The following is a 57671-nucleotide window of genomic DNA, read 5'->3' as shown; positions in this document are numbered from 1 at the left end:
AGTTCTTGCTGGTGAATTCGATAAACATCTCTAATATTTCTTAGCCAGGGATTTAAAATTCCTAAATCAGATTGTTGCATTGCAGCCAGTACACCACCACAACCATAGTGACCACAAACTACAATATGATTTACTTTTAAATGGCTTACAGCGTAATTAATAACCGACATCGAATTTAAATCAGTGTTAGGAACCATATTAGCAATGTTTCTGTGAACAAAAACTTCACCCGGTTGTAAACCCATCACTTCTTCGGCAGTTACACGGCTATCAGAACAACCAATATAGAGTATTTCAGGAGCTTGTCCGGCACCTAATTTGTCAAAATAAGTTTCATCGGTTTGTAGTTGTTTAGCAATCCACTTTTTGTTGTTTTCAAAAATTTGTTTGATATCCATATTTTGTTTTTTTGTTCCAAATATAAGGTGTTATTCTAATGAAAAAAAGAGTGTTTTTATAATCTAACAAAAAAGTGCTGGCATTTTAAAGTTTGTAAAAGTTTTGAGAATTTTATAAGGGACTAAAATATATTCAGTATAAATTAGATTTTTATATGCTAAAAAGAGCAAGTATTATTTGAGCTTTCGGGATATATTTTGCAATCTTTGACTCAAAAAAATAAGCGACTATGAGTAAGACAAAATTAATAATCAATAATAATGGTTCGATAAAAATTGAAGGTGACTTTGAAATTATGGACTGTGACGGAAATGTATACGGATTAGAAGGAAGAACAGCTTTAGGGCTTTGCCGTTGCGGATTATCTTCTAATAAACCTTTTTGTGATGGTTCGCACCGCAATAATTTTGCACATGAACCTAAGGCATTTGATTTGCCGCCAATGAAAACCAAATAAAATTTCAGAGTATACAAAAAAGCTGCATTTTTCGTGAATGCAGCTTTTTTGTATTATTTATATTAGCAGAAATTAACCTTCAATTTTTGCCGAAAGTTCAAACCAGCGTTCTTCTTTGGTTTCAATTTTGGTAATAATACTTTCAAGCTCTTTTGCTTTTTTCTCAATGTCAGCATCGGCAACTTTTCCATCCGAAAAAAGCTGTTCTATTTTGGCTTTGTCTATTTCTAAATCTTTGATTTCACGTTCAATTTTTTGAAATTCTTTTTGCTCGTTGAATGTCAGATTTCCGGTTGGATTTTTTTGTTTCCAATCTTTCTTTTCGGCTTTGTTTTCTTCTTTTTGAGCAACATCAGCACTGTCTTCATACGCTCTGAAGTCGGAATAATTTCCTGGAAAATTTTCAACAACACCCTGACCTCTGAAGATGAATAAGTGATCTACAATTTTATCCATAAAATAACGGTCGTGAGAAACCACCAGTAAACAGCCCGGATAATCTAAAAGGAAACTTTCCAGTACATTTAAAGTCACAATATCCAAATCGTTTGTAGGCTCATCCAGAATTAAAAAGTTTGGATTCTGAATTAAAACCGTACATAAATACAAACGTTTCAACTCGCCACCACTTAATTTATCTACAAAATCATATTGTTTTTTAGCATCAAAAAGGAAACGCTCTAACAATTGCGAAGCCGAAATGATTTTTCCTTTTGTCAACGGAATAAATTCGCCGTATTCTTTAATAATATCAATTACACGTTGTCCTGCTTTTGGGTTAATTCCGCTTTGCGTGTAATATCCTATTTTGATAGTATCGCCTTTAACCACTCTTCCTGAATCCAGCGGCAAAGTTCCCGTTAGTAAATTCAGGAAAGTTGATTTTCCGGTTCCGTTTTTACCAATGATTCCAATGCGTTCACCACGCTGAAAATCAAAATTAAAATCCTCCAGAATAATACGGTCTTTAAATTTCTTCGAAATCTTATGAAGCTCGATAATCTTACTTCCCATACGCTCCATGTTGATTTCCAGTTCTACCTTATTTTCTTTACGGCGACTTTGGGCTTTTTCTTTAATCAGGTAAAAATCATCCTGACGCGATTTAGATTTGGTTGTTCTCGCTTTTGGCTGACGACGCATCCATTCTAATTCTTTTACAAATAAGTTTTGGGCTTTATCAACACTGGCGTTTTCTGAGGCAATTCGCTCTTCTTTTTTCTCTAAATAATAAGAGTAATTTCCTTTGTACTGGTATAATTTTCCGTTGTCTAATTCTAAAATTTCATTACACACACGTTCTAAGAAAAAACGGTCGTGTGTCACCATAAACAAAGTAATGTTTTCTTTTGCAAAATAACTTTCCAGCCATTCAATCATCTCTAAATCCAGGTGATTGGTAGGTTCATCCAGAATCAGTAAATCAGGGCGATTAATCAAAATGATAGCCAGAGAAAGACGCTTTTTTTGCCCTCCGGAAAGATTTTTTACTTTCAGTTTAAAATCTTCCAGTTTAAGTTTGAACAAAATTTGTTTGTATTGGGTTTCAAAATCCCAGGCATTGTGCTGATCCATGGCATCAAAAGCTTTTTGATAGGCTTCTTCGTCTTCAGGATTTTCTAATGCTTTTTCGTATTGTTCAATTACTTTCAGAGTTTCATTGTCCGAAGCAAAAATGCTTTCTTCAATAGTCAATTCATCTTGTAAATTATTATCCTGTGAAAGAAATGCCATTCTGATTCCTTTTCTTAAAACCACTTGTCCCGTATCTGGTTCATCTAAACCATTGATAATACTCATGATAGTAGTTTTTCCAGAGCCGTTTTTGGCTATAAAGGCAATTTTTTGGTCTTTGTTGATTCCAAAAGAAATGTTTTCAAAAAGGGTTCTTTCTCCAAAAGATTTGGATATATTTTCGACAGATAAATAATTCACAGTTGTAATTTTTTTGGCAAAAGTAAGCTATTAAATGACTAATTGCGAATTGTTTGTTTTAATCCGTTTTGAATTGATCAAGATATTGGGATAAATAGCTGCTTAAATCGAAATGATGAATTTGCTGCGGATTATTGACAATGGGCTTTTTAATGAAAGATTCATTTGTTAAATAAAATAATTTTCCATCTTGGGTTGCAATTCCTTCAATTTGATGAAATCTGAGACGAAGTTTAATTTTTCTCTTATTTCCTGATAAAAAATCGTGGTTTTTAAAATCGTATAAAAGATAAATAAAAGTTTTTCCGGTTTTAGAATAACCACAAAGTGCCACTAGTTTTTTATCTTCCAGATAGCTTGCATCTGTAACGAGTCCTTTTACATCAAGAGTTTGTTTGTATTGAGCAATATGTTTTCCGGGTTGTTTAGGGAGTACATAAATGGCAGTCTTTTTATCGCTCCATTGTTTACTGAATAAATAAATGCTGTCTTTAGAAACTATAAAAGCTTCACAATCAAAGTTGGTTGTGTTAGGTTTTGCTTGAGAAAAATCTGTTTGATCAGCATAAGAAAAGGAGATGGTGTCGATCACTGGAGCATTCAGCAGAAAAGATTTTTTTTCGATTCTTAAGATGTGTAAATCGGTACGATTGCCGCTGTAATTATTACCAAAATCGCCCACATACAGGTAGCTGCTGTCTTGCGAAATAGCTTCCCAATCGGTATTAATGACATTTTCGAGTTTGGTTTTCTTCTTAATTTCGCCTAAAGTATCTATGCCGTAAATGTTGGTATCGGTATCATCGTTATGAGTCCATAATAAAGTATCCAATACTATTAAACCTGACGTTTCTATTATGTCAGTACTTAGTTTTTTTGAAAAAAGAGGCTTAATTTTTTTATTCTTATATTGACAACTTCCATCATTAATAGTTGCCTGTGGATTGTAATTTTTGGACAAAGGATCTGTACAACCTAAAATTTGAGATTGGATTTGGTCAATAAAGAACAGAAAGAGTAATAAGAATACTTTTTTCAACGGATACGATAATTTAAAAATGGATACTTTATTACTTCAAAAGTAAGTGATTTTTATGAATTGATTATTTAATGATTGTAACAGGAGGTCGCTTAAAAAAAAATGGACACGAATTCACTAATTCTAATCAAAATAAAAAAGGATGACACTAATTTTTATCTGCCATTTGACTGATTCGTGTAATTAAAAAAACGATGTAATTGGTGTTTAGTAGGTGTGTATTTGTGGTGAAATTTTTGAATTCGTAAGCCCGTTGATTGCAATGCAAGCTTTCCTGTTTTTAAAAAAATGATTACTTTTAGAAGTGAAAAAATAATAAAACAAGCCTTTTTCCATTACCAATCGGGCGTTTCAGGTTAATTTATTGTAAAAAACAGCTGTGTACTTTGCTATGATTTTTATCGAATTGGTAAAAAACAATGTGTTTAGGATTTGATTTTTATTAATAAGTGGATTATTGTTTTGAAAATGAGTTGCTTGTTATAATTAATACAGGAAAGCTACATTTAATATAATTTATGTTTTAAGAATTTAGTAATTTCGCAAACAGAAATTAAAAAACTACCTTTTAGGTTAACAATATGGCAAGATTCGAATTAAAGCTTCCAAGAATGGGAGAAAGTGTCGCAGAAGCAACCATCACAAACTGGTTAAAGCAAGTAGGCGATAAAATTGAAGCCGATGAAGCAGTGCTAGAAGTTGCTACCGACAAAGTGGATAGTGAAGTACCTAGTGAAGTTTCAGGTGTTTTAATAGAACAACTGTTTTCAAAAGATGATTTGGTTGAGGTAGGGCAAACTATTGCAATCATTGAAACAGAAGGAGAGGATGAAAAAGAGGAAGAGAAGGAGACTGAGGCAACAATTGCTCCTGAAATCATTGAAGAAGTTACAAAAACAATTGAAATAGCAAAAGAAACGGTTGCGGCTCCGGTAGCAATACATTCAGGTTCCGAAAAATTCTTTTCCCCATTAGTGAAAAATATTGCAGCTGCCGAAGGAATTGGTACAGAAGAATTAGAACAAATTCCCGGAACAGGGAGTGAAGGCAGAGTAACTAAAAACGATATTTTAGAATATTTAAAAAACAGAACACCTAAACCTCAGGTTGAAGCTGTGAAAGAAATTGTAGAGGCTGCTCCTTTAAAAACAGCTGCACCGGTTTCAGTTAATGGAGGAGACGAAATTATTGAAATGGACAGAATGCGCAAACTGATTGCGGGTTATATGGTGTCTTCTCAGCAAACATCAGCTCATGTGTATTCTTTTATAGAAGTGGATGTTACCAATATTGTAAAATGGCGTGAGAAACATAAAAATGAATTTGAGAAAAGAGAAGGTGAAAAGCTGACTTTTACTCCTATTTTTATGGAAGCTGTTGCTAAGGCTTTGAAGGATTTCCCCGGAATGAATATCTCCGTTGATGGTGATTATATCATTAAAAAGAAAAATATAAATTTAGGTATGGCTGCGGCTTTGCCTAATGGAAATTTGATTGTTCCTGTAATTAAAAATGCAGATCAGTTAAATTTAGTGGGAATGGCCAAAGCGGTGAATGATTTAGGAAATCGTGCTAAATTAGGGAAGCTAAAACCGGATGAAACTAAAGGAGGTACTTATACAGTAACTAATGTAGGCTCTTTTGGGAGTGTATTTGGAACTCCTATTTTGAATCAGCCGGAAGTAGGTAGTCTTGCATTAGGAACGATCAGAAAAGTTCCTGCTGTGATTGAAACCCCTGAAGGCGATTTTATAGGGATTCGTCAAAAAATGTTTTTAAGTCATGGTTATGATCATCGTGTTGTTGACGGTGCTTTAGGAGGCATGTTTGTAAAAAGAGTTGCCGAATATCTGGAAGCTTTTGATATCGCAAGAACAATTTAGTATCAAATAAAAGAAACGGAATTACCCGAAAGTTTTTAAGAACTCTCGGGTTTTCTTTTTTAAACTCTTGTTTAAATTAATTTCAAACCTTTATATTTGTCATCATATATTATTAAAATGGAATTAAAACTCAATAGACCGATTTGCTTTTTTGATCTTGAAACGACAGGGATTGATATAGGAAAGGATCGGATTGTAGAAATCTCAATTTTTAAAGTTTTCCCAAACGGAAACAAAGAAAGCAAAACCTGGCTGGTGAATCCTACGATTCCAATTCCACCGCAAACTACCGCTGTTCACGGAATTACAGATGAAAAAGTAGCTAATGAACCTACTTTTAAGGATCTGGCGACTCAGGTTTATAATATGATAAAAGACAGCGATTTAGCCGGATTTAATTCAGACCGATTTGATATTCCGCTTCTGGCAGAAGAATTGCTTCGTGCAGGAGTTGATTTTGATATGAAAAACAGGGTTTCGGTTGATGTTCAGACTATTTTTCATAAAAAAGAAGAACGTACTTTGAGTGCTGCTTTAAAATTTTATTGCGGGCAAAGTTTAGAAAACGCCCATTCGGCAGAAGCGGATACGATGGCCACTTATGAGATTTTGAAAGCACAATTAGAGCGTTATCCTGATTTAGAAAATGATATGAAATCGTTGTCTGAATTTACAACCAGAAAAAAAATAGCTGATTTTGCCGGAATGATTTCTTTTGATAAAGACGGCGATGAAATTTTTACTTTTGGAAAACACAAAGGTGTAAAAGTAGATGTCATTTTAGAAAAAGAGCCGGGTTATTTTAGTTGGGTTCAAAATGCTGATTTTCCTTTATACACTAAAAAAGTATTGACAGCAATAAAATTAAGAAAGTTAAATACGAAATAAAGTTTCTAAGTAACTAAGTTTCTAAGTTGCTGAGTTTTTTTACTCATTTCTTAGAAGCTCAGTAACTTAGTGACTCAGTAACTTTAAAAAATAATGAAAATAATTTGTATTGGTCGCAATTATGCGAATCATATTGAAGAATTGCAAAACGAGCGTCCAACGGAACCTGTGATTTTTATCAAACCTGATTCGGCGATATTATTGAAACAACATCCTTTTGTGCTTCCTGAATTTTCTGAAGATGTACAGCACGAAATAGAGGTTATTGTTAAAATTAACAAGGTTGGGAAATATATCGATGCTAAATTTGCTCATAAATACTATGATGAAATGAGTGTTGGGATTGATTTTACGGCGCGTGATTTGCAAAACACCCTCAAAGCTAAGGGTTTGCCTTGGGAAAAAGCAAAAGCATTTGATGGTTCGGCTGTAATTGGAGATTTTTTACCTAAATCACAATTTAGTTCATTAGAAAATCTTACTTTTGAATTAAGAAATAATAATGAAATCGTTCAGGAAGGGAATGTAAATATGATGTTGTGGAAAATAGATGAGTTAATAGCTTATGTTTCGCAATATTTTACCCTAAAAATTGGCGATATTATTTTTACAGGAACTCCAAAAGGAGTGGCGGCTGTACAACCAAACGATGTTTTGGAAGGATTTTTAGAAGGACAAAAACTATTTAGAATACAAGTAAAATAATGGCTTTAAATTATAATTTATCAAAAGTATACGCGATTTCAGATAATGATTCTGAATTTGTAAACGAAATTCTGACTTTATTTGTGAATGATGTTCCCGAAGATTTGGCACAAATCAAAGAAGGTATTAAAAAGAAAGATCACAAGCATGCTTATGCTTACGCACATAAAATCAAACCTACCTTAGATTTACTGGGAATGACTGTAGCTTTTGAGGAGATTCTGGAAGTAGAAGCCTGGACTAAAGCGGAAGGAAAACGAAAAGACATCGAACATACTTTTGACAGTATCAAAACACAGGTAAAAGAAGCGATTAAAGAAATCAAAAAAGACTTTGATTTGTAAGGTTCACTTTTTTATACATAAACAACAATAAGAATCAACATTCAATATTTTTTTGAATGTTGATTTTATTTTATAAAGGATTTTAATTTATCAGATTACTAAATGAAAGCAACCATTGTTACTATAGGAGATGAAATTTTAATTGGACAAATTATTGATACCAATTCCGGTTTTATTGCAAAAGCACTCGATAAAATAGGAGTAGAGATCAATGAGATGATTTCGATAACGGATGATAAACAGCATATTCTGGATACTTTTGCAAAATTACAGAATAAGGTAGATTTGGTTATCATTACCGGCGGACTTGGGCCAACAAAAGATGATGTCACTAAAAAAACATTCTGCGATTATTTTAATGATGAATTGGTTGTTGATCAGGCTGTTTTAAAACATGTTACCCAATTAATTGAAGGTTTTTATAAACGTACCATTACCCAGATTAATAAAGATCAGGCTTTGGTTCCATCGCGCTGTACAGTTTTACACAATCAGGTGGGAACCGCTCCGGGAATGTGGATGAAAAAAGAAAATACGGTGTTTGTTTCGCTGCCTGGTGTCCCGTTTGAAATGAAATATTTGGTAGAAAACGAAATTATTCCAAAAGTAGTTCAGGAATACAACCGCCCGTATATTATGCATAAAACCATTTTAACCTATGGACAAGGGGAAAGTATGGTTGCCGAAAGAATTGAAGAGTGGGAAAATAGTTTGCCTGAATTTATAAAAATGGCTTATTTACCTGCTCCGGGAAGAGTGCGTTTGCGACTTACGGCAAGAGGAAAAGATAAGGAATTGTTAGAACAAGCTATTGAATCTTATGTGGCGTCATTAGATGCGATAATCCATGATATTATTGTAGGATTTGATGAAGATGAAACAATTGAGGTTGTGGTGGGTCGACTTTTAACAAAAGAGGAAAAAACAATTGCAACAGCCGAAAGTTGCACAGGTGGTCAGATAGCGGCAAGTCTAGCATCAGTTGCAGGAGCTTCAAAATATTTTAAAGGAAGTGTGGTTTCTTATGCAACTGAGACAAAGGTAAATGTACTTGGGGTTTCAGAAAAAACAATAGAAAAACACACTGTTGTAAGTGCTGAGGTAGCTTCGGAAATGGCGTTGAATGTAAAAAAAATAATGAATACTGATTATGCTATTGCTACAACCGGAAATGCAGGTCCTTCAAAAGGAGTTGAAAAAGCCGAATTAGGAAGTGTTTTTATAGCATTAGCTACGCCAAATGAGGTGATTGTAGAGGAGTTTAATTTTGGTCAACCCCGTGAAAAAGTGATAGATAGAGCGTTGATTAAAAGCTTAGAAATGTTAAAGAAAGAAATTTTTAAAAATGTATTGTAATTTTTTTGTTTGAACCGTTTATTTTTCTTTTCTTTGCACCCTGATTTTGAATAACGAATATAAAATATAAGTATAATGTCAAGAGTTTGTGACCTTACAGGTAAAAGAGCGATGGTAGGAAATAACGTTTCTCACGCTATGAACAAAACTAAGAGAAAGTTTTCTGTAAACTTAGTTAAAAAGCGTTTTTATCTTCCAGAAGAAGATAGATGGATTACTCTTAGAGTAGCAGCATCTACGATAAAAACAATTAATAAAAATGGAATCGACGCTGTTTTGAAAAAAGCACAGTCTCAAGGATTTATTAAATAATCTTTATTTCCTAAATAAATATATAGCAAGATGGCAAAGAAAGGTAATAGAATCCAGGTAATTTTAGAATGTACTGAACACAAAACTTCAGGTGTTGCAGGTACTTCAAGATACATAACAACAAAGAACAAAAAAAATACTCCGGACAGATTGGAAATTAAAAAATTCAACCCTGTATTGAAGAGAGTAACTGTTCACAAAGAAATTAAATAATTAGAGATTTTATAAAATCTCAAATGGTTACATTTGAAGATTATGTAAAATTTAAATAAACAAATAATTAGTCATGGCAAAGAAAACCGTAGCATCGTTACAAACATCTTCTAAGAGATTATCAAAAGCCATCAAAATGGTGAAATCTCCAAAAACTGGCGCTTATACTTTCGTAGAAACGATATTAGCACCTGAACTAGTTGATGAATTCTTGAAAAAGAAATAATTCATATAAGCATATATAGAAAAGCTACTTTCTTCAGGAAGTAGCTTTTTTATTTTCTATATTTACCTTTAAATAAAGCAGGAACGTTTATTTACTAATCTTCTTGTTATTAATACTGTATATACGATGAGTTTTTTTAAAAGAATATTTTCTTCAGAAAAAAAAGAAACCTTAGATAAAGGTTTAGAGAAAACAAAAACCACTTTCTTTTCAAAGTTAAGCAAGGCTATTGTTGGAAAGTCTAAAGTTGATGATGATGTTTTAGATAACTTAGAAGAAATACTTGTTTCTTCGGATGTAGGGGTTGATACTACCTTAAAAATAATAACCCGTATAGAGAATCGTGTTGCTGAAGATAAATACTTAGGTACAGCCGAATTAAATCAGATTCTTCAGGAGGAAATTGCTGCTTTATTATCTGAAACCAATACCGGCGAAGCAACTGAATTTGTGGTTCCGGTAAATGTAAAACCTTATGTTTTAATGGTTGTAGGAGTTAACGGCGTTGGGAAAACCACTACTATTGGAAAACTGGCTTATCAGTTTAAAAAACAAGGTTACAAAGTAGTTTTGGGTGCAGCCGATACTTTTAGAGCTGCTGCAATTGACCAATTACAAATTTGGGCAGATAGAGTTGATGTGCCAATTGTAAGACAAAATATGGGTTCTGATCCTGCTTCGGTAGCATTTGACACTTTACAATCGGCGGTAGCTCAGCAAGCTGATATTGTAATTATTGATACGGCAGGACGTTTACACAATAAAGTGAATTTAATGAATGAATTATCTAAAGTAAAAAGGGTAATGCAAAAAGTGGTTGCTGATGCTCCACATGATGTATTATTAGTTTTAGATGGTTCTACCGGTCAAAATGCTTTCGAACAAGCCAAGCAATTTACTGCTGCAACTGAAGTGACTTCTCTGGCAGTTACTAAGCTGGACGGAACGGCTAAAGGAGGAGTGGTTATTGGAATTTCAGACCAATTTCAAATTCCTGTAAAGTACATTGGAGTAGGTGAAGGGATTGAGGATTTGCAAGTCTTTAATAAATTTGAATTTATTGATAGTTTCTTTAAATAAAATAATATGTTTAAAAATATAGCTCCCATTTATCTGTATATGATAAGTGTAGTTTGTTTTGTGATTGCTAATCTGGTTAGGGAACAATTTTTGATTTTGTACTATATTTTATTGATTACAGGTGTTTTACTATTTGTTTTAGGTTTTAAAAAAAGGATTAATAACAAATAAGAATACCAGAAAAGTCTTTGTTTATAAATGATGGTCTATGAAAAAGACTGCTTTTAAATATGTTTTGAATATGAAAACTCCAAAGATAATATTGTGGTGTTATCTTATTTGGTATTTTTCAATGATGTTCATTTACTTCGAACCGTCATTAAAACTTTGGGCAAGTGCAGTGGGAATTTCTTTTATAATAGGTTTTGCTCTTATTTTATCCACTTCTCAACAAGGAATTAAGCAAGATATATGGATTAAAATTAGACTTTTTTTATTTCCATTTTGTGTCTCCAGTTATTCTGCTACCATCAAAGGACATGATTTTATTCTCCTTTTCCCTAATAACAGCACCCATCTTTTTATAGGTATATTCAATTGTAGCTTGTTTGTATTTTTAATATGGATGAGCAAACGATGGTATAAAGTCTATGCTAAGAAAGAAGTTGTAAATCAATTGGCGAATTAATACCATTTGATTATTGGTACAAAGCATTTATTTTTTGCCAAAGTGTATTATCAAAGTCTGATAAGGCAGGATTAACACTGTCAGCTGCATCTCCCATTCTGATGACTACCATTTTTTTACTTGGAATAATATAGATTTTTTGGTCATTTTTTCCAAGAGCCATAAACATATCATTAGGTCCGTCAGGGATAATACTTCCTGAAAATTGCAGTTGGCTTTGTGGTAAACGGTAGCTGCTTTTTCCGTTTAGCCACCATAAATAACCATAGGAAAGATTAAGATTTTGCGAAGTTGTGGTAGCTGCGTTAAAAAAAGATTCATTGAGAATCACGTTATTTTCCCATTTTCCTTTGTTTAGCATTAATAAGCCAAAACGTGCCATACTTCTCGTAGTACTGAAATACACACTATTATTATCTAATGGCAGCCAAACACCATTCATCCCGATTTTATCCCTCAGTTTTGAATTGAAATAAGTGTTCCAGCTTTGTCCTGTAGCCTGAGCAATTACATCTTGTAGTTTTACATAGACATTATGGTATGCCCAGCGCGTTCCTGCATCCGCTTTGTAGGTAAGACTTGCGGGAGCTACAGCATCGCCATTAGCGATATCTTCAATTCCGGAAGTCATAGTTAGCAGGTGTTTGCAAGTAATTAAATTTTCTTTCTCAAGAGGTTCTGCTGTCCATGCTGTTCCAAGGTAATCAGAAACTTTATTGTTGGTATTGATGTAGCCTTCCTGCTCAGCAATTCCTGTAAGAGCTGTGGTGAGTGTTTTTCCGGCACTTGCCCAATACCAATTAGTCGTTGCCGAATGACCATTGAAATAGTTTTCCATTACAATGTGTCCGTTGACTAAAATCAGAAAAGATTTTGAATGTTTCAATTCCAAATAATCTAATAAGGGCTGAACTGCTTCCTGATTCCAGCCTAAGTCACTAATAGATTTTGTTTCCCAATTATTTCCTGTAAGTGGTGGAAAATAACTGTTTTCTGTAGTGGTTGTGTCGGGTTTTGAATCAGGACTACAATTGACAAACAGAAAAAAACTCAGCAGATAAAAAAGTGTTTTGTACATGATTTGACAATTTTAAATGTAACTCCTTTAAGACCAAAAATATATAAAATAGTTTAAGTTGGTTTTTATTTTTTAGCTAAGTTAACTTTAATACGCTTAACTTTGTTTGAGAAACAAAACGTATTTTTGTCCCGGTTTTTAGCCCTGATGATCCCGAAGTCTCGGGAGTCATCCTTTTATGCCTCCCGAAGCCTCGGGACTGGCATGAAAGATACAGCGTACAGCAGGAAATGGCTTTTAAAATAAATTTATAATGAAAAATAGTTTAAAGATTCTTTTTTTATGTTTGTTTTTGGTGTCTTGCCAGCAAAAAATAACTCCTGAAGATATAAAAAAAATAAATGGTTACTGGGAAATTGAGAAGGTGACTTTTAAAGAAGGGGCGGATAAGGAATACAAAATGAATGAGAATTTTGATTATTTTCAAATTGCCAATAATAAGGGTATTCGTCGAAAGGTCAGACCTCAATTTAATGGAACTTTTTTGTTTAATGATGATTTTGAAAATGTAAAAGTACGTTTTAAAGGCGAACAGGTTTTTTTAGATTATACTACCGCTTACGCAAAATGGACTGAGGAGTTAATACGTTTATCGGATGATGAAATGGTACTAAAAAATGATCAGAATAATGAGTACGAGTATAAAAAAGCAGGACCAATTAATTTATTAGAAGATGGCAAAAAGACTAAATAATCAAAGTACGATAGGTGATGTGCTGAAGCAAATTATTCAGGTTAATAAATTGCAGTCAGGAATGGATGGGATTAATGTGAAAGAAGCCTGGCATAATTTAATGGGTAATGGTGTGAATAGTTATACCCGAAATGTAGTTTTGAAAGGCAGTACTTTGTATGTGGAATTGACATCATCAGTATTGCGGGAAGAATTAAGCCACGGAAAATCAAAGATTGTAGCTATGATTAATGAAGAATTGCGTAGAGATGTGGTGAAAGATGTGGTGTTGAGATAATTTTCAGAACGCATAATTTAGATAAAAAAGAAAATCCAGTCTCGTTTTTTGGAACGAGACTGGATTTTTTTATAGATTTTCATTTGCTTTCTGCAAACTGTGTTCTGAATACTAAAATTGCTCTCTTCCTGAAAAATGGAAATTACCTTCAATTGCTGCATTTTCATCACTGTCAGAGCCATGAACGGCATTTTCTCCCATCGAAGTGGCGTATAATTTACGGATAGTTCCTTCGGCAGCTTCAGCCGGGTTTGTAGCACCAATTAGTGTTCTGAAATCAGCTACAGCATTTTCTTTTTCCAGTATAGCTGCAACAATAGGACCGCTGGACATAAAATCGACCAGTTCTCCATAAAAAGGTCTTTGTGCATGAACTGCATAAAAAGCCTGAGCATCGGCTACAGTAAGCTGGGTTAATTTTAAAGATACAATTCTAAATCCTGCATTCGTTATCATTGCAAGTATGTTTCCAATGTGTCCATTAGCGACAGCATCGGGTTTAATCATTGTGAAAGTTCTGTTGGTTGTCATTTTTATAATTTCTTTTTTATAAATGTAGCTTTTTTTAAATAGAAAGTCTGTAGAATTTAAGATTAAATAATCCTAAAACAGCACTTTTTGTTAAATTTTATAATGTAATTATATCAAAACTTTGTTCAAGCGGTTTTAATTTTTCGATAAGTTTGTTAATCAGCAGCTCTCCGCTTTCTATGTAGAATTCTGAAAAATTGGCTTGACGCTCCTGTAAACTTTGGTTCGGGAATAACTCGTTTTGCAAATCGGTTATTCTTGACAAAGTGTCTTTTAATTTTATTTTTTGTGCTTTTAATAAGCGTTTTTCCAGATTTTCAAGTCCTTTTAATTGTTTTGTTTCTTGTGCTTTTACCGCTCCTGCAAATGAAGGATCTGTTTTTGCTGTAATTTCGTGTAAGATGCTAAACTGCGATTCCAGTTGGTTTTTTAACGCAGATAAATCAATATCTATTTCCGAAAGTACTTTTGCTTTAGCATTAACCAAATCAATTTGTTTCGAAAATAAATCACTCCAGCTTAAATCTAATTTACTGGCTTTCTTAGCTTGTTTTTCAGTAACTAAAAGAACCGAATTACGTACTAAAAGTATTGGGAAACTCACTTTTACGGCATCAAAAAATGATTTCAGTTCGAGCCAGTAAGCGATTTCTCCGCCTCCGCCGATGTAGCAAAGATTAGGTAAAATAACTTCCTGATAAAGCGGACGCATAATTACATTAGGACTGAATTTTTCAGGATTACTGTCAGCTAAAGCTAAAATTTCACTTTCTGAAAATTCGAGTTTAGTATTGTTTACAATGTATTTGCCATTTTCATAAACAATACGCTCACGTAAATTGTCTTCGATATAAAACAAATTGATTTCGCGTGGGTTTACCTGAATATTGTATGCGCTAAGTTTTTCGGTAGTTTCTGTTACTTTTTTATGGGCTGTTTGCTGTAGTAATTCCTCCTTGATATAGGGTGCAAAATGCTGTTTTAAATCGGCTTCATCGGCATCAATAATAATCAAACCATGAGCGCCAAATAAAGTATTGGCTAAATAACGCGTAGCATCAGCCAGTTTGTTATGTTTTAAATAAGCATCCTCAAATAATTTTTTTAAAGTTTCTGCATTGGTACTGTGACCTAACTCTTGTTCGAATATTTCAAAAAAATCGGCTAAACCTTCGGTAGAAAGTCTTCCTACAGGTCCGGTACTTGCTGTGTTCCAGCGGAATTTTCGTCCTCTGAAATTAAAATAATTGATTTCTTCAAAGTCATGGTCTTCGGTCGCCATCCAATATACAGGCACAAAATTATAAGCCGGATATTTTACTTTTAATTCAGTAGTTAAATTAATAGTAGAGATGATTTTATACAGAAAATATAAGGGTCCCGAAAACAGATTTAATTGATGTCCCGTAGTTACTGTAAAGGTGTTTTCTACTTTTAAAGACTCAATATTTTGCTGGGTCAGCTGTGAAATTTCGATTTCAGCATATTGCTTTTGCAAAACAGAAACTAAACTATTTCTATGGCTACTGTTAAAAGTAGTTTGTTTCTCGGCAATTTGAGCTTCGAAGTTTTCAATACTTGGAAAGCGATGATATAAGGATTGTAATTTTGGATTTTGATCTAAATAATCATTCATCAAAGGAGAAAAATATCCTGATTTTTGATAGCTGATACAGTCGTTGGGCATGTTAGAATTTGTTTTGAGTAAAATTACCAAAAAATATTGGAACTAAATATTTGTAGCTTTCAAAAATAAGGAAGACTTTTGCACGATTTTAAACCTAATTTCTTGATGATGAAAGAACAGCCTGCAAAAATAAATTCTTTAAAACACGTTCTTTTTGGGAGTTTAATAGGAACAACCATAGAGTTTTTTGATTTCTATATTTATGCTAATGCTGCGGTTTTAGTATTTCCTCAATTGTTTTTTCCGGGTGCCAGTAGCACTAATTCTACTTTAGAATCTCTGGCTACTTTTTCTATTGCCTTTTTGGCAAGGCCATTAGGATCGGCAGTTTTTGGTCATTATGGTGATAAGATAGGACGTAAAGTAACTTTAGTTGTGGCCTTGCTGACTATGGGAATTTCTACGGTGAGTATTGGTTTTTTACCCAGTTATGCCAGTATTGGAATTTTAGCTCCTATATTATTGATGCTATGTCGTTTTGGTCAGGGTGTAGGTTTAGGTGGCGAATGGGGTGGAGCCGTTTTGTTAGCTATTGAAAATGCACCGCCACACAAACGTGCCTGGTACGGAATGTTTCCGCAATTAGGTGCACCAATAGGTTTAATACTTTCAGGAGGGACATTTTTACTGCTAACAGACAGTATGAGTGCCGAGGATTTTATGGATTATGGATGGAGAATTCCGTTTATTGCAAGTTCTTTACTGGTAATTGTAGGTTTTTATATTCGATTAAAAATTACCGAAACACCTGCTTTTGAAAACTCAAAGGAAGAACAAAAAGAAGTAAAAGTACCTTTTGTAACTGTTTTTAAATTGTATAAAAATCAATTGATTTTTGGAACTTTAGCAGCAGTTACCACATTCTTAGTGTTTTATTTGATGACGGTTTTTATTTTAAACTGGAATACAAAGAGTTTAGGTTTTACCAATAAAGAAGCGCTATTAATTCAGTTGTTTTCCGTATTGTTCTTTGCTGTTTTTATTCCTATTTCTGCCTTGGCAGCCGATAAAATTGGTCGTCGTAAAATGTTAATTTACACAACTATTGCTATAGCTGTTTTTGGTTTCTTCTTTTCATTCTTTTTAACCACACACAATATAGTTTTAGTCACCTTTTTTGTTTGTTTGGGAATGTCACTAATGGGATTTATCTATGGTCCGTTAGGGACTTTTTTATCTGAATTGTTCCCAACAACTGTTCGCTACACCGGTGCTTCATTGACGTTTAACTTGGCAGGGATTTTAGGTGCTGCATTTGCACCAATGGCAGCCATTAAATTATCTGATAGTTTTGGTATTGCTTCAGTAGGAATCTATCTTACTATTGCTGCTTGCATATCATTGATTTCTTTATTGGTAATAAGTAAGCAGGAGCATAAGTTTTAAATTTTTTAAACACCAAGTTCACGAAAATTACAACAAAGGGCTCAAAGTTAATAAAACGTTGAGCCCTTTGTTTTTTAAGATTATCTTTTTAAACTAAAATGACTTTTGTATTCTTGCCCGTTTGCTCTGGTTACAACGAACCAATAATCGGTTGCGGGAAGTTCTTGACTGTTGAATTGTCCGTTCCAAGCTGAATTGGGTAATAAAACTTTTAATAGTTTTCCATAACGATCATAGATTTGAATTCCAGTATTCGGTTTTAAGTAGGCAAAATCAATGGTCCAGGTGTCGTTGTATCCGTCATTATTGGGTGTGAAGAATTTTGGATAGGGTAGTTCGTCTACAAAATTAATACAGTCTCCGGTAGTGGCTTCCAGAATATTTATGGCAACCGGAATTCGCTCACTTTCACAATTATTTATAGTTTCTGAAGCATAATAGGTAATTCCGTTTTCAAGTAATGTGGATTCGGATATATTTATTGAAGACGACGCACTTTCGAACCAATTTACATTTTGACCTGTAATGACAATATCACTAATTTTTGCATTTTCCTGAATACAGAATATCTGAGGTGAATTGGCAATTGGAATTTGAGTATCCTGAATTTTTACAGTAATGGCAAGTCTTTCACTTTCGCAATTGTTAGCTGTTTGTGTAGCAAAATAGGTTTTGTTATTTTCTAACCAAGTCGTTTCTGCTAAAACAGTTCCATTGGCAGCATCCTGGTACCATTTAATATTAGAACCTGTAATAGAAAGATGGGCAATAGTCGCATTTTCAGCTATACAAAATTGCTGATTTTTATTTGCTGTAGGTAATGGAGTATTATAGACTCGAATTAAAATTGGGATTCTGTCACTTTCGCACCCAATAGTTTGTGAAGCATAATAGGTCTTATTATCTTCTAATAAAGTGGTGTTAGGTAAAACAGCTGCGGCAAAATTAGCATCGTACCATTTTATATTTTGTCCGGTAATTTGGATATCAGCTAATGTTGCATTTTCGTTTTTACAAAAAAATTGATTTCCATTTGCTGTTGGAGCCGAAGGTGTATTTACAATTGAAACGCTAACGCCTAATCTTTCGCTTTCACAGTTATTTGCGGTTTGCGAAACATAATAAGTTACTCCATCGACAAGAGAAGTTGTTTCACTTAACAAAGAACCATTGTTTAAAGCATCATACCATTTAATTTGATTTCCGGTTATTTGAATGTTTGCAATTGTCGGATTTGAATCACTGCAAAACGACTGATTTGCAGTGGCAGTTGGCATTGAAGTGTTTTGAATAGTAATTAAAACAGCGACTCTCTCGCTTTCGCAACCATTTAGGGTTTGCGAAGCATAATAAGTAGTATTATTTTGTAACAAAGTTGTAGTAGAAAGTAGATTTCCATTAGTCAACGCATCGTACCATTTTATGTTTTGTCCTGCAATTGTGATATCAGTAATTGTTGCGTTTTGTTTAAAACAGAAAGTTTGGGGAGAAGTTACAGTAGGAAGCGCTTGGCTGGTAATAGTTATAGTTTGGTTTTGAGTAGCATTATTTCCGTTTCCATCATTATAATTCCAAACTATCGTATAGGTACCAGGTAAATTATAGCTTAATGGATTAGTTGTTGTTCCATTAATAACTCCTGCACAAGCATCCGTTGCGGTTGGGCCATTAGCTACAGTTGTATTACAATCTCCTGTTATTGTTGGCAAAGTGGTAAGATCAGGAACTGGAGCTTCGACGTCTCCAACGATTACATCTACAGTTTTAGTATCATCACAGCCTCCCGTTCCAGTTATTAAACAACTATATTGTCCACTATTTTGAGCAGTTGCATTTATTATTATTGGGTTTTGTTCGGTAGATGTAAAGCTGTTTGGACCTGTCCATAAATAATTTGTTCCGCCGGAGGCTTTAAGTTCTAAATTGTTTCCAATACAGATTGGGGAGTTGCTTGATGTGATTGGATTTGAAAGACAATCTTGAAATTTGGCTAAATATACATCTTGTAATCCACCAGATGGACTTAAAGAGTAATTTTCCTGATGTACATTTGGAGTTGAAATGCCAGATGTACTTTGTGTATTACCAACTAAATAAATATTATCTAAGTTATCTATAGATATTTTATTGTTAACATCTGAAGCTCCATTTAGTCCTTCGCTACCGTTACCTCCATAGTAGGTTCCCCATTCTCTTTTTCCATCTTCATCAAGTTTTATCATATATGCATCACCATATTGTGGCGATGTAGAATAAGCATTTGCTGTTGCAATTCCATTAGTCATACTTGTAACTCCTTCAAAAATCAATTTGTTTTTTGAGTTAATTGCTATATCTTGGATTATTTCTCCAAAATAAGTTCCCCAAACTTGGTTTTGCAGATTAATATCAAATTTAACTATATAACTACTGAACCCAAAATTCATTGGGAGATCCATAAAATTCTCATTAAATGTATTGGTGCTATTCAAATTATTATGACTATTTGTTATTCCTGAGATATATAAATAATTACCTTTTAATGTAGATTTGTTTATCGTGCAACTTGTTGTACCATTAAAATACGATCCCCAAATTCTTTGACCGTCTAAGTTAAATTTTGCAATCATTCCTGCATTGTAGCCTGTTTTAGTATTATTTGTAGATATTGCCTCATCACTACTTGTGGTTCCTGTAATATATAAATAGTCATCATCAGATATGTTTGAAGATAAAATTTGTTCATCTCTTTTTCCTCCAAAATAAGTTCCCCAAATTCTTTGTCCCTGAGGAGTAAATTTTGCAATAAAACCATCATCACCATAGTAATCATCAGCATGAATAGGTTGATGTGAACCAGCTGTTGCAATGTTGTTTGAACTCATAGCAAAACCAACTAGATAAATGTTATTTTGCTTATCAAAGCATATATCATAGCCAATATCCATAAGGTCTCCACCATAAAAAGTTCCCCATTCTCTAGTTCCAAGTGGATTTAATTTAACTAAATATGCGTTTTTATAATTTCCAGCAGATAGTGGTTGATGTGAGTTATTAGTAGCAACTAGTGAGTTATTAATATTTGGACCTACATCTACTCCTCCAGTGAAATATAAATTTCCGTTTGTATCTACTTTTATAGTTTCAGGTATGGCAGCATAGTAAATCCCCCAAAGTCTGATTCCGTCAGTATTAAATTTTGTAATGAAACCATCACCATAAAATGGAGCATAATAATAATCGATAAAGTTACCAGTTGTCGCAATATTTGATGTACTCCAAGTATATCCAGAAATATATACATTATTATAACTATCATTGCATATATCAGTTGAATAATCACCTTTTTCTCCACCATAATATGTCCCCCAAAGCCTCACAGGAACAGGATCAATAATTAAAGTTTTTCCATTTACAGAATTTGAGGTATTAAATCCATAAACATTTTTTTTGATTTTTTTATAACCTACATGAATTGATTTCTTTGTCATTCCATCTTCTGTCCAGCTGGCAGGTAGAATTTCTTCCATTTCACCAAAACGAACTTGCATTTTGATTTTATTATCAACTAATTCTGTTTTGGCGCCATTAAATTTCAATTGAATATCTGAAATTTTTCCATTTGGATGTACTACAAAGTTGTATTCAACCGCTTTTGAACTGTCCTTTGGAATGGAGAAAACGACATCAATATTTGGATAAATATTTTTGTAGGTAATTTGCTGGTATTGATGTACATTGACAATGCCTTCGGGCTTATCAGGGACATTATAGTAATTATCATAGTCTTTAGATTCCTCATTGGAAATTAATTCTACATGCGGATTTGAATTTACAAAATCAATATCAATCCGATGAAAAGTATATTCCAAATTATAATCAGGTACTTTTTTATCATTTTTTGCTATTGATGAAATTGAGTTATTTTCTTCGATACGATGTTTTACAGGGATTTTTTTAGTTTCATAGATGTCATACGAAAAACCATTTTGCTTCAATTGTACATTTAATCCATTCGTATTCAAAAGAAATTTTACGGCATTATTGGGTTTTCCATTTTGATCTGTAATTTGACCTTTGTTTTCTTTAAACCCAATGGAATTGTTCTTGTTTTGAGCAATTGAACTTATTCCAATAAGTATTAAAAGTATAAAGTAGTTGAGCCTCATTTTCATCCTTTGTTTCAGTTTTCAAATGTAATTAAATACGCTCAAACTTTCTTATTCTTTTAATCGAAAGTCAAGCTTTATTAACTTTCAATCCCTACTAGAACAGAAACTAAAATTATCCCTTATTTTTGTACCAAAATAGTATCATTTTGAAGCAAAAACTTTTCCTTATCACACCGCCTTTTACACAACTGAATACACCGTATCCGGCAACCGCCTATATCAAAGGCTTTCTAAATACAAAAGAAATCGAATCGGTTCAGGCTGATTTAGGGATAGAGGTGATTTTGAAATTGTTTTCGAAAGAAGGACTTCAAAATTTGTTTCAAGTGGCAAGTTTAAAGTTTCAGGTTGAAGAGATTTCAGATAATTCAAAACGTATTTATGCGTTGCAGGATGAATATATTAAAACTATAGATTCGGTAATTGCTTTTCTACAAGGAAAGAATCCCACTTTGGCTTTGCAGATTTGTCAGGAAGATTATTTGCCGGAAGCTTCCCGTTTTGCACAATTAGAGGAACTGGATTGGGCTTTTGGTACGATGGGAACACAGGATAAGGCAAAACATTTGGCGACTTTGTACCTGGAAGATATCTCTGATTTTATTGTCGAATGTGTGGATGCTAATTTTGGTTTTAGTCGTTATGCGGAGCGTTTAGGACGTAGTGCCAATTCTTTTGATGAATTATATGAAGCTTTACAACAAGAACCTACTTATATAGATAATCTACTTCTTTCGATTCTGAAAGAAAGAATTGAAACAATCAATCCAACATTATTTCTGGTTTCTGTTCCCTTTCCGGGGAATTTGTATGCAGCTTTTAGAAGTGCACAATGGGTGAAATTGCATTATCCGGAAATTAAAATTTCTATGGGTGGCGGTTTCCCTAATACCGAATTGCGTTCGCTTTCGGATGCACGGGTTTTTGAGTTTTTTGATTATATTACATTAGATGATGGCGAAGTTCCAATTGAATTAATAGTTCAATCCATCAGTCAGACTGAGCCTGTCGAAGTCAGTTTTAAACGAACTTTTTTATTAGAAGACGGAAAAGTAGTTTATAAAAACAATTCTACGAAACCGGATTATAAGCAATCTCAAGTAGGAACCCCTGATTATTCGGATTTGTTGTTGGATAAATACATTTCGGTTATCGAAATTGTGAATCCGATGCATCGTATGTGGAGTGACGGAAGATGGAATAAATTGACGATGGCACACGGATGTTACTGGGGAAAATGTACGTTTTGCGATATATCATTAGACTATATTAAGGTATATGAACCTGTTGCTGCCAGTTTATTGTGTGATCGAATGGAGGAAATGATCCTGCAAACGGGAGAGAACGGATTTCATTTTGTAGATGAAGCAGCTCCTCCGGCATTAATGCGGGCATTGGCACTGGAAATTCTTAGGAGAAAACTTTCGGTGACCTGGTGGACCAACATTCGATTCGAAAAAAGTTTTACACAGGATTTAGCTTTGTTATTAAAAGCTTCCGGGTGTATCGCTGTTTCAGGAGGGCTTGAAGTAGCTTCTGACCGATTGTTGAAATTGATTGACAAAGGGGTAACGGTAGAACAAGTGGCACGTGTAACCCGCAATTTTACTGAAGCAGGTATTATGGTACATGCTTATTTAATGTATGGTTATCCAACACAAACGGTTCAGGAAACAGTAGATAGTCTCGAAATGGTGCGTCAGTTATTTGAAGCCGGAATTTTGCAATCGGGATTTTGGCATCAGTTTGCCATGACGGCACATAGTCCTGTAGGCTTGTATCCGGAGAAATTTGGCGTGGTTAAAGAAACCGAAGCTATTGGTACTTTTGCTAATAATGATATTAATTATACAGATGCAACAGGTATTGATCATGATAAGTTTAGTTTTGGACTTAAAAAATCCCTCTTTAATTATATGCATGGTATCTGTTTTGATTTTGAATTACAAGAATGGTTTGATTTTAAAATTCCTAAAACAACAATTTCAGCCGACTTTATATATGATGCCATACAGGATGAACCGAATTTTAATATTAAACCAACGGCAAAAGTAGTTTGGCTGGGTGGAAAACCCTTTACTGAATATTTTACAAAATCTAAAAAAGGAAACAGTTGGGAAATGCTCGCACTAACTTTTCATGATAAGAAAGAAAGTTTCACTATTCAAACCAATAAAGCTGAGGGGGAGTGGTTGAGGGCTATATTAGAAAAGATTACTGTTTCGAATACTAAAATTTATACTTTTCAGGAAGTGAAAGCTGATTTTGAATTACGTTTAGAGGATTTTGAGTTATTCTGGTATTCAAAAGCTATTAATACACTCCGAGAGTCGGGACTTTTAATCTTATAGTAGAAAAAGCATTTTTAGAATTCTACTTTTTTGCTTCACTTAAGGTCTAATCGTTATCCTTATTTGTGTTTTTTATATAAAACCTCCTTTTTGGGAGGTTTTGTTGTTTATGAATGATTTTATTTTAAGGTTTTTTGTTTTTATTTTGGATGTACCCCTATTTTCTAAGGGGGTTGTTTTGTTTTTGAATGGTGTTATTTTGAATTTTATAAGTTTTTTTGGGTGTATTTATGATTTTAGGCGTGTTTTTTATAGGGTATGTGTTTTTTAAACATGAGAATAATCATTTTTTTGATATTGAAAAATAAGGAAAATGTATTTTTTTTTATTTGAATTGCAATTTTTAATAATTCGACGACAAAATCGACAAAAAGTTCTATTATTTCATTTCTGTAAAAATAAAAGTTGATAAATTTGCTTCAACAAAAAGGATAAAAACATGTTAAATGTTGAGAATAATATGTTAATATTCCTTTTTAAGTAAAAATAATTTAAATAACCAAAACAAAATTCAACATGAAAAAAGTAATTTTTATTTTAGCTTTAGCGCTGACAGGAAGCATGACATTTGCACAAGACACACCTTTGGAAATTTCAGGTTCTGCTGATCTTTATTACAAATATGATTTTTCAAAAACAGCAAATATTCCGACAAGTTTTGCAACAGATCAAAATTCAGTGTCTTTGGGGATGATTGATATTGCTTTGAAAAAAACAACTGGTAAAACTTCTTTCGTGGGTGAGGTTTCTTTTGGACCAAGAGGACAATACCAATCAATTCCAAATGGAGATGATACTGATGGAAACTCTTTCCATATCCAAAATTTGTATGCTACTTATGCAGCAACAGATAAATTAAGCTTTACAGCAGGTTATATGGGAACTTTTATTGGATATGAAGTAATTTCACCAGTAGGAAATTTTCACTATTCAACTTCTTACTTGTTTACTAATGGACCATTTCAAAATGCAGGAGTTAAAGCAAACTATGCATTCTCTGATAAAGTAGGTTTGATGATAGGTGGTTTTAATAGCTCTTGGAATTTCTACTCTGCTGATCCATTTAAAGGATTAAACGCAATTGGAGCTCAATTGTCTTTAGCTCCGGCTGAAGGTGTAAGTGCTTACCTTAACTTTATGGATGGTTCTGAAAGCGGTACTATCGTTGACTTGACTGCTGCTTTTCAATTATCAGACAAATTCAAATTAGGTTTAAATGCTGCTGACTTCTCAAATGATGGTGATACTGGTTACTCAGGTGTTGCATTGTATCCATCGGTAGCAATAACTGAAAACTTTGGTTTAGGTTTACGTGGAGAGTACTTTAAATTCAAAGAAGGTTCAGGAGATGAATCAGTAACAGCTTTTACATTATCAGCTAATTTAAAATCAGGTGGATTGACTGTAATTCCTGAATTCAGATTGGATTCTGGTAAAGATGAGTATTTTGTTGACTCTGATATGGCTCCAACTAAATCTGCTTCACAAGTTTCAGTAGCATTAGTTTACGGATTCTAAGAATAACTAAATTTCAAATTGAGATTAAAAATATAATTTTTTTTACTGCCAGGATTCTTTTTAAAGGTCTTGGCAGTTTTTTATTTAATAGTCAACAATATGTATAAAAAGACTGTGATGTAGTATAAAATAAGATGTTGTAAAAGTTTATTGGAATATGGTTTCAATAAACTTTTTTATTTATAAGGAATTAAAAAAGTCTTTGTGGCCTGACTGAGCTGCAAAGACTTTTTAATAGGTTTTATGTTTTGTTTAATTATTGCTTTAGATAAATAGAGTAAATGGTATTGATGGTATTTTGATCTAAAACAGCATTTACTTCCTCAGGCATATAGTGTAATTTAAAAGCGGTAATGGCTGCATTATAATTCGTAGTATCATAGCCGATGATTCGCAAGGCTAATTCAGGATTGAAATCAAATGGAGCTAAGGGAAGTATATCATCTTTCCATATTCCAAAACCATTTTCGGCTAATACTTTCCATGGAAATTGTGCACTTGGATCTTTTTTTCGGGTAGGAGCAATATCAGAATGACCTATAATGTTTTGAGCCGGAATATTATAGTCTTTTTTTAATTTACTTAATAATGCCATAAGACTTGTTATTTGTGCCTCAGAAAAAGGTTCGATACCATTATTGTCTAATTCGATTCCGATAGAAGCCGAATTAATATCCGTATTTTTTCCCCAGGAACCTATTCCCGCATGCCAGGCACGTAAATAATCGTTCAGCATTTGTACAACATGACCATCATCGGCAATTACATAATGGGCACTTACCTGAGTGGCTTCTTTTGTAAATGTATTGATTGTTTGCTGAACAGAATCCTGAGCAGTATGATGAATGATAATAAAATTAGGCTTGCGAAGATTGAAATTTACTGTACTAATCCATTCGGTATGAATCCCATTATCTAATTGGGTTGATCCTGTTTTAAAAATACTGTCTTTAAAAGTGTACAATTGTTTAGAATATGCACTGTCAATACTTATTACAACTTTGTCAACTGCAGGTAGCGGTTCTGGTTTTTTGACCGCCATTTCAACCTGTAAGGATTTTAATTTGGTAGAATATTCCTTCTCACTCTTTTTGTAAGGGTTTGTGGAGCAGGATGTGATAATTGCAGCAGTGATTAAATAACTAAGATTTTTATTCATTTTTTAAAGCTATTTTATTAAAAAAGGAAAACTAATTGTTTTCCTTTTTTGATTTTTTCTTTTTCTCTTTTTTGTTCGTTCCGCGATCTTCTTTCAGCGCTTTGTATTTTTGTTTCTGCTCTTCGTTCAGGTATTCGTTTACTTTTCTTTCGTTTACTTCAAAAAGAGCTTTTATTTCATTTGATTTATCTGCCTGACTTAAATTTTCATTTTTCATAATGGCAGTTTGCGATTTGATAATGTCAGTATAAACATTTCCAATAGCAATAGTTTGTAACTCATCCAGGTTTAATTCAGGTTTTAGTTTTTCCATTATTTTACCAACAGTAACTTCAACCGGAATTTCCTTAGGTTTTGATGGTGTTTGATCCATTTGGCTCATTCCCATGCTGTTTCTCCCCATTCCGTAACCGTTGCCATAACCATTACCATATCCGTATTGTGCAAAAGTTGTATTAATGGATAATAATATAAACGTTAATACAAAAATAAATTGTGTCTTGTTCATGTTTATTTTTTTTAAAAGCTAAAATTAAATTTTATGCTGGTTCTCCGTAAAGGTCAAACTCTGTTGCTTCAGTAATTTTAATCATTGCAAAATCACCTGTTTTCAAATAAAATTGAGAAGCATCTATTAATACTTCGTTGTCAACATCTGGACTGTCAAATTCGGTGCGGCCTACAAAGTGGCTTCCTTCTTTTCTGTCAATAATGCATTTAAATGTTTGTCCTACTTTTTCCTGATTTAAATCCCATGAAATTTGCGACTGTAATTCCATAATTTCATTAGCACGGGCTTGCTTTACATCATCCGGAACATCATCTTCCAGTAAGTAAGCATGTGTATTTTCCTCATGAGAATAAGCAAAACATCCCATGCGGTCAAATTTCATTTCCTGAACAAAATCTTTCAGAATTTCAAAATCTTCCTGCGTTTCTCCGGGATACCCTACAATCAGAGTTGTACGAATAGCCATTCCGGGAACTGCTGCTCTGAAATCTTTTAATAATTGGGTTGTTTTTGCCTGAGTTGTTCCGCGACGCATTGATTTTAAAATAGAATCAGAGATATGCTGTAACGGAATATCAATGTAATTACAAATCTTAGGTTCGCGTTTCATTAAATCTAAAACATCCATTGGGAAACCGGTAGGGAAGGCATAATGCAAACGAATCCACTCGATTCCTTCAACAGCTGCCAGGGCTTCCAGAAGTTCCGCTAAATTTCGTTTTTTGTATATATCAAGACCATAATAGGTTAAATCCTGAGCAATCAGTATTAATTCTTTTACTCCGTCTCGGGCTAAACCTTCGGCTTCTTTAACCAGTTTTTCAATAGGTTGCGAAACATGTTTTCCACGCATAATAGGAATAGCACAAAAACTGCACGGTCTGTCGCAGCCTTCAGCAATTTTTAAATACGCATAATTTTTAGGAGTTGTTGTTAAACGTTCTCCTAGTAATTCATGCTTGTAATCGGCTCCCAGCGCTTTTAATAGTTGAGGAAGCTCTGTAGTTCCAAAAAACTGATCAACATTCGGGATTTCTTTTTCCAGATCAGGTCGGTATCTTTCCGATAAACATCCTGTTACAAAAACTTTGTCAACCAAACCTTTTTCTTTCTTGTCGGCATATTCCAGAATCATATTTACTGATTCTGCTTTAGCATTGTCAATAAAACCGCAAGTATTGATAACAATAATATTTCCTTCTCTCTCAACAGGAGCCTCGTGTTCTACCTCTTTTCCATTGGCGCGAAGCTGTCCCATTAATACCTCACTATCATATATGTTTTTTGAACACCCTAAGGTAATTACGTTTATTTTGTTCTTTTTTAAAGACTTGGTTCTCATATATTTGTAAATTGGAGTGCAAAATTACGGTTTTTTATTCAAAGAATATTACTTTGACTATGTTTTAGTACGGTTTTCAGGAGCTAATCCTGCTGTTCGCTGTATCTTTCCTGCCACTCCCGAGGCTTCGGGAGGCAGGAAAGGATGCCGCTGCCATCAGGGCTAAAAAAAACCGCCTTGTTTATTAAGGACAAGACGGTAATTCTTCAAATTATTTTGTCAGTAATTACAGTTCAAATAATAGGGATAAAGAAACGCTGTTGTTGATTGCGTCGATACTGGCTCCATCTTTAAAACCCTGGCTAAAAAAGCCTTGTTGCGAATTTCTTTTGGCGTAAGCATAAGAAAGATCCACTTTTGTGCCTCCAAAATTATAACCCAAACCTGCTGAAAATCCATTTAAATCACCCACAGTAGTTTTGTCTTTATAAGGACTTCCTTCAAAACGATAACCGGCTCTCAGACTTAATCTTTCAATTTTGTATTCTCCACCCAATCTTATTTCAGAAGCTCCTCTTAATTGTTCTGAGATATCTGAATTAATATAAGGGTTTCTGGTGTCTCTTTCCATGGAATATTCTATACTACTGTAATCTTTATAGCCATAGTCTAAGCTGATTAATCCTTTTTTGTTAAAAACATAAGCAATACTTCCTGTGATTTTACCGGGTGTTTTTAATTTATAAGTGTCGTATATTGTTGTTTGAAATGAATCTGGATTTATAACCTCTTCATTAGGATTATTGTTGTTTTCGTAATTTTGAATTGTAGAAAAAAGATTTTGTCTTACTTCGTCATTAAATTTGTTCCAGGTAGGGGATTCATAAGAAAGTCCCAAGCGTACTTCCTCATTTAATTTTGCTATAGCTCCCAGTTGGAATGAAAATCCAGAGCCGTACGTATAAATTTCATTTTCAAAAGAGGTGTTTATTAAGTCAACGATATTGTTATTAGCGTTATCATTATCTTCATAAAACAAGGTGTTTTGTCTGAAATCAGTAAAATGAGAGTTTAAGGTTAGTCCCAGATACAGTTTGTCTTTGTATGAAGTGGCTGCGTTAAAAGAAAGTTTTCCATTATATCCTTCTGAAGTAATGGTGTTTTCCTGATAGTAATTGCCTCCCGCAGGTACATTGGTGGTGTATTGTGTATTGTTGTCGTCTTCCGTTACCGGATTAATCAGATAGCCTTCGTAGCCTAAAAAAGCCTGTTGTTTAACATAGTCTAATTGATAGTAATCGAAGTTTCGAATGGTGCCTAATGGAACAGCTGCCAGATTTCTTCTGGAATCGCCATTAGCATAATATAAAAAATAATCACCAACAGAATTAGTTGGATTAGTGCCTGCTGAAATTATAGCGTTGTTGAAATTGTTGGTTTGCTCATAGTTTATGGCTAATGCTATTTTAGTCCAATTGCTTTGACTGCGATTGTTAAAAACAAACACAGCTCCGGCTTGATTGATATCAAAGGAATTGTCTTTTCCGGTCATGTTAGTGCCAAAATAATTGGATTTATTTTTAGTATCTACATTGCTAAAAGAAAAAGCAAGTTGGTTATTATTAAAAACAGCACTACCCGCTGGATTCACATTTAATGAAGATAAATCGCCTCCTAATGCTCCAAAAGCACCGCTCATGGCTCTGTAACGTGCGCTACCGTTGGGATTATCCTGCGAATATCTTAAAGCATCTACTAATTCCTGAGATTGTACAGCGCTAAATGTAAACCCTGCTAAGATTAAATATAGGTATTTTTTCATTGTGTAGGTTTTAAATGGTTATTATCTTCTGCCTCCTCCGGATGATCTTGAGCTTCCGCCACCGCTGCTGCTTCCGCCATAAGAACGTCCGCTACTGCCGCTATTGCTTGATGGGCTGCTGTAAGATCTGGAAGGTGTGTAGCTTTCGTTTCTTGAATAATTGCTTTGTTGTCTGGTAGTAGTATTTTGTGTAGCTGATCTTCTGGTAGTAGTTGTACTATTTGTATTGCTGTTTCTGTTGTAGGTTCTTGGATTAGTAAATGTAGCTCTGCGTGAATTAACACGGTCGGTAGAGTAACTTCTCGTTGGAGTGTAGGTTCTGTTGCCTGAAGAGTAATTGGTAGAGTTGCTTACAGATCTTCTTCTCGTTGGAGTATAAGAAGAGTAGTTAGGTCTGTTATAATAGTAATTGTTGTTCCAACCCCAATTATTATAGCCCCAGTTATTATAGCCCCAGTTGTTCCATCCAAAACCATAATTCATTCCCCAGTTGTTCCATCCCCAGTTGTTCCATCCAAAACCGTAATTCATTCCCCAATTATTCCAGCCCCAGTTGTTCCATCCCCAGTTATTCCAGCCAAATCCGGAATTCATTCCCCAGTAATTTGGGTAAATATTCACGATAGTCCCGGTTTGGTTATCGCCCCAGCCGGCATAACCTGTATAAGAATCGTTATCAACGGAGTCAAAATCGCTGTATTTGTCAATATCTGTTATAACTTCAGAAGATTGACTGTCGTCTTGTAAAGCACTAAAATAATCTTTATAGTAATTATCAGAATTAGTATTTCTTCTTTCTACATTTCTGTCGGTTGAGGTGCCGTATATTCCATCACTTTCATAATAGGAACTATTTTGATAAGAACCACAAGAGATCATAAAAAGACTTAGCAATCCAATATAAAGGTAATTTTTTGTTTTTGGAAAAATATTAGTTTTCATATCTGTTGTGTTTTTTATTGTTGGACATTACAAAAATAGTTAGTTTTGCCAAACTATTTAGTTAAATAAAACAAAACAAAATTTGTGCCAAACTATTCAATATGAGTAAGAACCTTACTACACGATCAGAAGATTATTCAAAATGGTATAATGAGCTGGTTGTAAAAGCTGATTTAGCCGAAAATTCAGGAGTTAGAGGCTGCATGGTCATTAAACCTTACGGTTATGCTATCTGGGAAAAAATGCAGGCTGAGTTAGACAGAATGTTTAAAGAAACAGGACATCAAAATGCCTATTTTCCTTTGTTTGTTCCTAAAAGCATGTTTGAAGCCGAGGAGAAAAATGCCGAAGGTTTTGCTAAAGAATGTGCTGTGGTAACACATTACCGATTAAAAAATGATCCGGACAGACCCGGGAAATTAATGGTTGACCCTAATGCTAAGCTGGAAGAAGAACTTATTGTTCGTCCTACAAGTGAGGCTATTATTTGGTCTACCTATAAAGGATGGGTGCAATCCTATAGAGATTTGCCTTTATTGATTAACCAATGGGCTAATGTGGTGAGATGGGAAATGCGTACGCGTTTGTTTTTGAGAACTGCAGAGTTTTTATGGCAAGAAGGGCATACGGCACATGCAACAAGAAAAGAAGCTATTGAAGAGTCAGAGAAAATGATGAACGTATATGCTGATTTTGCACAAAACTTTATGGCAATTCCTGTTGTGAAAGGATTAAAAACAGAAACGGAACGTTTTGCCGGTGCTGAAGAGACTTATTGTATTGAGGCTTTGATGCAGGATGGAAAAGCATTGCAGGCGGGAACCTCTCATTTCTTAGGACAAAATTTTGCGGAAGCATTTGATGTAAAATTTGCGAATGCCGAAGGAAAACAAGAATATGTTTGGGGAACTTCCTGGGGGGTTTCGACCCGATTGATGGGAGCTTTAGTGATGACACATTCTGACGACCAGGGATTGGTATTGCCTCCTAATTTGGCGCCAATACAAGTTGTTGTTGTTCCTATATATAAAACGGATGAGCAATTGGCTCAGATAACTGCCGAAGTAGATAAATTAATTGCTGATTTGCGTAAGCTGGGAATTTCTGTAAAATTTGATGACAGAACTACGCAAAAACCAGGTTTTAAATTTGCAGAATGGGAGTTGAAAGGAGTTCCGGTAAGAATTGCTGTTGGACCAAAAGATATTGAAAACGGAACTTATGAAGTAGCCAGAAGAGATACTTTGACTAAAGAATCGAAGCCTAAAGAAGGAATTGCTGAATTTATTAGCGGTTTATTAGAGCAAATTCAGTCCGATTTGTTTAATAAAGCATTCAATTACAGAGAAACGCATATTACTGAGGTAAATAGTTTTGATGAGTTTACAGCAGTTTTAGAGAACAAAGGTGGTTTTGTATCAGCACATTGGGATGGAACTGCAGCGACAGAAGAGAGGATTAAGGAGTTGACAAAAGCAACCATAAGATGTATTCCTTTGGATGGAGTGGAGGAAGCGGGAAGCTGCGTGTTTACTGGGAATCCATCAACTAAAAGAGTGTTTTTTGCTAAAGCATATTAAAAAAAATAATTTTTTTTGTCTCAGCTATTGCGCAATTAAAAAACAGTTGTATCTTTGCAACCGCAATACAGAAATGCTAAGCATAATGTGAAGCACGGTCCGTTCGTCTATCGGTTAGGACGCCAGGTTTTCATCCTGGTAAGGGGGGTTCGATTCCCCCACGGACTACAAATGAAATATTGAAATACAATTCCTGACTTAAAACAAGGAATTATGGTCCGTTCGTCTATCGGTTAGGACGCCAGGTTTTCATCCTGGTAAGGGGGGTTCGATTCCCCCACGGACTACAAGTTAATCTTGAAACAGATTGAAACTTACTTAGAGGAATATTGGTCCGTTCGTCTAGGGGTTAGGACGCCAAGATTTCGTCTTGGTAACAGGGGTTCGATTCCCTTACGGACTACAAGAAAAGATATAGTAAAAAAGATAAAAGATAAAATACAATGGCAAATCATAAGTCAGCTCTAAAAAGAATCAGAAGTAACGAAAAGAAAAGAGTGTTAAACAGATATCAACACAAAACTACTCGTAATGCTATCAAAGCGTTAAGAATAGCTACTGATAAATCTGATGCTACTTCTAAATTGTCAAATGTTATTTCTATGATTGATAAGTTAGCTAAAAAGAATATTATCCATGATAATAAAGCTTCTAACTTGAAATCTAAGTTAACTAAATTTGTAAATAAATTGTAATAAAATACAGTTTTGATATATACAACGACCCTTTCTAAACAGAAAGGGTTTTTTGTTTATACGCTATTTTGAAGTGGGTACAGTTTTTAATGAATCAGCATTTCTTTTGGGGTAAAAGTTGTTATAGCTGTCCGTGCCTTTTGTTTTCGGAAAAAAGTAAAAGCGTGTATGCTTAATGTTGTAGCTGGCTCATGTGTTGTATTTTCGAAAAAAAAAAGAAAGATATAGATTTTAAGATTAACTCAGTTTAGTGTTTAAATAAGTCAGCATATCGGTTGTAATTGGTTTTGATAAGAAGTCAATCACCATTGGGTATTTTTTTGATTTTTCAAGATCTTCAGGATCTATTGTTGAAGATAGTATAATTACGTTAGTTGAATTTACTTCGGAGTATTTGTCAGTGCTAAAGCTGTCAAGAAATTCCCATCCATCCATTACAGGCATGTTAAGATCCAGGAAAATTAATTCGGGAAGTTTGTTTTCTTCTTTGTTTAGAATAGAATTGAAATATTCTAATGCTTCCTCTCCGTTTTTTGCAGTGATTATGTTGTTAGAAAAAGAAGCTTTTACTATGACTTTTTTACATAACATAAGTGTTATTGGGTCGTCATCGACGCATAGAATTAAATCTAACATGTTTTAGTTTTTAAATGTTAATGTAATTGTAGTTCCCTTGTTTACCTGACTCTCGATACTTATGGTGCCTTTCATGGCTTCTACTTGTGATTTTACTAAATAAAGACCTAATCCTTTGCTGTCAGGATAGTCATGAAACCTTTGATAGAGGCCAAAAATTTTGTCTCTGTTTTTTTCAAGGTCAATTCCTATGCCGTTGTCTTTAAAGATAAGTTGTACGGTATTATTATCAGTCTGGTGGGCGGTTATTGTTATTTTTAAAATCCGGTCGTTGGATTTGTATTTTAATGAATTGGTCAGAAGATTTAAAAGAATGCTTTCCAGGTAGGCTTTGTTGGTGTTTAAAATGCTTACTTTGTCCAGATCAAGTTTTAAAATAGGTTTGTGTATTTCTATTTGGGTTGTTAATTGGTTAAAAACATTTTCAAAAACCTCTCTTAATGAAAGGTTTTCTTTTTCAATAACAGTATTGTCTTTGATGATCATTACTTTAGTTAAATCATCGATGGTTTCGTTTAACAGATGGGTAGATTTATTAAAGCCCTGGATAATTTCTTTTAATTCCGTGTCTTCAATATTAATGTCTTCAATAAGATTTAACAGTCCGGTCAGGTTAGACATCGGAGCTCTTAAGTTGTGAGAGGTGATGTAGGAGAATTGTTTTAAATCTTTATTGTTTTGCGTTAGCTCCTTGATAAGCTGTTCTTTTTCTTTTTCCTGATTTTTTTCTTCAGTAACATCCCTTTGTATGGAAACCCAATGTGATAATTCGTTTTCGGAGCTGTAAATAGGTATTATTGTAAAACGCAACCAGAATTCGGTTTTGTCTTTTTTGTAGCATTTTATTTCAAGCAGACCTTCTTCTTTGTTTTTTATAATTTGGACAATTCGCTTTAAAACACTGATTTGAGTATTTGGACCTCTTAGTAATCCTAAAGTATTATTTATTACTTCTTCAGGTTCATAACCTGTCATGTTAGTAAAAGCAGGGTTTACGTAAATGATTTTAGGAAAAAGATTGTTGTTAAAAGTTGCTTCGGTAATAACGATAGATTCTTTGGTCTGTAAGATTACGGTTTCGAGTAGTTTTAATCGTAGTTCTTCTTCTTTTTGTTTGGTTACGTCCTGAAGCGCTCCAATCATTCTGATGGCTTTACCGTTTTCGTCTTTTAAAAGAAAACCTCTGTCTAAAACATATTTATAGGTATTGTCAGCACATTTAAAACGGTATTCATCCTGCCATTTTTCCGTTTTTTGTTCGATAAATGAATACAGTTTTATTGACATTTTGATGCTGTCTTCGGGATGGATATTCCCAAACCACCAACTGGAATTGTCTCCCACCTGATCTTCTTCGTACCCAAAAACGGCTTTGATTCCTTTACTCCAGTTGAGTTTGTCTTCCGGAATTTTCCAGTCCCAGATAGTATCACTCGTTGCTTTAGCTACAATATCGTATTTTTGATTGGATTCCTTAATTTCACTATTTGTGTTTTCTAATCGTTCAAAAATAGTTTTGTTCCTGTTTTCATTTTTAGATAATATATATCGAAATGCTAATCCGGTTAAAATGATTAAAATAAAATCTTTTATCAGATGGAAAAGAAGGTAATTTTCAGCAGAAAAATATAAAGAAGTTGCTTTATATAGAAAAGTTGCCAAAACAACGGCAATAAGTACGTATATTATTGTTATTTGATTGGTTTTACTTTTCATCGAATCAAATATAATTAATAATTGTTAATAGCAAAATATCTCCGTTAACTTATTTTTATTACAGAATGATTAGTATATGTGTTAAACGTTTATTAATTGTAAAGTATTTGAGAAATATTTTTTATATCAAAATAAAGTGTACCTTTGCAGCCATTAAAAATCACAGATGGAATCTATTAGAAACATTGCAATTATTGCCCACGTCGATCACGGTAAAACCACTTTGGTTGATAAAATTATGTATCACTGTCAATTATTTCGTGACAACGAAAACACAGGTGATTTAATTCTTGATAACAACGATTTAGAGCGTGAAAGAGGTATTACTATTACTTCTAAGAACGTATCTGTTCAATATAAAGGAACAAAAATCAATATTATCGATACTCCCGGTCACGCGGATTTTGGAGGTGAAGTAGAACGTGTATTGAACATGGCCGATGGTGTGTGTTTACTAGTGGATGCTTTTGAAGGACCAATGCCACAAACCCGTTTCGTTTTGCAAAAAGCGATTGACTTAGGTTTGAAGCCTTGTGTTGTTATCAATAAAGTAGATAAAGAAAACTGTACTCCGGAAGAAGTTCATGAGAAAGTTTTTGACTTAATGTTCGAGTTAGGAGCAACTGAAGAGCAATTGGATTTCCCAACGGTTTACGGTTCGGCTAAAAACAACTGGATGTCTGATGATTTCAGAAACCAAACAGAGAACATCGAGCCTTTATTGGATATGGTAATTGCAAATGTACCAGCTCCTAAAGTTTCTGAAGGAACTCCACAAATGTTGATTACTTCATTAGATTTTTCTGCTTTTACAGGTCGTATCGCTATTGGTCGTCTTGAAAGAGGTGTTTTGAAAGAAGGAATGCCAATCTCATTAGTAAAAAGAGATGGTACAGTGACAAAATCACGTATTAAAGAATTACATACTTTTGAAGGTCTTGGACGTAAAAAAGTACAGGAAGTAATTGCTGGAGATATTTGTGCTATTGTAGGTGTTGAAGGTTTTGAAATTGGTGATACTATTGCTGATTTTGAAAATCCTGAAGCTTTAGCTTCTATCGCTATTGATGAACCTACAATGAGTATGTTGTTTACAATCAACGATTCGCCTTTCTTTGGTAAAGAAGGTAAATTTGTAACTTCTCGTCATATTAGAGACCGTTTGACAAAAGAATTAGAGAAAAACTTAGCGATGAAGTTAGGTGAAACGGATTCTGCTGATAAATTCATGGTTTTTGGTCGTGGAGTATTGCATTTATCTGTTCTTATTGAAACAATGAGAAGAGAAGGGTACGAATTACAAATTGGTCAGCCACAAGTTATTATCAAAGAAGTTGATGGTGTAAAATGTGAGCCAATCGAGGAGTTAACAATTGACTTGCCTGAGAATCTTTCTGGTAGAGCTGTTGAATTTGTAACTATCCGTAAAGGTGAAATGCTTTCTATGGAAGGTAAAAATGATCGTATGATTATTAAATTTAATATTCCATCTCGTGGAATTATTGGATTGAGAAATCAACTTTTAACTGCAACTGCAGGTGAAGCGATTATGTCGCACCGTTTTATTGGATATGAACCTTTTAAAGGAGCTATTCCAGGACGTAACAATGGATCTTTGATCTCTATGGAGAATGGAAAAGCAATTCCTTACTCTATTGATAAATTACAAGATCGTGGTAAATTCTTCGTTGAACCAAATGCTGAAATCTACGAAGGTCAGGTTATTGGAGAAAATTCACGTAGCGATGATATGTGTATCAATGTAACGAAAGCAAAGAAACAATCTAACGTACGTTCATCAGGAAATGATGAGAAAGCGAGAATTATTCCTCCAATCATTTTCTCTTTAGAGGAAGCTTTAGAATACATTCAAAAAGATGAATATGTAGAGGTAACTCCAAAATCAATTCGTTTGAGAAAAATTTATTTGACAGAAACAGATAGAAAAAGATTTAAAATCTAAATTTATCCAATTTCAATATTGTAAAATCCCAAATTCTAATAGGAATTTGGGATTTTTTTGTTCCAAATTTTAACAGAGTTGGAATTTCTAAAAGTTATCTTTTTAAACTGAAATGCCCCTTAATTTCTTTGCCGTTTTCCAGTTTTGCGGTGTACCAATAATCATCTGAGGGTAATGGTTTTTCGTTAAAAGTACCATCCCAGCCCTGACTTTGCGGATAAATATCTTTTAAAAATTTTCCGTAACGGTCAAAAATACGGATAACTGTTTTTGAATTTAATTCAGAATTGATTCCTTTAATATTCCAATAATCATTGTAACCGTCATTGTTTGGGGTAAAATATCTTGGAGCCCCCAAAATAGCAACAGACTGATTCGCTATGCCGCAACCATTTTTGTCTCTTATAAAAACGTCGTGTATTCCTGCGGGAACATTTTCAAACAGATTAGCATCCTGATAAAATCCATTGCTGTCGTCTAAGCTGTATTCATAGTTGCCAATACCTTCTGTTAAAACTAAAATAGTATTATTATTGCTTAACTCGCTAACTTCAATATTGCTGATTTGTGCCATTTCAGAAGCAGTTACAGTTATCGTTCTGGTTCTGCTACAGCCCGAAGCCGAAGTGACTTTTACACTATACTCACCGGCTGTATTCACTGGTAAAGTTGCATTTGTCTCGCTGTTTAATATCTGATTATCTTTAGACCAGATATAACTGTAATTAGTTGTTGGACTTCCATCTACTATTCCGGCATCCAGATTTACATAAAAATCAGGCAGGTTATTGCATACATACACATCAGCCTGATGATTTGCATTGATATCAATATCCGGTTTTGGATTTACTTTTAGCGTAATATGGGTACCAATACCAAAACAACTGTTATCTGAAGCATTATCTACTCTCACCCATATTTGTTGTTCATCAGGAGAAATTGTATTTCGATACGTTGTTGTATTGCTTATTTCATTTGTTTCAGATAATGCATCGGCTTCCGTTTCATAATATTTTATAGAGTAGGAGCTAGCCGGTGGTGGAAGAAGCGACAAAATACTATTTTCTGCACTGCTGAAATTAAATACTGAAATTCCATCATAATCATCTTGAGTGGCATCAATATAATCATCACAATTTTCGAATAAAAGATTAAAGTTAGCCGGAATTTGTGTTGTAGAAACCGCTAAATCAATTTGTGCTACCGAAAAACAGCTGTTGGCATTTTCAACACGCGTCCATACAGTTGTCCCGTTACTGGCAACATACGCTTGCGGGTTTGCAATTTTCTGGCTTAAATTATTAGAATTTGCTGCTGCTGAACTGCTAAAATAAGTAAAAGTTTCATTGGTATAATTAGCTGAAATCTCATTATTTTTCACCGTTAAATTAAAAGCGGTTCTTCCGTCAGAATCATCATCACATTGTTTAATAACAACATTGTTCAGAGTAGGTAGGTTGTAAACGGTTAATTGTGTTTCATTAGAAATTAAACCGCATGAGTTCCCTGTTTTAGTTAATTGTACACGGTATTTGTAGCCATTCATGGTTGGACTCACTGCAATAATATTCAGTTTGTTGGTAGCCACTCCATTATAAGTACCGCTGTTTGTTAAGTTGTTCCAATTTGTTCCATCGGTAGAAACTTGCCACTGATAGCTCATGCCGCCGTTATCTGTCAGTGTAATAGAAGTATTTTGATTGATACAGGCGGGAATTACGTTAGGTTGTGTGGTGATTACAATGGGAGCCGCTGTTATATAATTAGGATGCGGCGTGGTGTATGCAGTTTCACTTGTAACCAGTCCGTTAGTGCTTACTGTAAGCGGATTAATTCCTCCTAACTGTCCATTACCATTTGAATCTGTAAAACCAGCTTCGGTAACATCATAACATAAATCGTTATCGCTATCAGAATCTCTGTAGTTTTTTATTCCGTCATTATCCGTATCTGTATTATTGCTTCCTGTTTCAACTGCATCCAGAATTCCATCGTTATCACTATCTAAATCAAGATAATCAGGAATTCCATCATTGTCAGTATCTACAATAACTTTGGATTCAAATGCATCGTATATCCCATTTTGATTCGCATCTGTAGTGTTTAAAACAAAAACATTCTCCTGACTTTCAGCTACATCAGTAATTCCATCATTATCGCTGTCAGTATCTAATTGGTCTGCTGTTCCATCACCATCTGAATCTTTGGGTACACAAACAGCAAAAAACTTTAAAGTACTTTTATTAAGTGCTGTATCGGATAAATTAGTATGGGTAAAACTTATAGTGTTTATTAAGTGGGTGAGAAACTGGAAATTTCCTGTTCCGGCAGCTAAAGGAGTAATTCCGTTTAATTGAAAACGAATTTCAAAAGAAGAATATTCGGTCACACCACTTTCATAAATTCCGTCATAATTCGTATCTATTAACAGTTGATTATTGGGGTTGAGAACGGTAATAGTTTTATTAACATCAGTAGAAATGGTGTATTGTGCATTTAGATTTAATAAATCAGAAGGGTTAGCAGCAGCTACATATTCCATCCCGATACTGACAGGTTTATTGAATGTTAGTGTATATTTAGCAAAATTACCTTTTCCGGCAGGGATTTGAGAAACAAAACTTCCATCGGAATTCCCGGAAAAAGGTGTGGGACTCGAAACTGCCGAAGTACTGCTGCTTCCCGTAAACGAATTGGAATAATTGCCAATAACGATGTTTCCAGAATTTAAATTCGAAATATTAATGTTTTGATTCCCATAAGATTCGGTACAATTGCTAATGCCATCATTATCATTATCAAGATCTATATTGTTATTTACGGTGTCATTATCAATATCGCCGGGACAGTTGCTAACCGGAATAATATCGGACACAATGGTTGTTCCGCAGCCGGAAATACTTCCCTTTACGTAGTAAAATCCGGGTTGGGCAGGAGCATACGAACTTTGATTTGCATTAGGAATTTCGACATTATTAAAATACCATTGAAAAGTATCATAATTTAAAATAGAGTTTACTTTCAATACCAGATTAGGAATACAGGATGATATCCCAACATTGATTTTATCAGAAGTAATTTCGGGTTTTGTATCAAATCCGGAATAGTAACCGCCATAAGTAGCTGCATCATTTGTACCAAAATAAGAGACATATACTTGTTTTGAAGATTTTACACTAATATTCCCTGTAAGATCATTTATAGTATAGCGTTCATAATTAGCATTGCCGGTAATAGCAACGGGAGCCGAATTAATGGCTGCGTTATTTATGAGTACTGTAGCTCCTTTTTCGGTTATAATATTTAATTTTCCGGTATAAAATGTATTTCCTATAAACTGAATTTGCGGAATATTATCCACAATATTAGGAGTTGCACAATTTAACGGCGGAACAAAAAACATATTTTGGTTGGCATTCGGATTGTTTCTTACGTTATTATCATCGAATGGAGGAAGTGTAGGTTGTAAACCTCCTATAGACTGATAAGCAAAAACATTTTCGGTTGTTCTTACATACAGGTTGTCATTAATAAATTGAAAACCGTCTATTGGTGCATATTCTCCAGGCTGAAGAATGTAGCTAGGTGAAGCATTTCCGTTGAGATAAATTTCGGTTTGGGGATTGTGAGCGACCAATAACACACGTTCTATTTCGTCTCCGCCTTCCCCTTTTACAAAAATATATTCTTTTCCTGTTTTTTCGAAAGGAACAATCTGGTCAAAACCAATATCTCTTCCGGAAGGATTGCCATTTCTTATTTCAGTACTGTTACTTCCTCCAAAAGAGCCCGCATTGACAGCTATCGGTTTATCGGACTGGACTAATGCACCTATAAGCTTAGCACTGTTAGAAGGATTACTTTGTGTATTTAAAATATTCTCTAAGGCAATTACATAACTTTGGTTTTGATTTAAATTTACAACAATAGGACCATTTACAAGACTGCCGTCTAATAATTGGGTTCCAATTGGAATATTAGAAATAGTTACTGTTGTATTGTTTTCGGTTGCAAGGATTGATGCAAAATTGAGTAGGGTAGGATCGCTCAAAGGATTAAGCATGGCTCCTAGTCTAAAAGTAGTTCCCAAGGCGCTATTACCTTTGGATACTAATCCTCCGGCATGATTGTAGCCTCCGTTATTATTGAATGAAGCGTTGACTCTCACGCTAACATATACTAAATCATCGGCTTCAATTATATATCCTTTATTATTTAATTTACCAATTGCTGTTTTGGGAGTTAATAGTTGTGTATTATCTCCTATTCCTATTTGATAAACAAAAGGATTTGTGTTGCTTACGGTAGCGTTAGTAATTTGTCCGCCAATACTAATAATTTTCAGCGCAACATTTTTAGTGCTGGGTGTTGAAATGTATAAATAGTGATCCTCAGCCTCTATATTTTGAGACTGGCTTGTTAATGGCGGAATATAATGCGTTTTACTAAACTGTGCCCAACAGTCTATGCCTATTAATAGCAAAATCACAACAATTAACTTTCTCATTTGATAAATGTATAAAATCTTAACGATTATTTATCTTTTCAATGAAAAATGGCCTTTTATATTCTTACCATCTTCAAAAATAAGATTGAACCAGTAATCATCTGCAGGTAGTAAATGACCATTAAGCGTTCCGTTCCAATTTAAATTTGAGGAATTAAATTGTTTTAATAATTTGCCAAAACGATCAAAAATAGTTATTGTAGCTGGGGCTAATAAATCTAAGTTTTTAATTGTCCATGTATCGTTATAGCCATCACCATTAGGTGTGAAATAACGCGGATAATCTAATATAGTAAAAGAAAACGGATTTGATATCCCGCAGCCATTTTTTTCACGGGCATAAGCAAAATAATTTCCGGCAGGAATATTTAAAAATTGAGGATTATCCTGATAATAAATTCCGTCTATAGAAAATTCATACTCGCTGATACCTGTGTATTCAATTGCTACAGCGTTTTCATTTCCTGCAAAATCATTTGTTGTTACAGCTGTTATTGTTGCTACTCTGTCCGGAATAACAGCATTAGAAAGCTCCAGCGTTAATTGAGCATAATTAATACAATTGTAACTGTTTATGGTTTTAGCAATGAGCGTTTGCGGATTAGATTGATTAATATATTCCGTACTGTTTAAAATGGGATTAATATTTGCCTGAGCATCACCTAAATTTTCATAATAAATCAGCGTACTCAAACCGGAATTGCCGTTTTGTATTTCAGTATCAGCCTGTGTTAAATCAAACAAGGATTTTCCGTCTTCATCCCCATCACATTGAGTTAAGCTAGCGTTGTTTAAAATAATTTGCGGGGTGTATTCTATCTTAATTTCGTTTGAAACACTGCAAGTGGATGGGTTCAGTGTTACTTCGACTTTATAAGTCCCCGGATTTGTTACCGTATAAGAAGGTTGTGTTTCTAAAGGTAATAAAACATTGTTTTTATACCATTTATAGGTATAGCTGGCAGAGAGTTGGGTGTCAATAATATAATTTTCGCCAAAGCAAACCGCATTGTTTGTAGCTAATAATTTATCAGTTCCTAAATCTATTGCCGAATTAAAACTGGCGGCTTCAATAAAAATCGCAGAATCATAATAATTCACAGCATCATCACCTATAACTAGTTTTATATGATAAGTGGTTCCGGGCGTTACAGTGGTTTGTGCATTTAAAATCCTGGTTTGTCCGGCATAATTAATAGGGCTGGTGCTGTTGTTGTATTGGGCAAAATAATTTTCATTAATTGCATTACAGGTTTTGAGTACTCCATTGTCATTAAAACTAATAGCGGGATGAATGTTTTGTGATGAAACTGCTGTCGAAGTATTGGGAAGTACCGCTAAATTTTGATAAGCTGCCGTGCTTCCTTTTTCTTTAATTAAAAAAGCAAATCCGTCTGAGTAGTTGCAGGGGAAATCATCCTGATATTCATTGGATGCAAAAAAATAATTGAAACTTATTGAGTTTGTTAACGGAATAAAGTCAAATTCAAGAACGGTTGCATTAATAGAATTGATGTTTAAGGACTGATTTAAATCAGCATCGCCCAGCCATGCATTGTTACCGCCACCTAAATTTCTAACAAATGGTCCTACAGATTGCGTGCTGCTCCAGGTGCTTAAAACAATTCCGGATTGAAAAGGAAAATTAGGATTTGTATTTGTAAAAACACCATAACTGTTTTTTCCTGAGGTAAATGAATCTCCTGTAACACTTTCGTTCATTATTTGTAAACAAGAACTATTATTGGTTAGGAGTGATACGAGTTCGCTTGCATTTTTTGTGTCGTCTACACTAATAACTTGTGCTCTTAGCGAGGCAATAGCAGGAGGTAATAGAAAAAATAGTAAAATATGCAGCAGACTTTTCATAGTCTTACAAAGTTACTATAATTCTCTCTTTTTTAGTTATTGGAATTTATAGTATCTGGAAATAAAAAAATAACTTAAATCTCGTTTTCAATTAAAACAGAAGTCTTTTTTAACTTTTCAGATGTCAGCGGTTTTATGATGTAACTCTTAATTATGGGATAATCTTTCGTTTTTTCTAAATCATAAGGATCTATAGAGGAAGATACGATAAAAACGATTATTTTTTTAGCAAAAGAGATTAACTGAAATTCATCTAAAAATTGCCAGCCATCCAGCAAAGGCATATTTAAATCCAGTAAAATAACATCCGGTAAGCGGGATGGATCCGAAGCATTTATTTTTAGCTCTTCTAAAGCTGTAAGTGGATTGTGAAACGAAATTATCTCTTCGCAAAAATTGTTTTTTGAAATGAGCATACTCATTAGCTTGATGGATAATTTGTCGTCGTCTATAAGGTAAGTAGTTTTATTTTTCATTGAAATATAATTTAAATGTGCTACCAATGCCTTTCTGGCTCTCGACCTCAATTTTTCCTTTCATGACTTCAATTTGGTTTTTTACAATAAACAAATCAATTCCTTTAGCATCTTCATTACCATGAAAAGTTTTATACATACCAAATAATTTTTGTTTGTTTTTTTTAAGATCTATTCCTAAACCATTGTCTTTGAAATTGATAATGTGAAAACCATCTTTGTTTTCATAACTTATTTTTAATTGAGGTTCCCGTTCCGGAGATTGGTATTTTACGGCGTTACTTAAAAGATTTTGGATGATATTATCTAAATAGGCCGGAATAATATTTAAAGTTAAATCACTGGGTATTGTATGTGAAATTGCAATTTTATTTTTGAAAGGTTCTATAAGTTTTTCCAGTTCTGTTTTTACATTGATTACCGTTTTAATGATGTGAACATTTTTTTTAATGGTAATCATCTCATTCAGGTTTTCAATTGTATCCGATAATTTTTCGGTGGCTTCCTTGAACATATCAATCAGTGCTATTTTTTCAAGAACATCATCCGTACTCTCGATTACTTCTAATACCATCAGTAAATTACTGGTATGAGAGCGGATATTATGGGAAACGATATGAGCAAAATTGACGAGTTTATTATTTTGCTGGCTGGTGACTTCCAGAATATTTTCGAGTTCGCTTTCTTTTTCTTTGGCAGCTGTAACATCTCTTCCTATAGCTATAAATTTATTGCAATTGCCATGGCTGTCAAACACCGGAGTGATATTCAGCTCTAACCAGTATTTCTCTTTTAGTTTATTACAATTTTGAAAAACAACTTTAATTTCTTCTTTGTTTTTTATTGTCTCTCTAATTTTATTTACAGTTTCTAAATTAGTATAGGGTTTAATAGAAAGATAATTGGGTTCATGACCTATGATTTCTTCCAATGTAGATTGGGTAAGTTTCATATAAGCCTGATTTGCCCAAATGGCTTTTCCTTCGGCATTGGTAATAATAATGGTATCAGTAGTTTCAGAAGCTACAAGAGACAACAGGTTCAGGTTTTCTTCTATTTCTTTTTTTCTGGTAATGTTTCTAAAAAAACAAACCAGATAAGTTCTGTTATTAATGACAAACTTTTTTCCTGAGGCAGCCTGAACGGCTATATTAGAACCGTTTTTATTTCTGAGGTACGTTTCTTTAATGAAATAAGTATTTTGTTTGATTTTTTCTTTCAGATAAAATTGAATTTCTTCTCTTTTGTCTTCCGGGAAAAATAACGAATTATGAACGCCAATTATTTCGGTGTCTTTATAGCCGGTAAGTTCATAAGTACGGCTGTTACAATCGGTAATATTTCCTGTTTCAGTGTCAATAATCACAATAGCATCATTGGCACTGCTAAAAACGGAGGCATATTTTTCGGCTGCAGATTCTAATTCCGAAATTCTTTCTTCTTCAGTAGTAATATCCCTGAAGGTACCTTGAACACGATTAAAATGATTGTTAGTTCTATCTACTTGACATATACATTCCAGGTATTTGATGTTATTTTTAGCAGTAATTATCTGGAATTTTCCATGAATTGGAATTTTATTTTCAATGGTTTTTTTAATGAGTATTTTAAACTCAATTAAATTTTTCCGATTGAAAAAAGCTAAAGTATTTTTGTAATCAGGGACAAATTCATCCGAAACTTCAAAAAAAGATTTGGTTATCGCATCCCATGAAACAGTATTGTCCTGTAAATTAATATTCCAGACACCAATATTCAAAGTTTTTTCTGTTTGATTGTAAATCTCCTGTTTATTCATAATAAAATGGTTCTAATAAGGCACAAATTGAGCTTACATTTTAGAATATGTTTTGGTTGTATGAAATAAAAAGGGGGTGTTTTTAGTATCAATTTTCTAATCAAAAAAGCATTCGAAAAATAAAAATAGTTAACAATCCGTCAACCGGCAAATAAAATCGATGAACAACATCTTTTTCTTTGTTATCTTTATCTGTATGATAAATCTTATTTTTTTTAGTTATTGATAACCAGTTGTTAAGCCTTTTTTTTGAAATAAAGTAAGCTTTCTTTCTAAAGCAGCTTTGAAATAATTAATGTAAATTTGTAGAAATATAATATTGAATGAGCGATATTTCTCCATTGTTTAAAAAGCCCAGCTATCCTATAAACCATTTTCTGTTTGATTATTTAGAACGATTTGACAGGGTTTCTAAAGTGGCGGTTTCTTATGATGATTTGCTGCGATTTTCAGGTTCTGTAAATGTGTATGATAATTTTGATCAGGACACTTTATGGGCAAGGGTTTTTTATAATGAATTTGAAAGAAATGAAATCGATTTGAATTTAAAAAAAATCTATTCTTTACTGCATTCTGATGGAAACTCGGATATTATTAAGTTTCTCAATGTAGATGCTATTGATTACTGCACTTTTGGGAATTCAAAACCCTTTAGGATTAAAGTGCGTAATGTACTCAATGATAATTACGTTCATTTTTATATTAAAAAAGCCGATGCTTCCAGAATTTACGGCTTAGAATTAGAGCATATTTTATCTCCGGATAAAATCAATTTTCTGGTTTATCAGGATACTTTAATTGAAGAGCATATTATAGGAATTCCGGGTGATGTTTTTATGGAAACCTTGCTCGAAAATTGTTCTGAAACAGAAAAATCTCAAATTGCCAAAGAATTTGTAAAATTCAATGAACGTTGTATGATCCGGCTTTTGGGTGATATGCGTGCTTATAATTATGTTATTGTACCCATTCATGATTTTGATCAGGTGGTTTATAAAATCCGTGCAATTGACTTTGATCAGCAATGTTATGAAGGTAATTTTAAAATTTACCGACCCCAGTTTTTCAAGGAAAATTTTCCAATGATAAAATTAATCAAAGAAAAATTGCAGGACAGTTCGATAGAACAATATAAAAATGAAGAACGTGCTGCCTTAGCTAAGAGAATTATTTCGGCAGAAACCCGTATTCAAAAAATTCTTCGCATCATGGCTAATGATACGATAGCTCCCGAAGCACATATCCAACAATTAAAAACCGAATTGTATCGTTATACTAATGATTTGAACTTTAAAAATGCAACTTCTATGGGATATGTTCTAAGTGCCGCTTTTAAATTTGTTACCAGAAACTTTAAACATCCTGATTTGTTTAAACCCGGTTTTTAATATTATAATATGTATCCAATGAAAAAAATTCTGCCTCTCGTTTTATTATCGTCCCTAATTGCTTTTTGTCAAAGAGATTCTTCAGCTATTGAGGAACTTTATACTTTGCCAAAACAGCTCAAAGAAATTTCAGGAATAATTTATACACAGAGTTCTCAATTGATCTGGACATTAGAAGACAGCGGAAATGCCAATGAAATTTATGCATTAGACAACCAGGGAAAACTTGAAAAAACAATAACAATTTCTCAAACTGATAATGTTGACTGGGAAGACATTACTAAGGACAGCGAAGAGAATTTATACATTGGAGATTTTGGGAATAATGCTAATGAAAGAAAGGATTTAGCTATTTATAAAATTGCTAAAGATTCTTTAAACAATTCATCGGTAATGCCATCTTATAAAACCAGTTTTGCTTATCCGGAACAAACAGATTTTCCGCCTAAAAAGACAGCGCTTTTTTATGATGTAGAATCTTTTTTCGAATACCAAAACAACTTTTATTTGTTTACAAAAAACAGAAGCAAGGGTTTTGACGGAACTACTTTTTTGTACAAAGTGCCTAATAAAGCAGGAAATTATCAAGCTCAATTATTAGGAGAATTTAAAGCAGATGGCGATTATCAAAATGCCGCCATAACCAGTGCTGCTATTAGTCCGGACGGAACTAAAGTAGTTTTATTAAGTCATAGCCAAATATGGGTTTTTGAAAATTTTCAATCGGATAATTTTTTTGAAGGAAAAGTAAATGCAATCCCTTTGGGGCATTTTTCCCAAAAAGAAGCTATTTGTTTCAAAGATTCCAAAACGCTTTTATTAGCCGATGAAAAGACTAAAAAAATAGGAGGGAAGGTCTATGAATTCCATTTAAATTAATAGTACAATCCACTAAGCGAACTAATAAAAAAATAGCCGCGAATTTCACACAAATGGGGATGTCATCATATTCGACGAACCTGCCAAAGGCAAATAAAGAATTGGTGTAATTCATTTAAAATCAGTACTATTTGTGCTAATTAGTGTAATTCGTGGCAAAAAAAATCTTGTGTTTGCTCAGTGAATGGTATAAAAACGGATAGCCATTTAAAATCCAAACCCCAGTCCAAAAGCAATTCTGGCTTCTTCATCAGCACTTTTAAAATAGCTTAATCTTGCCGTTATGGTGTTAATGCCGTTGAGCCATAAACCACCACCTGCGGATTGATGCCATTTTTTAGAATTTTCTCCATCGAGCCAGACTCTTCCGTAATCATATCCGCCAAAAAAGCCATAAGACATTGGGATAATACTGTTTTTTATTTTTCCAATAGTAAAACGAAGATCACTACTTTGAAAGAAAGACTGATTCCCTATAAAACGTTGGTTTCTAAAACCCCTTAAATCATAGTCGCCTCCTAATGCCGCCGCCTGATAAAATTCAAAATTATTGTTCAAAATGGCTTTTCCTTTCAGTAATGTAGCAAATACAATGTTGCCCTGATGGTCGATTTTATGGTTGAAATTAATTTTTGATTCTAATTTTGGGAAATTTTGTTTGCTGTTATCCAGATTCATCGTCCAGTTAGCAGCTACCATAAATCCCATTCCCATCGAAGGAAGCGAAGCATTATCATAGTTTTCATAACCATATTCTACTGTGGCTCCTGCAAACTGTTGCGGATTAAAAATTTCAGAGTTTATAATATTCGGTATTGCAATAAACCGGTTTTCTGTTATTTCTACATCAAAATTTTCATACGCTAACTGAAAATTAATATGACTTCCATGGCGTCCTTTTTTCTCGATTTTTGGTGCAAATTTCAACATTCGAATATGAACCCTGTTATAATCCATTCCGTTTAATTCATCTGTATTAGCAGTAGCATTTCCATAGCCAAAATAATTAATGGCAAAATTAGGACTGGTAAACTGGCTGTCAAAACCAAAATTCCATTCGCCTATTAGTTTTGGAATATCTAAATGATATCCTAATTCAAAACCGTTAGTGGCAAAATAATAATTAGCACTTAAACCATGTTTGAAAGTATACGGATTTTGCTTGAAATGATTTACCGTATAATTAGCAATAATACCCACTTTCACGCCGTCATCAGGATTAAAACCTATCGAAGGTAAACCGGAAAAAGCATTGTATTTAGGTTTTTGATAATCGTAAAAATTGGTTTTGTAATCATCTGTTAATAAAGTTCTGGTTCCGGAATCAGTTTTAAAAGTGTTATTTTTCGATTTGAAATCAATAATTTGGATATTTTTCCCCTTAGAAACGGTATAACTATCGTGATTTTGACCTCCAATCATTTTTAGTTTTATAGCCGATTTTTGAGCTCCCTGAAAATCAAAAATATCATCGTCGTCCAGACCATAAATCCAGATGTTTTTTGTGGTATTGTGGTTAAATGTTTTTTTGTAAACAAATTCTCTTCCTTCTTTTTTAATTCGGTTTACCGTTATTTCGACTTCATTTTTAGAAGGAGAATGAATGATGAATTCGTCTTTTTTGTTGGTGCCTGTAATAAGTACCGTTTTTTGCAAAACCTGATTGTATTGACCAGCATAAGTCATTAATTGTGTTTTTCGGTGCTTTAATTTTTCTTTAATCGAAGTTATAGTTTCATCCTGAATTTCTTCGGGTAAATTAGTAAAAGCCGCATCAATGCTTTCGTCAGATAAGTTTTCCTGAATAAATTGGGCTTGGGTCATCCATTCTTTTTCTCCGGATTTCTTTAATAAAGCTAAGTCCAAAGGATAAGGTTCTCTGTTGAACCATTTAACATTTTTAATGTCATTTTTAAAACTTTGCATATGACGAAGCGCCGGAATATTCATTAAAAGGGATAGTAATGTTCCGTCATATTTCGTAAATGCCTGATCACGGTCACGGGGAATGGGTTTGTAAATTACTTTATCGCCTATGTTGTATTCAGCCCATCGCCATTGATCATAATGCCTGTCCCAGTCGCCAATAAGCATGTCGAATAATCGGGCTTTGATGTATTCGTTTTCATCAACAGCGTATTTTTCATCCTTTTGTAAGTTCACAAGCAGGTCATCGGTACCAATAATTGCATTTGAATTACCAAAACTTTGTAGCTCTTTTTGACTATCAGAAGGTCTTTCTTCTACATAATACAATTCGTTTCCATAATCAGTATTGAATTCACCCAATGCTTTTTGTTTTGGAATATAAAAAAGTTTCGGATTACTGTGAAATACACCTATTTTACCAGCTAAATTGTCAACTGCCAGTGTCGTATAAGGGTGAGATGTGGTATAAAAGTCATAAAGGAAATTCTCAGCATAAGTATTTTTAAACGCATCTTCAACATACTGATCTTTAAATGCAACACTTTGCAAAAAGCGGCTCACACTTTTCTTTAAAGCCCGCATTACATATTCTTTTCCGTTAGCATCTTCCAGACGCAATGATTTTGACTGATGTCCTCCTCCGGCTCTCACGGGGCTTAAACCACCATGCAGTGTATCTAAAGAAACTACAGGAACATCAATTAGCTGACTGTAATATTTTCGGTAATGTTTGCCAAAAAGAAAATTGTGAAAAGCGCTTTTGGAAGTCATTTCAGGAGTGTAAATAGACGCTTTTATGTGAGAGGAAAATGTGTCAGTATAGTTGTTGTTTAATTTCTTTTCAGGTGCTATAACTGTTTTTTCGAATACTATTTTCGTTTGATTGTCTTCAATTCCGTAATACGAAACTACTGATTTCCCATTTGTATAAACGGTTAAAGTAGCATAACCATTTTTTCCATACGAAAAATCATTAGGATAAATAGCCCGGGCAGCTTCTGATTTAGATCCGGCACCACTGATGATTTGTTTGATATTTTCATTTTCGATGTACTGTAAATTGTGGTCGTGTCCTGAAACTACAATGACGTTATTCTGGTTTTGCAAAAGAGTTTTGATTCTTTTTGCTAAAATCTGATATTGCTTATTTTGAAGATCCTGCGGACTAATGCCGGATGTTTTCCTTAAAAAATTAATAAACGAACCCACTACTGGCAAAGGAATTTTTTGTTCTAAAGGGAATAATTGTTTTTCAAGTGAAAATTGTCCTCCATGAGTCCCGTTGCTCATTAATGGATGATGAATGGCTAATAGTATTGTTTTGTCCTGATTTTTATTTAAAATACTTTCTAATTCTTCAAAAAAGCCTTCGCGGGTTTTTATGGTACAATCATCATTTATGGTGGGTATTTTGTTCCAGTTTTCCAGAAACCACTGGCTGTCAATTGTAATTAAACACAGCTGATCGTTTATTTTTTTATCATCAATAGGGCAACCGTCTGACGGAAGAAAGGCTTTTTTTTCGCCCAGATACGCATTGACTATTTCTTCCTGACGTTTGAGTCCTTTAATGCCGGAATACCAGTCGTGATTTCCGGGGATAAAGATGGTTTTTCCTTTAAAATCTTTTGCAATAGCTAATTGTGCTTTTATTTTCTCTAAGGCAATAGCATGATTTTTAGTGTCTTTTTCATCAGGAATACCTTTGGGATAAATATTGTCTCCCAGGAATAATAATGTAGCATTTTTATCCGATTGTTGTAACTGTTGTTGCAGGGAACTTAGAATTTTTTGAGACTTTTCCTGATCGGCATTTCCGGCGTCACCAATTAAAAAAAAGCGGTGGGCAATTTGTGATACCTCTTTGTCGTTTATAAGTGGATTTTCTTTAGAATTACTTCCCCATTGCGTATGATGAGTGGCACAGGCAGTAATGAGTAAAGAAGTAGTGATGGCACAAAAAAATATTTTAATTTTGAAGAACTGCATATCCAAAAACAATTTCATAATTTAGTAGTATAAAAATTTACTCATGAGCTTTATAGAAGAAGTACAAGATTTTGTTTCTAATTTACTCAAAGATAAACTTTCTGATTCATTTATTTACCATAATTTTAACCATACTTCTGATGTGGTTAAAGCTGTGAAGATACTTTCTGAAAAGGAAAAATGCACTGATGAGGAAATTGAAATCCTTACTGTGGCTGCCTGGTTTCATGATACAGGTTATATTTATGGTTTTGAAAATCATGAGGATAACAGTGTTACTGTTGCGGCTGAATTTTTAAAAAACAAACAAAAATCACCTGAATATATCGCTCAGGTAAATGCTTTAATTAAGGCAACATTGTACAATCATGAGCCTCAAAATACACTTGAGAAAATAATTAAAGATGCCGATTTTTATCATTTTACGACAAAAAACTATTGTGATCGATGCGAACTTTTAAGAACAGAATGGAAGTTTGTAAGAGATAAAAAGGTTACAGATTTAGAATGGGCTAAAGAAAATTTAAACATGCTTACGCAATGCCATCAGTATTATACTGATTATGCAAAAGCAAATTGGAATGCATTGAAAGAAAAAAACGTAAATTTGATTCGTGCTAGTATAGGAAAAATGGAAAAAGACAACGAAGAAATTACTCCAAAAAAAGAAAAGAAAAACAAAATTGCCAAAACGGATCGCGGTATCGATACGTTGTTTCGAATTACATTAAACAATCATACGCGTTTAAGTGGTATCGCAGACAGTAAGGCTAATATTTTGCTATCCGTAAATGCAATTATTATTTCAATAGCATTGTCAACTATTGTTCCTAAATTAGATAGTCCCAGTAATGCGCATTTAGTGATTCCTACTTTTGTTATGCTCACTTTTAGTGTGGTCTCTATTATTTTTGCGATACTTTCTACCCGCCCAAAGGTTACCAGCGGTACATTTACCAGAAAAGATATCGAAGACCGAAAAGTCAATTTGTTATTCTTTGGTAATTTTTACAAAATGCCTTTGGACGAATACGAATGGGCCATGAATGAAATGATGAAAGACAATCAGTATTTATACAATTCGATGATTAAGGATTTGTACTTTTTAGGAATTGTCTTGGAAAAAAAATACAAATTATTACGTATTACTTACAATATTTTTATGGTAGGAATCATCATCTCATTTATTGCTTTCTTTCTGGCATTTAATACCACCCGAATCTAGTGTAAGGTTTCCAGTAATTCTTTGTAAGAATATTGTGTTTCTAAATTATCATCAGTATTTAAGACTTTTATTCGAATAGCTTTCAGTCCATAAACACCTTGCAGTTCTTCAACCTCAAATTGTTCAATGGCAGGTTCCAATAGGTTTTTGAATTGTAGAAATTTAATGTATTTTAAATATTCCGTTTCTTCAGACTGATGCGAATAAACAATAGTAATTTTTTCTTTTTGAGTGATTCTTTCTTTGGTTCCCTTAATATGTGCTTTGTCAATACGTTTTTTGACTACTTCGTAACGTGCATTGTATGTTCCGTCTACATCAAAACGTTTTTCATCCATTCGGAATCTAATTGAAATGGGAGAACTGAAAACCAGAATTAACGAACTCACATCTAACTCATAAGGCAATGTTTTTTTCAAGCGATGGTGTTCTAATTCCATTTTGCACAAGGTTTGCAATTGCCACAACCTTAAGTTATTTAAATACAATACATCAAAAGTCTGATTAGGAGCAATTGAAGCACCTATATATAAATTGTGTTCTACGCCATCGGTTTTAAAACGTTCGTAGTAATGCGGAAAAATGCTTTGGGCTTCCATTTGTTCGTAATCTAAAACCACCGCCATTTTCTTATTGATCATTCCCATAGCGTCATCAAACTTTTTTCGGGCATGGTAAAAAAGTTTTGTTTTGGGATCCAAATCTTCAAAGTAGGCTTTTATGAGTGCTTTGTCGCTTTCATTAATATTCGAATTGGTTAATATCGGATGAATTTCTTTTTCAATATAATTTTGAATTTGCTGTTCCGTATCTGCTTTTAATTCTTTGTCTAATTCTTCAGTATAAGAGCGTAATTCAAACTTTCGTTGTTCTAATAAAGGCAGTTTATTAATAGATTTTGAATTTTCTAAAATTGAAATAATACTCAATAATTGATTTTTTAAATCCTCTTTTACGGTATTATTCCGGTGTTCAGAGGAGCCTTTAATATCGATTTGACCATATAAAGGATACACTTCTTTAAAAACAATTTCTTTAAAAATGTGTTCTTTGTTAGGAGTTCCTATGTATAAATATTTTTGGGCTTCTGCTTTAAATTTCCAATACACGCTGGAGTGAATTGCAGTGTATTCTCTTTGAATAATGGCTTCAATTTGATTTTGTAAATCAGTGTTGTAGCGTTCCAAAGTGTTTACAATACTAGGCAGGATTAAATTTAAATTATTAGCATTAATACTGTTTAATTGTCGGGGTGTAGCCGAAACAAGTTCAATAATTCCCAATAATTTATTGTCTTTAACCACCGGAGTAAAAATACAGCTTTGAATGTTTTGCTCTAATAATAGTTTTGCAAATCCTTCGTTGCCGGGAATAGTGCCAAAAGCCGCCACATTTGAAATAGCAATGGTTTCTTTTTCATCCAGAAGTTTGTTTAAAGAACGTCCTAAAAATGTCGTACAACATTCCATTTCATCTTTATTTTGAAGAATGAAACTTCCAATATTCGCTTTTTCAAAAGGTAGTTTAGTGAATTTGTTTTCTTCTTCGTTGTAAATACTGATTCCTATTCTTAAATCCGGAATTTTAAAAAAAGATTTAAAAATATTTTCAGAAGTGATGTCGTCTTCCGGTTCTTTCTCTCTTTTTAAAAGATTAGTTTTTAGATTAGAAATAGCACTTTCTTTAGTTGCATCAAATAAACTAATGATCCCAAATCCTTTTAAAATCCAGCTCTCTACAGGAAATTTTTCTTTCCATAAAGCCACATTGTCAAAATTATCCATCAGTTCGTCAATTTCTTCCGGAGTTAGCGGAAGCGCTTCTTCCGTAGGGTAGATTTCTATAAAATCGGCGTTGTATAGAATGCGATAATGGTTTATAATGCCATTTGCATCCGGAATATCATAAAATAAGGGTTTGTTGTAATCAAACTTTTGATGGTAATATTCATTTAAAATCAAAATACAGCTCAACACATAAAACTGATCATCGTTAAAATCACGGATGGTCAAATCGAGATCGCCGGCATTTTTTACAATTTTCTTAAATCTTTTGGTACGATTGAAAGTAATATTTTGAAACGGAATAGTAACTGCTTTGATTTCATTATTAGTAAGGGCTGTGGGGAATAAATCAGCGAGTAAGTTTCTAATAATTTTTTTATTTTTCTCAATAATCGAAAAATCTTCAATTCCTGTTTTAAATTCGGGAACAGCATCAATTTCTTTTAGCAGTGATTTAGCATAATTCGAGCGGTAGTCAACGTCTGACAGCGCAATTTCTCCTAAGGACTCAATGAGTTTATGAAAAGAAATGATGGTTTTAAAAGGACTCTCTTTAAATAAAAGATGATTCATTTTTGTTTTATTTAGTATACAAAAATAGTGAATTAACTTATTTGAAAAGCTTTTAGAAACCCATTATTTAGTGTTGCTTCAGAGATAGCTTTTTTTGACAGAAAGTCTCTAAAGCATCGTTTATTTCTTTTAACTCAGGTGTCAGGAAGGTGATACCGCCTTTTTCGTCATTTGTTAATTCCATTTTGCAAATGGTGCATTGGTATTCCTTTAAATGACTGGTGATTTTTTTTGAAGTAATAATTTTATGCCCAAAGACAGCGCACAAAACTTTTTTACTGATACTAAATTTCATTTCCATTAAAGACATAAGTAGGTTAGCTTAATTTTATTTTGGATTATAAAAATATCTAATTCTAGATAAAACTACTTAAAAAATCGATGAAGTGCGTTAAATTTTTGTTTTTATAAGATTTTATCTTTTGTTTTTAAATAAAAAAATCCCCAACTATTTGAATAATTGGAGATTATTAATATGCTGTAAAAGACTAAGATTTTTGTTCTTTATTAAAATAAACTAAGTAATAATACATTTGTTTTTCTTCGTCCCATCCTTTTTCTACAAATTTCTCTGCACTTTCAGGATTGATAAAATCCATTTTTATTTGGATATTAGTATCGAGATTGATAACGTTTTTGATTGATTTTCTGGCATCGCTAACAGCAGCATTTGCAATTGGGAACGAAGTTACGTCTTCAATACTGTATTTTTCGCCTTTGTCTACTTTGTAGTTTTTAAATTCAGGAATCAAATCAGGATTGTCTAAAACCTCGTTTAAAAAATTCTGCTCTTCAAACTGATCGTTTTTAGCAAAATAATTCACCGAACGGTTCATAAACATTACTTCTTCTTTTTTGTCTTCGGCAGGAAAAACAACGTCTTTTGCAAAGCCTTGGCAAAATTTCAAATACTTTTTAGTGATAAAATTTTCATCTTCAAAAGCATCAACAGATAAGAAATGCTCTAACCAGTAACGCGCATCATAGCGATTGCTGTCTACGGTTAAGATTTTGTATCCTTCTTCTTTTTTATGATTAAAAATAAGGCAGCCTTTGTCTAATTTATTCAGGTTGATTCCTTGTTGCAGAATCATTTCCAGGTTAGACCCTTTTTCTTCAAATTGTAAAAAATCACTTTGCAACTCACTTTTAAAAATCCCAATAGCATCAACAACATTATTATCGATATTGATATTGGTTAAATAAGTAACATAAACTTCTCCGTTTTTGATGTGCGGATGATTGGATTGTTCGAATAAGTGCTTTGTAATATTTTTAGAAATCTCATGCAAATTGCCGGGATTGTCAAAAATTTCAGTCGCATATTTATACATGTCATTATAATCCAAATCAACTTCATGAGCAAATTGAAAATAATTTTCTTCTTTTTCTCTAAAAGGCTTAAAGAAAAATTCTTTTATAAGCGGAACAATTTCATCTTGTAAGCTGTAAGGTTGCTCAGATAAAAAGATGGCTTCATTTCGGCTTTTATTTCCTACTCTGTGAATAGAAAGCGTCTCGATGTGCGTGTTGAATAGGTTGATCATATTTTTTTAGAGTTTCTAAGAGACTAAGTTTCTAAGATTTTAGTTGCTTCCCTTTATTTTTTTCAGAAATGCAATTAACATTCTTTCTACTTCTCGGCTATCCTCATATAAGTTGTTAAATTTTTCTTCGCTTAAATAGCTGATATTTTTTGCAATCTCTAATTGAGTTTGTAATTCAAATAAAGAACCTACAGCAATGTTAAGAAATCTAATGAGTTCATTGTTGCTATCCCTTCCAAGTCCTTCAGCAATATTGCTGGGAA

Annotated in this window: 45 protein-coding genes and 3 tRNA genes (2 of these 48 running past the window's edge); 25 read left to right on the top strand and 23 right to left on the bottom strand. The window is 33.6% G+C overall.

Translation table 11 applies throughout. From position 1 onward, the window contains the following. Positions 1 to 398 carry the 5' portion of a carbonic anhydrase gene (locus BUB89_RS10500; RefSeq protein WP_073244798.1) on the bottom strand. Its footprint begins 229 nt before the window's first position, so 398 of the gene's 627 nt are visible here — the first part of the coding sequence; the start codon lies at positions 396 to 398; its stop codon lies beyond the left edge, outside the window. Between the two features lie 230 nt (positions 399 to 628). Here BUB89_RS10500 and BUB89_RS10495 point away from each other — a divergent pair, with 230 nt between their 5' ends. Then, positions 629 to 856, top strand: a complete 228-nt coding sequence (locus BUB89_RS10495) for a CDGSH iron-sulfur domain-containing protein (protein WP_073244795.1) — start codon at positions 629 to 631, stop codon at positions 854 to 856. A gap of 72 nt (positions 857 to 928) precedes the next feature. Here the strand turns inward: BUB89_RS10495 and BUB89_RS10490 are convergent, their stop codons facing one another. Both BUB89_RS10490 and BUB89_RS10485 read right to left on the bottom strand, forming a co-directional pair. Then, entirely contained in the window at positions 929 to 2791 is a 1863-nt protein-coding gene (locus tag BUB89_RS10490; RefSeq protein ID WP_073244792.1) for an ABC-F family ATP-binding cassette domain-containing protein, read from the bottom strand. A 58-nt stretch (positions 2792 to 2849) separates the two neighbouring features. Further along, positions 2850 to 3830, bottom strand: coding sequence for a hypothetical protein (locus BUB89_RS10485; RefSeq protein ID WP_073244790.1), 981 nt, complete (start codon positions 3828 to 3830; stop codon positions 2850 to 2852). A gap of 581 nt (positions 3831 to 4411) precedes the next feature. On the opposite strand from BUB89_RS10485, the gene BUB89_RS10480 reads away from it, so the two are divergent. The 10 genes from BUB89_RS10480 (at position 4412) to BUB89_RS10435 (ending at position 11465) form a co-directional block, all read left to right on the top strand. Continuing rightward, positions 4412 to 5713 (top strand): dihydrolipoamide acetyltransferase family protein, encoded by a 1302-nt coding sequence (locus tag BUB89_RS10480; protein WP_073244788.1) that lies wholly within the window; start codon positions 4412 to 4414, stop codon positions 5711 to 5713. Between the two features lie 117 nt (positions 5714 to 5830). Continuing rightward, a complete protein-coding gene (locus BUB89_RS10475) occupies positions 5831 to 6601 on the top strand; it encodes a 3'-5' exonuclease (protein WP_073244786.1) in 771 nt (256 codons plus the stop codon). A gap of 93 nt (positions 6602 to 6694) precedes the next feature. Next, positions 6695 to 7306 (top strand): fumarylacetoacetate hydrolase family protein, encoded by a 612-nt coding sequence (locus tag BUB89_RS10470; protein ID WP_073244771.1) that lies wholly within the window; start codon positions 6695 to 6697, stop codon positions 7304 to 7306. Further along, on the top strand, positions 7306 to 7650 hold the full coding sequence (locus tag BUB89_RS10465; RefSeq protein ID WP_073244769.1) for an Hpt domain-containing protein: 345 nt from the start codon (positions 7306 to 7308) through the stop codon (positions 7648 to 7650). The genes BUB89_RS10470 and BUB89_RS10465 overlap by 1 nt, the downstream gene beginning before the upstream one ends. Positions 7651 to 7752: 102 nt before the next feature. Further along, positions 7753 to 9006, top strand: a complete 1254-nt coding sequence (locus BUB89_RS10460) for a competence/damage-inducible protein A (protein WP_073244767.1) — start codon at positions 7753 to 7755, stop codon at positions 9004 to 9006. A 75-nt stretch (positions 9007 to 9081) separates the two neighbouring features. Further along, the gene (rpmB, locus tag BUB89_RS10455) at positions 9082 to 9318 is read left to right on the top strand and encodes a 50S ribosomal protein L28 (RefSeq protein WP_035660225.1); all 237 of its coding nucleotides are present in this window, start codon (positions 9082 to 9084) and stop codon (positions 9316 to 9318) included. Positions 9319 to 9348: 30 nt separating this feature from the next. Then, entirely contained in the window at positions 9349 to 9531 is a 183-nt protein-coding gene (gene rpmG, locus BUB89_RS10450) for a 50S ribosomal protein L33 (protein ID WP_016988713.1), read from the top strand. Positions 9532 to 9604: 73 nt separating this feature from the next. After that, a complete protein-coding gene (locus BUB89_RS10445) occupies positions 9605 to 9757 on the top strand; it encodes a DUF4295 domain-containing protein (RefSeq protein ID WP_073244765.1) in 153 nt (50 codons plus the stop codon). 126 nt (positions 9758 to 9883) lie between these two features. Further along, positions 9884 to 10837: a signal recognition particle-docking protein FtsY gene (gene ftsY, locus BUB89_RS10440; RefSeq protein ID WP_073244763.1), complete on the top strand. Its 954-nt coding sequence runs from the start codon at positions 9884 to 9886 to the stop codon at positions 10835 to 10837. A gap of 208 nt (positions 10838 to 11045) precedes the next feature. Continuing rightward, on the top strand, positions 11046 to 11465 hold the full coding sequence (locus tag BUB89_RS10435) for a hypothetical protein (protein ID WP_073244760.1): 420 nt from the start codon (positions 11046 to 11048) through the stop codon (positions 11463 to 11465). A 10-nt stretch (positions 11466 to 11475) separates the two neighbouring features. On the opposite strand, the gene BUB89_RS10430 is transcribed toward BUB89_RS10435, so the two are convergent. Beyond that, positions 11476 to 12543 (bottom strand): serine hydrolase domain-containing protein, encoded by a 1068-nt coding sequence (locus BUB89_RS10430; RefSeq protein ID WP_073244758.1) that lies wholly within the window; start codon positions 12541 to 12543, stop codon positions 11476 to 11478. Between the two features lie 253 nt (positions 12544 to 12796). Here BUB89_RS10430 and BUB89_RS10425 point away from each other — a divergent pair, with 253 nt between their 5' ends. Together BUB89_RS10425 and BUB89_RS10420 are read left to right on the top strand one after the other, a co-directional pair. Next, positions 12797 to 13237, top strand: a complete 441-nt coding sequence (locus tag BUB89_RS10425; protein ID WP_073244755.1) for a lipocalin family protein — start codon at positions 12797 to 12799, stop codon at positions 13235 to 13237. Continuing rightward, on the top strand, positions 13218 to 13514 hold the full coding sequence (locus tag BUB89_RS10420; RefSeq protein ID WP_073244753.1) for a DciA family protein: 297 nt from the start codon (positions 13218 to 13220) through the stop codon (positions 13512 to 13514). The genes BUB89_RS10425 and BUB89_RS10420 overlap by 20 nt, the downstream gene beginning before the upstream one ends. Positions 13515 to 13625: 111 nt before the next feature. Here the strand turns inward: BUB89_RS10420 and BUB89_RS10415 are convergent, their stop codons facing one another. Further along, on the bottom strand, positions 13626 to 14045 hold the full coding sequence (locus BUB89_RS10415) for a nucleoside-diphosphate kinase (protein WP_073244751.1): 420 nt from the start codon (positions 14043 to 14045) through the stop codon (positions 13626 to 13628). 97 nt (positions 14046 to 14142) lie between these two features. Further along, on the bottom strand, positions 14143 to 15732 hold the full coding sequence (bshC, locus tag BUB89_RS10410) for a bacillithiol biosynthesis cysteine-adding enzyme BshC (RefSeq protein WP_073244749.1): 1590 nt from the start codon (positions 15730 to 15732) through the stop codon (positions 14143 to 14145). Between the two features lie 105 nt (positions 15733 to 15837). Between bshC and BUB89_RS10405 the strand changes: the two genes are divergently transcribed. Further along, on the top strand, positions 15838 to 17118 hold the full coding sequence (locus tag BUB89_RS10405) for an MFS transporter (protein WP_234982623.1): 1281 nt from the start codon (positions 15838 to 15840) through the stop codon (positions 17116 to 17118). Between the two features lie 80 nt (positions 17119 to 17198). Here BUB89_RS10405 and BUB89_RS10400 read toward each other — a convergent pair whose 3' ends face one another. After that, the gene (locus BUB89_RS10400) at positions 17199 to 21266 is read right to left on the bottom strand and encodes a DUF7948 domain-containing protein (protein ID WP_159434574.1); all 4068 of its coding nucleotides are present in this window, start codon (positions 21264 to 21266) and stop codon (positions 17199 to 17201) included. Positions 21267 to 21415: 149 nt separating this feature from the next. Between BUB89_RS10400 and BUB89_RS10395 the strand changes: the two genes are divergently transcribed. Beyond that, the gene (locus BUB89_RS10395; RefSeq protein WP_073244744.1) at positions 21416 to 23620 is read left to right on the top strand and encodes a B12-binding domain-containing radical SAM protein; all 2205 of its coding nucleotides are present in this window, start codon (positions 21416 to 21418) and stop codon (positions 23618 to 23620) included. Positions 23621 to 24136: 516 nt separating this feature from the next. Next, positions 24137 to 25138 (top strand): outer membrane beta-barrel protein, encoded by a 1002-nt coding sequence (locus BUB89_RS10390; protein ID WP_073244741.1) that lies wholly within the window; start codon positions 24137 to 24139, stop codon positions 25136 to 25138. 256 nt (positions 25139 to 25394) lie between these two features. On the opposite strand, the gene BUB89_RS10385 is transcribed toward BUB89_RS10390, so the two are convergent. From BUB89_RS10385 to BUB89_RS10365, 5 genes are all read right to left on the bottom strand, one after another. Next, entirely contained in the window at positions 25395 to 26297 is a 903-nt protein-coding gene (locus BUB89_RS10385; RefSeq protein ID WP_073244739.1) for an N-acetylmuramoyl-L-alanine amidase, read from the bottom strand. Positions 26298 to 26328: 31 nt separating this feature from the next. Further along, positions 26329 to 26805, bottom strand: coding sequence for a hypothetical protein (locus BUB89_RS10380; protein ID WP_073244736.1), 477 nt, complete (start codon positions 26803 to 26805; stop codon positions 26329 to 26331). 31 nt (positions 26806 to 26836) lie between these two features. Beyond that, positions 26837 to 28150: a 30S ribosomal protein S12 methylthiotransferase RimO gene (rimO, locus tag BUB89_RS10375; protein WP_073244734.1), complete on the bottom strand. Its 1314-nt coding sequence runs from the start codon at positions 28148 to 28150 to the stop codon at positions 26837 to 26839. 226 nt (positions 28151 to 28376) lie between these two features. Continuing rightward, complete coding sequence (locus BUB89_RS10370) at positions 28377 to 29912, bottom strand: OmpP1/FadL family transporter (protein ID WP_073244731.1); 1536 nt, start codon at positions 29910 to 29912, stop codon at positions 28377 to 28379. A gap of 21 nt (positions 29913 to 29933) precedes the next feature. Next, positions 29934 to 30854 carry a hypothetical protein gene (locus BUB89_RS10365; protein ID WP_073244729.1) on the bottom strand — a complete coding sequence of 307 codons (921 nt, stop codon included), beginning with the start codon at positions 30852 to 30854 and terminating at the stop codon, positions 29934 to 29936. Between the two features lie 101 nt (positions 30855 to 30955). Here BUB89_RS10365 and proS point away from each other — a divergent pair, with 101 nt between their 5' ends. The 5 genes from proS to rpsT all read left to right on the top strand — a co-directional run bounded on the left by proS (position 30956) and on the right by rpsT (position 33129). Then, on the top strand, positions 30956 to 32434 hold the full coding sequence (gene proS / locus BUB89_RS10360) for a proline--tRNA ligase (protein ID WP_073244727.1): 1479 nt from the start codon (positions 30956 to 30958) through the stop codon (positions 32432 to 32434). A 96-nt stretch (positions 32435 to 32530) separates the two neighbouring features. Next, positions 32531 to 32602: transfer RNA gene (locus BUB89_RS10355), tRNA-Glu, on the top strand. A gap of 47 nt (positions 32603 to 32649) precedes the next feature. Next, a tRNA-Glu gene (locus BUB89_RS10350) sits at positions 32650 to 32721 on the top strand. Between the two features lie 44 nt (positions 32722 to 32765). Then, positions 32766 to 32837: transfer RNA gene (locus BUB89_RS10345), tRNA-Glu, on the top strand. A gap of 40 nt (positions 32838 to 32877) precedes the next feature. Next, positions 32878 to 33129 (top strand): 30S ribosomal protein S20, encoded by a 252-nt coding sequence (rpsT, locus tag BUB89_RS10340; RefSeq protein ID WP_073244725.1) that lies wholly within the window; start codon positions 32878 to 32880, stop codon positions 33127 to 33129. Between the two features lie 237 nt (positions 33130 to 33366). On the opposite strand, the gene BUB89_RS10335 is transcribed toward rpsT, so the two are convergent. Further along, the gene (locus BUB89_RS10335; protein ID WP_073244722.1) at positions 33367 to 33765 is read right to left on the bottom strand and encodes a response regulator; all 399 of its coding nucleotides are present in this window, start codon (positions 33763 to 33765) and stop codon (positions 33367 to 33369) included. 3 nt (positions 33766 to 33768) lie between these two features. After that, complete coding sequence (locus tag BUB89_RS10330) at positions 33769 to 35481, bottom strand: PAS domain-containing sensor histidine kinase (RefSeq protein WP_073244720.1); 1713 nt, start codon at positions 35479 to 35481, stop codon at positions 33769 to 33771. 166 nt (positions 35482 to 35647) lie between these two features. Between BUB89_RS10330 and typA the strand changes: the two genes are divergently transcribed. Beyond that, positions 35648 to 37444: a translational GTPase TypA gene (gene typA / locus BUB89_RS10325; RefSeq protein ID WP_073244718.1), complete on the top strand. Its 1797-nt coding sequence runs from the start codon at positions 35648 to 35650 to the stop codon at positions 37442 to 37444. 94 nt (positions 37445 to 37538) lie between these two features. Here typA and BUB89_RS10320 read toward each other — a convergent pair whose 3' ends face one another. The 4 genes from BUB89_RS10320 to BUB89_RS10305 all read right to left on the bottom strand — a co-directional run bounded on the left by BUB89_RS10320 (position 37539) and on the right by BUB89_RS10305 (position 46094). Then, on the bottom strand, positions 37539 to 41951 hold the full coding sequence (locus BUB89_RS10320) for a T9SS type B sorting domain-containing protein (RefSeq protein ID WP_073244715.1): 4413 nt from the start codon (positions 41949 to 41951) through the stop codon (positions 37539 to 37541). Between the two features lie 30 nt (positions 41952 to 41981). Further along, the gene (locus tag BUB89_RS10315; protein ID WP_234982622.1) at positions 41982 to 43673 is read right to left on the bottom strand and encodes a T9SS type B sorting domain-containing protein; all 1692 of its coding nucleotides are present in this window, start codon (positions 43671 to 43673) and stop codon (positions 41982 to 41984) included. A 221-nt stretch (positions 43674 to 43894) separates the two neighbouring features. Continuing rightward, positions 43895 to 44296, bottom strand: a complete 402-nt coding sequence (locus tag BUB89_RS10310) for a response regulator (protein ID WP_073244710.1) — start codon at positions 44294 to 44296, stop codon at positions 43895 to 43897. After that, positions 44286 to 46094 carry a PAS domain-containing sensor histidine kinase gene (locus tag BUB89_RS10305; RefSeq protein ID WP_073244707.1) on the bottom strand — a complete coding sequence of 603 codons (1809 nt, stop codon included), beginning with the start codon at positions 46092 to 46094 and terminating at the stop codon, positions 44286 to 44288. The genes BUB89_RS10310 and BUB89_RS10305 overlap by 11 nt, the downstream gene beginning before the upstream one ends. Positions 46095 to 46417: 323 nt before the next feature. Here BUB89_RS10305 and BUB89_RS10300 point away from each other — a divergent pair, with 323 nt between their 5' ends. Both BUB89_RS10300 and BUB89_RS10295 read left to right on the top strand, forming a co-directional pair. Beyond that, complete coding sequence (locus tag BUB89_RS10300) at positions 46418 to 47482, top strand: hypothetical protein (protein WP_073244704.1); 1065 nt, start codon at positions 46418 to 46420, stop codon at positions 47480 to 47482. 18 nt (positions 47483 to 47500) lie between these two features. Continuing rightward, positions 47501 to 48361, top strand: a complete 861-nt coding sequence (locus tag BUB89_RS10295; RefSeq protein WP_073244943.1) for a hypothetical protein — start codon at positions 47501 to 47503, stop codon at positions 48359 to 48361. 207 nt (positions 48362 to 48568) lie between these two features. On the opposite strand, the gene BUB89_RS10290 is transcribed toward BUB89_RS10295, so the two are convergent. Next, complete coding sequence (locus BUB89_RS10290) at positions 48569 to 52297, bottom strand: metallophosphoesterase (RefSeq protein ID WP_073244702.1); 3729 nt, start codon at positions 52295 to 52297, stop codon at positions 48569 to 48571. Between the two features lie 25 nt (positions 52298 to 52322). Between BUB89_RS10290 and BUB89_RS10285 the strand changes: the two genes are divergently transcribed. Then, positions 52323 to 53504 carry a Pycsar system effector family protein gene (locus tag BUB89_RS10285; RefSeq protein ID WP_073244700.1) on the top strand — a complete coding sequence of 394 codons (1182 nt, stop codon included), beginning with the start codon at positions 52323 to 52325 and terminating at the stop codon, positions 53502 to 53504. Here BUB89_RS10285 and BUB89_RS10280 read toward each other — a convergent pair. From BUB89_RS10280 to BUB89_RS10265, 4 genes are all read right to left on the bottom strand, one after another. Continuing rightward, entirely contained in the window at positions 53501 to 55861 is a 2361-nt protein-coding gene (locus tag BUB89_RS10280) for a GAF domain-containing protein (RefSeq protein WP_073244698.1), read from the bottom strand. The genes BUB89_RS10285 and BUB89_RS10280 overlap by 4 nt on opposite strands. Positions 55862 to 55928: 67 nt before the next feature. After that, positions 55929 to 56171 (bottom strand): hypothetical protein, encoded by a 243-nt coding sequence (locus BUB89_RS10275; protein ID WP_083552683.1) that lies wholly within the window; start codon positions 56169 to 56171, stop codon positions 55929 to 55931. Positions 56172 to 56349: 178 nt separating this feature from the next. Beyond that, the gene (locus BUB89_RS10270; protein ID WP_073244696.1) at positions 56350 to 57408 is read right to left on the bottom strand and encodes a nucleoid-associated protein; all 1059 of its coding nucleotides are present in this window, start codon (positions 57406 to 57408) and stop codon (positions 56350 to 56352) included. Positions 57409 to 57447: 39 nt separating this feature from the next. Beyond that, a protein-coding gene (locus BUB89_RS10265) for a four helix bundle protein (RefSeq protein WP_073244694.1) crosses the window boundary here: on the bottom strand, positions 57448 to 57671 show its 3' portion. The gene runs 136 nt beyond the window's last position; only the last 224 of its 360 coding nucleotides appear in the window; its start codon lies off the right edge, out of view — the gene reads right to left on this strand; the stop codon is at positions 57448 to 57450.

The organism is Flavobacterium flevense (assembly GCF_900142775.1).
GTDB classification, from domain to species: Bacteria; Bacteroidota; Bacteroidia; order Flavobacteriales; family Flavobacteriaceae; genus Flavobacterium; species Flavobacterium flevense.
The sequence above is the reverse complement of the archived record's forward strand: the minus strand, read 5'-3'. Positions and strand labels throughout refer to the sequence as shown.

What these genes read in the sequence shown, in the direction of transcription:
- BUB89_RS10495 (WP_073244795.1), top strand. Translation starts at nt 629, where the DNA reads ATGAGTAAGACAAAATTAATAATCAATAATAATGGTTCGATAAAAATT.
- BUB89_RS10480 (WP_073244788.1), top strand. Translation starts at nt 4,412, where the DNA reads ATGGCAAGATTCGAATTAAAGCTTCCAAGAATGGGAGAAAGTGTCGCA.
- BUB89_RS10475 (WP_073244786.1), top strand. Translation starts at nt 5,831, where the DNA reads ATGGAATTAAAACTCAATAGACCGATTTGCTTTTTTGATCTTGAAACG.
- BUB89_RS10470 (WP_073244771.1), top strand. Translation starts at nt 6,695, where the DNA reads ATGAAAATAATTTGTATTGGTCGCAATTATGCGAATCATATTGAAGAA.
- BUB89_RS10465 (WP_073244769.1), top strand. Translation starts at nt 7,306, where the DNA reads ATGGCTTTAAATTATAATTTATCAAAAGTATACGCGATTTCAGATAAT.
- BUB89_RS10460 (WP_073244767.1), top strand. Translation starts at nt 7,753, where the DNA reads ATGAAAGCAACCATTGTTACTATAGGAGATGAAATTTTAATTGGACAA.
- rpmB (WP_035660225.1), top strand. Translation starts at nt 9,082, where the DNA reads ATGTCAAGAGTTTGTGACCTTACAGGTAAAAGAGCGATGGTAGGAAAT.
- rpmG (WP_016988713.1), top strand. Translation starts at nt 9,349, where the DNA reads ATGGCAAAGAAAGGTAATAGAATCCAGGTAATTTTAGAATGTACTGAA.
- BUB89_RS10445 (WP_073244765.1), top strand. Translation starts at nt 9,605, where the DNA reads ATGGCAAAGAAAACCGTAGCATCGTTACAAACATCTTCTAAGAGATTA.
- ftsY (WP_073244763.1), top strand. Translation starts at nt 9,884, where the DNA reads ATGAGTTTTTTTAAAAGAATATTTTCTTCAGAAAAAAAAGAAACCTTA.
- BUB89_RS10435 (WP_073244760.1), top strand. Translation starts at nt 11,046, where the DNA reads ATGAAAAAGACTGCTTTTAAATATGTTTTGAATATGAAAACTCCAAAG.
- BUB89_RS10430 (WP_073244758.1), bottom strand. Translation starts at nt 12,543, where the DNA reads ATGTACAAAACACTTTTTTATCTGCTGAGTTTTTTTCTGTTTGTCAAT.
- BUB89_RS10425 (WP_073244755.1), top strand. Translation starts at nt 12,797, where the DNA reads ATGAAAAATAGTTTAAAGATTCTTTTTTTATGTTTGTTTTTGGTGTCT.
- BUB89_RS10420 (WP_073244753.1), top strand. Translation starts at nt 13,218, where the DNA reads ATGGCAAAAAGACTAAATAATCAAAGTACGATAGGTGATGTGCTGAAG.
- BUB89_RS10415 (WP_073244751.1), bottom strand. Translation starts at nt 14,045, where the DNA reads ATGACAACCAACAGAACTTTCACAATGATTAAACCCGATGCTGTCGCT.
- bshC (WP_073244749.1), bottom strand. Translation starts at nt 15,732, where the DNA reads ATGCCCAACGACTGTATCAGCTATCAAAAATCAGGATATTTTTCTCCT.
- BUB89_RS10405 (WP_234982623.1), top strand. Translation starts at nt 15,838, where the DNA reads ATGATGAAAGAACAGCCTGCAAAAATAAATTCTTTAAAACACGTTCTT.
- BUB89_RS10400 (WP_159434574.1), bottom strand. Translation starts at nt 21,266, where the DNA reads ATGAGGCTCAACTACTTTATACTTTTAATACTTATTGGAATAAGTTCA.
- BUB89_RS10390 (WP_073244741.1), top strand. Translation starts at nt 24,137, where the DNA reads ATGAAAAAAGTAATTTTTATTTTAGCTTTAGCGCTGACAGGAAGCATG.
- BUB89_RS10385 (WP_073244739.1), bottom strand. Translation starts at nt 26,297, where the DNA reads ATGAATAAAAATCTTAGTTATTTAATCACTGCTGCAATTATCACATCC.
- BUB89_RS10380 (WP_073244736.1), bottom strand. Translation starts at nt 26,805, where the DNA reads ATGAACAAGACACAATTTATTTTTGTATTAACGTTTATATTATTATCC.
- rimO (WP_073244734.1), bottom strand. Translation starts at nt 28,150, where the DNA reads ATGAGAACCAAGTCTTTAAAAAAGAACAAAATAAACGTAATTACCTTA.
- BUB89_RS10370 (WP_073244731.1), bottom strand. Translation starts at nt 29,912, where the DNA reads ATGAAAAAATACCTATATTTAATCTTAGCAGGGTTTACATTTAGCGCT.
- BUB89_RS10365 (WP_073244729.1), bottom strand. Translation starts at nt 30,854, where the DNA reads ATGAAAACTAATATTTTTCCAAAAACAAAAAATTACCTTTATATTGGA.
- proS (WP_073244727.1), top strand. Translation starts at nt 30,956, where the DNA reads ATGAGTAAGAACCTTACTACACGATCAGAAGATTATTCAAAATGGTAT.
- rpsT (WP_073244725.1), top strand. Translation starts at nt 32,878, where the DNA reads ATGGCAAATCATAAGTCAGCTCTAAAAAGAATCAGAAGTAACGAAAAG.
- BUB89_RS10335 (WP_073244722.1), bottom strand. Translation starts at nt 33,765, where the DNA reads ATGTTAGATTTAATTCTATGCGTCGATGACGACCCAATAACACTTATG.
- BUB89_RS10330 (WP_073244720.1), bottom strand. Translation starts at nt 35,481, where the DNA reads ATGAAAAGTAAAACCAATCAAATAACAATAATATACGTACTTATTGCC.
- typA (WP_073244718.1), top strand. Translation starts at nt 35,648, where the DNA reads ATGGAATCTATTAGAAACATTGCAATTATTGCCCACGTCGATCACGGT.
- BUB89_RS10320 (WP_073244715.1), bottom strand. Translation starts at nt 41,951, where the DNA reads ATGAGAAAGTTAATTGTTGTGATTTTGCTATTAATAGGCATAGACTGT.
- BUB89_RS10315 (WP_234982622.1), bottom strand. Translation starts at nt 43,673, where the DNA reads ATGAACGAAAGTGTTACAGGAGATTCATTTACCTCAGGAAAAAACAGT.
- BUB89_RS10310 (WP_073244710.1), bottom strand. Translation starts at nt 44,296, where the DNA reads ATGAAAAATAAAACTACTTACCTTATAGACGACGACAAATTATCCATC.
- BUB89_RS10305 (WP_073244707.1), bottom strand. Translation starts at nt 46,094, where the DNA reads ATGAATAAACAGGAGATTTACAATCAAACAGAAAAAACTTTGAATATT.
- BUB89_RS10300 (WP_073244704.1), top strand. Translation starts at nt 46,418, where the DNA reads ATGAGCGATATTTCTCCATTGTTTAAAAAGCCCAGCTATCCTATAAAC.
- BUB89_RS10295 (WP_073244943.1), top strand. Translation starts at nt 47,501, where the DNA reads ATGAAAAAAATTCTGCCTCTCGTTTTATTATCGTCCCTAATTGCTTTT.
- BUB89_RS10290 (WP_073244702.1), bottom strand. Translation starts at nt 52,297, where the DNA reads ATGAAATTGTTTTTGGATATGCAGTTCTTCAAAATTAAAATATTTTTT.
- BUB89_RS10285 (WP_073244700.1), top strand. Translation starts at nt 52,323, where the DNA reads ATGAGCTTTATAGAAGAAGTACAAGATTTTGTTTCTAATTTACTCAAA.
- BUB89_RS10280 (WP_073244698.1), bottom strand. Translation starts at nt 55,861, where the DNA reads ATGAATCATCTTTTATTTAAAGAGAGTCCTTTTAAAACCATCATTTCT.
- BUB89_RS10275 (WP_083552683.1), bottom strand. Translation starts at nt 56,171, where the DNA reads ATGTCTTTAATGGAAATGAAATTTAGTATCAGTAAAAAAGTTTTGTGC.
- BUB89_RS10270 (WP_073244696.1), bottom strand. Translation starts at nt 57,408, where the DNA reads ATGATCAACCTATTCAACACGCACATCGAGACGCTTTCTATTCACAGA.